This window comes from Halocynthiibacter styelae (assembly GCF_016123485.1).
Lineage (GTDB): Bacteria > Pseudomonadota > Alphaproteobacteria > Rhodobacterales > Rhodobacteraceae > Halocynthiibacter > Halocynthiibacter styelae.
Genome location: NZ_JADCKQ010000006.1, coordinates 1 through 57,671, shown reverse-complemented (window position 1 = coordinate 57,671; position 57,671 = coordinate 1). Strand labels below are relative to the sequence as shown.

Sequence of the window (57,671 nt, the reverse complement as noted above, 5' to 3'; positions counted from 1 at the left end):
GGGCGTAACTTGTCGTCTTGATCCGGATCTCAGGGTAAAAGGCGCGAAAGCGTTCCTGCGGGCGCGGACCGGCAACGCAGGATGAAAAGCGTTCGCAGAGGAAATTGGTGGCCGTGGTATAAAGATCGCACAGATGCGCGACCGCGGCTTTGGCGTCGGTAAAGACCTTTGGGGCGGGTGTCGGTGGCGATTGCACCGAAAGTTCGGGATCGGCTGTCATATTTTTATTTTCCTTCTTCAAACAGCGGTATCAGTTCAAATGTGCGCACATCCACAAGGCCCAGATCAGAAATCCGCATCTCGGGGATAACGACAAGCGCCAACAGTGAATGTTGCATATAGGCGTTATTCAACGTGCAGCCACAGGCGCGCATGGCGTCGCCCAGGGCGTCAGCTTTCGCGGCAACTTCGTGGGCGGGGCTGTCAGACATCAGGCCAGCAATCGGCAGTTCCACCAGCGACAATTCCTGACCATCCTTAAAGATCACAACACCACCACCGACTTCGCGCAGACGGTTCGCCGCCAGGGCCATATCATCCTGGCTTGTGCCGATGACAATCATATGATGGCTGTCATGCGCCACGGTCGATGCCATCGCCATATTGCCGGTATAGCCAAAGCCAGACACCAGCGCGTTGGTTACGCCCCCGGTTGCGCGATGACGTTCCACAAGGGAAATCTGGCAAACATCCTGGGCCGGGTCGCCTTTGACTTCACCATTCACCACAGGCAGTTCCATCTGCAACGCTTTGGTGGGGGCCTGATTTTCGACGACCCCAATGATATTGGCCGTGACGTGATTTGCACCCTCAGGTGCTGTGATCACAAAGTCGCCTGCTGACAGATCCCGCGCCATATTCACGGTGTTCCGCGCATGGTCCGGCCAGGCCAGATGTGGGCATTCTGCCCGCATTAGTCCCTGTTTTGCGATCACTTTACCGCGTGAAATGACGGTGTCAATCGGCAGGGTTTTCAGATCAGTTGTCAGGATCATATCCGCCCGACGCCCCGGCGCGATAGACCCCAATTCACGTTCCAGACCAAAATGCGTTGCCGTGTTGATCGTGGCCATCTGCAAAGCAATCAGCGGATCACAGCCGCATTCAATCGCATGGCGCACAACGCGGTTCATATGGCCGTCATTGACCAGCGTGCCTGAGTGGCAATCATCGGTACAAAGGATAAAACTACGCGGGTCCAGGCCCTTTTCGGTCACGGCAGTAATCTGTGTTTCCACGTCATACCAGGCCGATCCCAGCCGCATCATATGGCGCATCCCCTGACGGGCGCGGGCAATCGCATCGGCTTCACAGGTGCCTTCGTGATCATCCGCAGGACCGCCGGCAGCATAGGCATGGAAGGGCAGGCCCAGATCGGGGCTGGCGTAATGGCCGCCGACGGTTTTGCCAGCGCGTTGTGTTGCGGCAATCTCTGCCAGCATTTTGGGGTCGCCATTGATCACGCCGGGGAAATTCATCATCTCGCCCAGGCCAATAATCCCGGGCCAGTGCATGGCCTCTGCCACATCGTCAGGCGTGATTTCGTAACCGGTGGTTTCAAGCCCGGGGGCTGAAGGCGCACAGGAGGGCATCTGCGTGTAAATATTCACCGGCTGCAGCATGGCTTCGTCATGCATCAGTCGCACGCCCTCAAGCCCAAGAACGTTGGCGATCTCATGCGGATCGGTGAACATGGTGGTCGTACCATGGGGGGCAACGGCGCGGGCAAATTCCGCAGGCGTCAGCATCCCGCTTTCGATGTGCATATGCGCATCACACAGCCCGGGGATCATATAGGCGCCATCGGCCTCGATCACCTCGGTGTCCGGCCCGATGCAATGACTGGCATCCGGCCCGCAATAAGCAAAGCGCCCCTCAGCAATGGCAATATCGTGATTTCCCAGCACCTCGCGGGTGTGCACATTCACCCATTTGCCGCCTTTTACAACGGTATCAGCGGGTTCGCGTCCTGCCGCAACAGCAACAAGACGGGGGGCGACATCGGGCCATGAAGGGAATGATTGCGTTACCATATACCAATATTTCCCGGTTTCACAAAAGCTGCAACCCCTCGATTTGTTCTTTCAGCCAGTCCGCGAAAATCCCCGCTGCCGGGTTTGCCACCTGACCGGACGGATGGATCAGATAATAGGCCTCTGTCATGGGTTCCCTTTCCTCAAACGGCAACGTCATGCGGCCCTCGCGCACAAGATCTGCCACCAGAATATCATGACCAATCGCAAGCCCGCTGCCCGCCATCGCGGCGGCGAAACTGACAACATAGGTGCTGGCCCATGTCAGATGTGCGGTTTTGGGCAGGGCCATCTGGCGCGCATTCAGCCAGCTTTCCCAGCCACAGGTCAGCCCGGCGCAATCATACAGCGGGTGATCAAACAGGGTGTCCAGGCGGACATCGGTGCCGGGTTTGGCGACAGGAAAATACTGCGGATTGAACAGGGTTTCGCATTGCGTGGTGTCCGCCGGATACCGGTCAAAACGAATCTCAAGATCTGCGGCAGAGGACGTATGATCATGGTGCCAGATTGGCGTCGTGAAATTCAGCCGGATATCCGGATTTCTGCGGTGAAAATCCGGCAGGCGCGGGGTCAGGAAATGCACCGTAAAGGCAAGGTTAGACACGATTTGCAGGGTTTTCTTACGCGCCGGGCCGATCACCGCCCCTGTGCCTTGTTTCAGCACCCGAAAACTGTCCTGCACCCAGGGCAGATACAGCTTTCCCGCCTCTGTCAGTTCCAGCCGGCGCACATGGCGGTAAAACAGCGGTTTGCTCAGGAAGCCTTCCAGCGATTTGATCTGCTGGCTGACCGCTGATTGCGTCATGTTCAGCTCCTGTGCGGCATTGGTGAAAGACAGATGCCGGGAGGACGCTTCAAACGCGCGCAACCAGTTCAGCGGGGGCAGTTTCTGATGTTCCATGACACATAACTCATGCATTAGTTGGACTAATACCATGGCTGCTTTTTTTTTGCTGGTAAAGATGTCGCGGGGTGATCAGGCTGAATTATCAGCATTCAGGGGATCAGCGATGAGCGTCACACAGCTAAAACAGAACATGGATCACTGGCAGGAGCGGGTCGAAATGGCCGCCGCTTTCCGCTGGACAGAACGCCTGAACATGCATGAAGCGGTGGCAAACCATTTCAGCCTGGCGGTGAATGACGATGGGTCACAATTCCTGATGAACCCGAACCAGATGCATTTTTCCCGCATCAAAGCGTCTGACCTGTTGTTCCTGGACGCGAACGATCCGGACACGATGGACAAGCCCGGCGCACCGGATCCCACCGCCTGGGGTCTGCATGGGTCTATCCACCGTCTCTGTCCGCAGGCGCGTTGCGTGATGCACGTGCATTCGATCCACGCCACCGTTCTGGCCAGCCTTGCCGACAGCAACCTGCCACCGATCGATCAGAACACCGCGACGTTTTACAACCGCTATGTGATTGACGAGGAATTCGGTGGTCTGGCTTTTGGTGACGAAGGCGCGCGCTGTGCATCCATGCTGACCGATCCAAAGGTCAAAACCATGATCATGGGCAACCACGGCGTTTTGATCATCGGGGACAATCCGGCAGATACATTCAATCGCCTCTACTATTTTGAACGCGCGGCTGAAACCTACATTCGTGCCCTGCAAACCGGTCGAGAGCTGCGGGTTCTGTCGGATGAAATTGCAGAGAAAACCGCGCAGGAACTGGACGATTACCCTGGCCAGGCCGAAGCCCATATGCGTGAAATCATGGCTGTTCTTGACGCCGAAAGCTCTGACTACGCCTCCTGAACCCTGCGGGACTGACAATGAAAAACATCTACACATACGGCGGCCGCCCGGCCCGCCGCAACCTGACTATTGCCTGCCTTCAGGCGAATAAAGCCGCTGGTCGTAAGATGACGCAGGTGTCGGCGATCAACGGGGATGAGGCGGGGGCCTGTGCAGCCATGGGCATTGATCTGATCACCATCGCAGATCACGACATCGAAGATGTGCGTGCTGCCGCGCCCGAAACCTTTGTCACCGGGTCCCAGACCATGGTGCAATATATGACAGAGGACGAAGCTCTTGCCGCTGCGATCCGCTGTGCTGAAAAAGGCGCGGATGCGATTTTTACGCCGCGTGGCCTGAAAACCATTGAACGCCTGTCTGGCGAAGGCCTGGCGGTGCAGGGGCATGTGGGGCTTGTGCCGCGCAAATCCACCCTGATCGGCGGGCTGCGTACCTTTGGCAAGACGGCAGAAGAAGCCATGCAGCTTTTTCAGGATTTCAAACGTCTGGAAGATGCAGGGGCCGTTGCGGCCGAGGTCGAATGCGTTGCGGTTGAAGCTTTGCAGGAAATCGGCCCGCGCACATCCATCGTCACACATTCCATCGGTGCCGGGTCCGGGGGGGATATTATCTTTTCCTTCATGGAAGACATCTGCGGCGATGTTGAAAACCCGCCACGCCACGCCAAAGCCTGGGGCGATGTTCTATCGATTCGCAAACAGATGCAGGCCGAACGTGGCCGCGCGCTGGGCGGGTTCCGCGATGATGTAACATCCGGTGCATTTCCCGATGCCGCCCACACTGTGCCGATGACTGCGGGTGAGCAGGAAAAACTGCAGGAAGCCCTCGATAAATGGAGCCCGACCCACCAATGAATGACGCCACCGACTACAGCAAGGCCTTTGCCGCCAAGCCACAGCCTATGACGCTGACGGAAGCCGCCTGGAAGACCCCGCCAATGCAGCTGACCGATACGGAAGGCATGATTGATGTGCCCCGTATGCGCCGCTATCGCCAGAACCGCCTGCGCGAACAGATGAAGGCCCATGGCCTTGCCGCAGTGATCCTGACCGATCCGCTGTCCATTCGTTACGCGACAGGCGTGCGCAACTGCACCCTGTTTCAGATGCATATTCACGCGGGCTATCTGTTTATGCCCGCAGAAGGCCCGGTGATCTACTTTGACAGCGAACCTGGCCGCGAAACCGGGGGGCAGCTGGAAACCATTGATGAGATCCGCGAAGATCTGATGCCACTGTCCTATATGTTCGCCGGTTACCGCCACCAGGAATGGTGCACGAAATGGGCGAAACAGATGAAGGCGCTGGTGGATGAACACTGCGGCGGTGAAACCCGTGTGGGCGTGGAACGCACCGCCCCCCTGCCGCATATGGCGCTGGAAACCGAAGGGCTGACACTGGTGGATGCCGGCGAAGCCCTGGCCCATGCCCGCAAGATCAAATCCCCCGAAGAAATCCTTTGTATGAACCAGACCATCGCCGTGGCCGAAGACGGGATGACCCGGATGCGCAATCACCTGGTCAACGGTATGACGGAACAGGCGCTTTGGTCGCATATGTGGGCTGCGAATATCGAAGGCGGTGGCGAATGGATCGATTACCGTTTGCTGGCCTCGGGTGAACGTACGAACCCCTGGCAGCAGGAAGCCTCTTCGCGCACCATCCGTGCCGGTGATCTGGTGGTGTTTGATTGCGGCATGGTTGGCCCCTGGTCTTATGGGGCCGATATTTCCCGTGCCTATCATTGCGGTCCGGGCCGCCCGACGGATGAACAATGCCGTCTCTATCAATACGCCCATAATGAAATCACGCATAACGCCCAGCTGCTGCGCCCCGGCGCGTCCTTCCGTGAACTGATCGACGGGCGGTATCGCCAGCCGGATGGTTACAATGATCAGACCTATCCCTGCATGATGCATGGTCTGGGCATGGCGGATGAATATCCGGTGATCTACTACCCCGAAGACGAAGCATTCCACTACGACGACGAACTTGAAGCCGGCATGGTCATTTGTGTGGAAAGCTATGTCGGCAAGCTGGGCGGCCATGAAGGCGTGAAGCTTGAGGATCAGTATCTCATTACAGAAACCGGTGCGATTTGCCTGTCGCGCTACCCGTTTGAAGACGCGCTTTTGTCGCGCGAAATCTGAGCCTTTGGCAAAGAGGAGATGCCAGAATGACTGACAACACCGAACAACTGGAAGATATGACCCGTGAGTGGAATTATCATCCGGATCTGCCGCTTGATAATCCGTCGGTGTTTAAGTGGCCCCCGAACCCGGCTTATCTTGCGGGCTGGCTGGCGCGCAACTGGCTGACCCTGTCAGAACGTGTGATGATGGCGATCGCGGCTGTTGCGTTCTGGTTCTTCTTTTACCCGGCGATTGAAACCGCGCAGACATTTGCCTTTGGCTGGATCTTCCAAGTCTGGCTTGTGAACTTTGTCATGATCTTTGTCGTGGCGGGTGGCCTGCACTGGTATTTTTATATGCGCAAAGGCCAGGGCAAAAAGCTGAAGTTTGAACGCCGGGATCAGGGCACGAACAATGCGCTCTGGAATTTTAAGGATCAGGTACATGATAATATGTTCTGGTCCCTTGGGTCCGGCGTGTTTCAACTGACCTTCTTCCAGGTGATCAGCATGTGGTTGATGGCAAATGGCTATGTGCCGATGATCACTTTTGCGGAAAACCCGGTGTGGTTCCTCGCCTTCCTTGTGATCATTCCAATGTGGTCCGCTTTCCACTTCTACTGGGTGCATCGCCTGCTGCATCAGCCGTTCCTGTATAAACGTGTGCACGCCCTGCATCATCGCAATGTGAACATCGGCCCCTGGAGCGGCTTTTCCATGCACCCGATTGAACATTTCATCTACCTGACGACGCTGTGCATTCACTGGATCCTGCCAAGCCACCCGATCCATCTTTACTTCCACATCATCTTTCAGGGCCCGGGTGCTGCCATGACCCACACCGGCTATGAGGATCTGTTGATCAAAGATAAACGCAAGCTGGCGCTGGGCACGTTTTACCACCAGCTGCACCACCGGTATTATGAATGCAACTATGGCAACCAGGAAATGCCATGGGATCGCTGGTTCGGGACATTCCATGATGGATCTTCTGAAGCAACCTCTGAAACCCGCGCACGCAAGAAACGGATGTACAGCTGATCTGCAACAGATCTGATTTCCCTCCTGAAAGCCCCGGTTCGCGCCGGGGTTTTTTCTTGCTCACATCTTACCATACCGTTCTGTGTGTATGCATAAGATGTGCATAGAAAGTGCATGGATTGTGCATACGGATATTCAAGGATTTCCGTCGATTTTTCTGTTCACATCAGTGTGTGCATATATGAACACCAAAAAGGCGATTATCACGGTTCTGTGTCTTGAAGGTTGGGCGGTTTACCCCCAAATCACTGTCATCGGAAGCAACAAGACTTCCTCCAAAATTCAAAACACCCAGACCCTTGAAAGGTTAACGCTATGAAAACTGTAATCGCATCCATCCTCGCCCTGACTGTTGCTGCTCCTGCTTTTGCTGGTGCCAAAGATGTTGAAGCTCACTTCGCTCAAGACAACGTAGGTATCGAAAGCGTTGTTGTTGAACGCTCTGCTCCGGTTTCTGCAGAAGCTGTTGAAATCTTTGCTGATCTGGCTGCAGAAGCTGGCACAGGCATCGAAACACAAGCAAACCCATCCGTTGGCGCAACCCTGTCCTCTAAGGGCGGTGTGAACCCAGTGGCCGCCGCATGGTTCGCTGAACAGGTTGCTTCTGAGTAATCTGCAAAAGGTTAACAAAACCTCGATAAATCGCAAAAGGCCCGGAATGTTTTCCGGGCCTTTTTGTGTGCGTCTTACTGTTTTTGGTACTTGCGATACCCGGTCATAAAATATTCCCAGTCCGCTTCTTCCCAATGCAGAGAAGCCTGTTTGGTTTTCTCTTTGATAAACGATCTGTGCAACCGCGCCAGATTGTCATCCCGCCAGGCCCCGTCACCCCGTTGTTCACATTTGTCGAAATCAATAATCCAGATTTTAGATGATTGATCTATAAGGATATTTCGGCAGTTCAGGTCGGAATGCAAAACGCCCGCATCGTGAATTTTCGCAACAGCTTCCCCAACAGAATGCCATGTGTTTTCGTCCAAAGGCGCATGTAAAAGCCGATCCGCCAGGGTTTCACTTTCAGGGATTGTCTGGGTGAGAATATCGGCGCGATAAAACAACCCGGCTGGCGCAAACCGCGCCGCCACAGGGCGCGGAACAGGCAGGTCTTGTTCGTACATCCATGAAAGCAATGAGAATTCTGCCATGGCCCGGCTTTTCTCAACCGGCTGACACAAGAACAGATCTTTGTTCACACGGCCAATCAACCCACCGCGATAATAGTGTCGCAGCACCATGTCGACACCATCGTGATGAACAAACCAGGCCGCATTGCGCCCTTGTGACGTGGCGCGTAACTTGCCTTTTGCCTGCAGCCATTCCGGATTGAACAGGTTGATTTCAAATGTGAAAATCAGTGCCGGATCATACCAGAGAACCTGCTTTCCATCTTGTAGGGTCTTGAAACCCTGACCTGTGTTCGGCATCAGTTCTGTTTCCATTGGTGCTAATTTTTGATCAGGAGCGAATGTTACTTACCACGTCTGAGTTTGAAATTCTTACGCGCCCTCAGTTTGTTCGTAGCTATGCGGCGTATTCTTGAAATAATACCCTTTAAGCCAGACCCGCCAGATTTCCTCTTGTTGGATTTGATGGTGCTTTCTCCATCTCTGGCCGCGAAGACAGGGTTCTCAAATGCCAGAATACGATCTGTCTGAGAGCCCCAGTTTTGCATCGCCACATCAACAGGCAAAACGGGTTCTGAATGCAGGCGGCGAAATGCTATGGCACCTGCACGGCTCCACAAGATAGCTGTTGTTGTGACGGGCGGGTAGTGGGCGTGACAAAGGCCAAGAGAGGCGTCGCAATACGCACTGTCCACAGGGGTCATCAGAGATTTTGCAGGTTTGCCCAGGTTAATCAGATCCCACTCTGGTAACTTGTCCAGCGATTGAACAAGGTCCTTCAGGCGCTGTTCGGCGTCCAGACCTGGGACAGCGTCGTCTTCCAGAACGATCCCATAAGGGGCATCTGTTTCAAGAAAAAGATCAATGGCGCGAAGATGGCTGGCGTAGCACCCCAGTTCACCCGGATACAGCGCACGTCCCAGCAGTTTCAGCGATTCGGCAGGATGATTGTCTGTGACGTCAGTGCCGATCACAGCGGACAAACGGTCAAATTTCAAACCGATCGCCGAAAGAGCATCTTCAGATTGCCGAAGCCTTTCGGTGTCACGATCCAGATTGATTAGTTGAACAAAGGGTTGTGTTGTCATGATCTCACGCCGAACAGGTTTTGCGGTAATATGTACGAAAGCTTAGTCTTTCGGACGACCGCGCCAGTCACGCATCGGGCCGATGCCTTCAACGTCTTCACGTCCGCCATTGTTCATCCAGTATTCACGGAACCAGGGCACAGCACCTTTGCCGGAACGCCAGAAATCGCCCCAGCGCTGACCTGAGTCCGGCACAATTTCCGCCGGGCGCGGGCGGCCGTGAAATGCCAGAATTTTTGTGCCTTCTGGCGGGGATTTCGGGGGCAGAACCCGGTTGACCAGGGGCGCGCGCAGCAGGTGACGTTTGAAGGAAATCACCCATTCGTCGGGCCAGAAGGAAACATCCTGATGAATTTTCCAGATGAAACGCTGATCATTGCGGATTTCATTCGGCCATTCATCGGGGCGCGCGATCAGTTCGTCATAAATATGTGTGAGTTCGTCAAAATCGAAGGCCAGCACACCGGATGCACCACGTACCGGGCGATTGACGCGCAGGTTATCGATTGGACGACGCCATTCTTTGATCATCAACAGGCTGCCCGGGTGATCAAACATCGGGGCCAGATCATCGCAGATCATGGAATCCAGGTCGATGAACAAGGCACGGCCTTTCAGCCCGTAAAGATCTGGCTTGAAAAGAGAAATCTTTGGCCATGCTCCGAACTTATATGCACTTTGCGCAAGCCCCATATCCGGGATCGGATAGGTTTCCACATCTGGTGAAATCCCTTCGGCATCATCTGTGATACAGACAAAGCGATGCGGTTCCTTCAGGTGTTGTTTGACTGCAGAGGCCAGAACGTTGACGTAATCAGGGGCATAAGCCGGCCCCCATTTCATGCATATTACAGTCTTTTCCAAGGCTTCTTCCTCTGAACCGGTTTTCGGGTTTGCGCGATGTTCCACAGGCCGTTGCCTTTCGCTTGCGCAGCAGGCAACGTCATAACAATTGCGTCGACTTTCTGCAATCGTCGCGCTACATGGGCCCTGAAATGACATCAATCCCCTTCATATTGAAAGCCTGGCTTGCGCTGACCCGTTTATTTGCGGGGCCGATTGCATGGTTTTCGGCATATTTTCATCGGCGTATGGGGGCCGATCCATTACGGTTTTCCGAACGCCTGGGCAAGGATCTGCCGGATGGGCGGGAGGAAACCATCTGGTTTCATGCCGCTAGTCTTGGCGAAGTCCGGCAAATTGGCCCTCTTGCAGCGCAAATTTCCCAGGCGTCGCAGGCCGGAGTGCTGATCACGACGACAACTGTCGCAGGTGCAGGCTGGGTTGCGCAGGCAATGCCATATGCGGTTCATCGTTATGCGCCGCTTGATACGCCGTCGGCTGTCAAAGATTTTATCAGTGGCTGGTCATTTTCCGCCGCAGTTTTTGTTGAAGGTGATTTGTGGCCGCGCATGTTGCTGGAGCTTGAGAAACAAGATGTTCCCCGGATCCTGTTGAATGCCAGACATTCGAAAACACGGCTGCGCTTCCGACAGGCCTTTGCCCGGCTTTTGGGATCGTTTGACTGTGTCACCTGCCGTTCGGAGGGCATCGCGGATGATATGCTTGCGCTGGGACTTCCGAAGGATCGTGTGCATGTTCTGCCAGATCTCAGAACCACGCTTCCAAAGTTACCGGTGAACCCGGAATTCTCCCGGATGCTTTCACAAGCTATCGGGGAAAGACCGCACTGGTTGGCTGCCTCTACCCATCCCGCGGATGAAGACGCTGTTCTGAACGCACATGCAGAAGTTCTTGCATCACATCCTTCTGCGCTGCTTATCCTTGCGCCGCGCCATCCCCGGCGGGGGAATGATCTGGCGAACATGGCGGGTGAACGGGGATTCACGGTCGCTCGACGCAGTCTGAAGGTTGATGTGACCGCCGAAACCCAGATATACATCGTGGATACTCTGGGCGAGATGGGCAGTTTGTTTGATCAGGCACCCGTGGCCTTTCTGGGGGGGTCAATCGGCAAAGAAGGCGGGCATACGCCCTATGAACCCGCAAGCTTTGGAACGGCGATCTTGTATGGGCCAAATGTAAAGAATTTTACGGATGCTTTTGCCGGACTGTCTGACATTGGTGCCGCTGTCCAGGTGCCAGAATCTGACAAGCTTGGCGCAGTGCTGAACGGTCTGATGGAGGGTGCGCGTGTCCGGGAAATGGGGCAGGCGGGGCTGGAATATACCGAAGACGGCCAGGGTGCCCTGGCACGATATGTTGATCTGCTGTCCGACGTTGTGGATGCGGGCAGGGAATAAGGCCTCTGCGCAGGGTCTATGGCCTTGACGGTGATGCAGGCCGGTGCGACTTTCCCACAAACAGCGCGTGAGGCCCCCATGACAACAATCGACATCAACGCAGATCTTGGTGAAAGCTTCGGCCCATGGCAGATGGGCAGCGATGCTGAGATGATGGATGTGATCACCAGCGCAAATGTCGCCTGTGGCGGGCATGCCGGTGATCCGTCGGTGATGTGGCAATCCGTGCAGATGGCGCAGGCGAAGGGCGTTTCCATCGGGGCGCACCCGGGGTTTGTGGATAAGGAAGGTTTTGGCCGTCGTCGTCTGCCGTTGACGGTGGATGAAGTCGAACGTCTGGTTGCCTATCAGACCGGCGCTTTGTGTGGTGTCGCGGCGCTTGCCGGTGCCCGGGTGAATTATGTCAAAGCCCATGGTGCGCTTGCGAACTGGGGGGCTGAGAATGCTGACGTTGCTGGCGCCATCGTGCGTGCAACCCGCGCTGTCCTGGGGGGGGATGCAGTTCTGCTAACCATTTCTGGCACGCAGCTTGAACTTGTTGCGCGGGAAAACGGCGTAAAACATTGTTCTGAAATCTTTGCAGATCGCGGGTATCAGCCAAATGGCCTGCTGGTTCCGCGCGGCCAGCCCGGCGCGATGATCCATGACGCGGATGAGGCGACGGTGCGTCTGGTGGAATTTGTGCAGACTGGGAAGATGCCGACGGTGGGTGGTGATCCGATTGCTCTGGAGGCTGGTTCAATCTGTGTGCATGGGGATGGCCCAACTGCGGTGGAACTGGCGAAGGATCTGCGTAAAGGGCTTGAGGCCGCAGGCGTGAAGATCGGGGCTTTCGCATGATTGCACCTCAGTTTCAGCCTGTTGGCGACAGTGGCGTGATGATCCGCTTTGGTGATGAGATCACCGATGAAATCCATGCAGGCGTGCTGGCGATGGACCAGGCGATCACCGCCGCCGAATTGCCCGGGGTGCGTGAACTTGTGCCGTCCTTCACCGGGCTTCTGGTGGTCTATGATCCACTGGAAACAGAATATCAGACACTAATTAGGGCGATTTCAGGCCTTTCTGCGCGATCAGGTGATGCGCGTGAGGCCCGGGAATGGTGTCTGCCCACCTGCTATGAAGGTGATTTTGCACCTGATCTTCAGGCGGTGTGTGATCAGACGGGGCTATCATCTGACGCGGTAATCAACGCCCATACCTCTGCCAGCTACAAGCTTTTCATGTATGGATTTGCTCCGGGCTATGGCTACCTGGGTGGTACGCCGGAAAGCATTCAACTGCCCCGCAAAACAGCCCCTGTGCGCGATATTCCCAAAGGCGCAGTGATGATCGCCGGGCCGCAGTGCATTGTCACAACCATGGTGATGCCCACCGGTTGGTGGGTGATCGGACGGACGGATTTTGAGGTGTTCCAGCCCTTTGAAGATAACCCGTTCCCCGTTGCGGTTGGGGATACGATCCGGTTTCAGCGGGTTTCTGCGGATGATTTCATGAAAGGGCAAAAATCATGAGCCTCGAAGTGAAATTCGCCGGCCCGCTGTGTTCTCTGCAAGACAGCGGGCGCATGGGGTTTCTGCGCTACGGTGTAACAGAAAGCGGGCCGATGGATCGCCAGGCCTTCCGCATTCTTGCAGCAATGCTTGAGGCGGAAGAGGGATTTAATGCGATTGAAGTCTCGCTTGCGGGTATGGTTGTTCAAGCAAAACAGTCTCTAACGTTGGGATTTTGCGGGGGTGAGTTTGCTTTATCGATTGATGGAGAAGCCCTTCTACCCTGGGGTGTATTCACTTTGCCTGCTGGGAAAACCCTGACAATCCGGGCGGGCGCAAGTGGCAGCTGGGGCTATCTGTCGTGTCTTGGGGGCTTTGCGACAGACGCCTGGCTGGACAGCACGTCGTCACACCTACCGTCTGGCCTTTGCGGTGGTTATTTGCAGGCCGGAGATATCCTTGCACCTTCGGCGGCATCTTTGCGCGAAGATCTGAATTGTGCTTTGCCAATCCCGGAATTCAGCCGGTTCTCCGGCAATGCCCGTATCGTTCCCGGTCCGCAGAATCACCTGTTCCCGGAACGTGCAAAACAGGCTCTGTTTCAGGGAAATTTCACCGTAACGCGCGAATTTGACCGTATGGGAATGCGACTGTCAGGTGCGTCTCTTGCGCCGGAAGATGCGCTGTCTATTCCATCAGAAGCTATCATTCGCGGATCGCTTCAGGTGCCGGGGCATGGCGATCCGATTGTTCTTCTGGCGGATCATCAGACGACCGGTGGCTATCCCAAGATTGCCACGATGATCACATGCGATCAGGATACAACCGCCCAGGCCCGTGCCGGGGATGTGGTGCGTTTCACAGAAGTCAGCGCAGAAGAGGGCACAAAAACCACCCGCGACCGCGCGCAGCAGGTGGCAAACTGGATCGCGGAAATTCCGACCCATCGGGGCAGCCTTGCGGATAAGCTAAACCGGGTGAACCTGATCAGCGGCATTGTTGGCCCCGACGGAACGCCGCATCATTAAGCGCCATTAACTTGAACCATATGGCAAGACCTTCTAACTGTCAGGAAACCCGCATTCCTGACAGGACACCCTATGGCGAACCATCTTTATAAAAACGATCTGCCCGACGGGCTTTCAATGGGTCCGGTTGTGGCGATTGATTGTGAAACCATGGGGCTGAACCCACATCGCGATCGCCTGTGTCTGGTGCAGATGTCTGGTGGGGACGGGAATACGCATATTGTGCAGATCGAAAAAGGTCAGGCTGAGGCGCCGAACCTTTGCGCTGTGCTGACCGATCCGGATGTGCTGAAGCTGTTCCATTATGGCCGTTTTGATATTGCGGCGATGTATAACGCTTTTGGCGCGCTGACTGCGCCGGTCTATTGCACCAAGATCGCGTCTAAGCTTATCCGCACTTACACTGACCGTCACGGGCTGAAGAACCTGCTGCAGGAAATGCTGGGCGTGGATATTTCCAAACACCAGCAGATGAGCGACTGGGGCGCCGGGGAACTGACCAAAGCCCAATTGGATTATGCGGCATCTGATGTGTTGTACCTGCATGCGCTGCGCGAGAAGCTGAATGAACGGCTGGAACGCGAAGGACGTATGGACATCGCGCAGAACTGCTACGATTTCCTGCCGACCCGCGCTGTGCTGGATCTGGCGGGCTGGCCGGATCAGGATATTTTCGCACATTAATCCACATGTTCGGGCGGATCATTGCTGACAGCGAAAGCGGTGCTTTGCTGTCACGGGTGATCTGATAGGTTGTATAGCAATGAACAACGTCTACACATATTCGCGTTTTATCGCCTGGGTGAAGGTTATTCTGCCCCTGGCGGCGCTTGCGCTGTTGTCGACCTTGTTCCTGTTTTCCCGGGGCAGCGGCACCGGCGGCGCAATCCCGTTTTCCGAACGCGAAATCGAAGAACGTGCGCAGACTCCGCGTGTGACTCGTCCGAATTTTACTGGTGTCACCGGCAATGGCACGGCCCTGTCTGTGCAGGCCGAAACGGCCACCCCTGATCCGGAAGATGCCGGGCGGCTGGCTGCGGAAGGCCTGCAGGCGTCAATTGATACGCCGGGGGGAACACGGTTTGAAATTGTGTCTGACAGTGGGCAGATGAACAATGCGGATCAGATGTTTTCCCTGTCCGGTGATGTGCGTATTGAGAGTTCCGAAGGCATGCAGATGTCGACGTCTGAAATTGAAACCGCGCTGGATGGTTCAATCCTGACTGCGCCGGGTGCTGTATCGGTGACGGGACGTTTCGGAAGCTTTGATGCAGATTCAATGCTGCTGGAACTGGCAGAACCTGACAGCAATACCTATGTTCTTGTTTTCAAGGGCGGGGTGAAGCTGGTATACACACCGGTGAACTGAGAGGTTGGTATGAAGAAATTTCTGCAGACGATTGTTCTAAGCGCTTCTGTTGTTGGCTTTTCCGGCGCTGCTTTTGGGCAGGCCCAGGTTGCATTTGGTGGCCTGCAACATGATGCCAGCCTGCCTGTGGAAGTCACCGCAGATCAGCTTCAGGTGAACCAGGAAGATGGCAGTGCTGTTTTTCAGGGCAATGTGGTGATTGGCCAGGGCTCTATGCGTCTGTCCGCCGGTCGTGTGCGTGTGGAATATCAGACAGGCGCAAATACCACTGGTGAAATTTCACGCCTTCATGCCACCAATGGCGTAGTTTTGACCAATGGTGCGGAAGCGGCCGAAGCAACCTCTGCGATTTATACAATCGGGTCCGGTCAGATTGTCATGCAAGGCGGTGTGATCCTGACGCAGGGCGATAATGCGCTGGGCGCCAATCAGATGACGGTAAATCTGGGCACCGGGCAGGCCGAATTGTCGGGCCGCGTGCATACGATTTTGCAGACCGGGGGCAACTGATGGCTGCGCCGGATCTGAAAGTCACCGAAGGCAGCAGCGGTCTGTCGATTCGAAATTTGCGCAAAAGCTATCGCAAACGCGTGGTGATCCGGGATGTTTCGATGGAATTGTCCCGTGGCGAAGTCGTTGCTTTGCTTGGGCCGAATGGGTCTGGGAAAACGACCTGTTTCTATTCCATCGCCGGTCTTGTGAACGCCGAAGGCGGCCAGGTTGTGATTGACGGCACCGATGCCACGACATTGCCGATGTATCGCCGGGCACGTCTGGGGATCGGGTATTTGCCGCAGGAAATGTCGATTTTCCGTGGTATGAGCGTCGAAGATAACATCCTGTCGATCCTGGAAATTTCCATTAAAGACCGCCGTAAGCGTATGGAAAAACTGGAAGAACTTCTGTCTGAGTTTTCCATCGAACATCTGCGCCGCGCGCCTGCGCTTGCGCTTTCCGGTGGGGAACGTCGTCGTGCGGAAATTGCGCGTTGCCTGGCCTCTGGTCCGAAATATGTTCTGCTGGATGAACCCTATGCCGGTGTTGATCCGATTGCTGTGGGTGAAATCAGAAACCTTGTGGCTGATCTGAAATCGCGCGGCATTGGTGTGCTGATTACGGATCACAATGTGCGCGAAACACTGGAAATTGTGGACCGGGCCTATATTCTGCATGACGGTAAAGTGTTGATGAGTGGGACGGCAGATGAAGTCGTGCAGGATGAAAATGTGCGTAAAGTGTATCTTGGACAAAGCTTCCGTATGTCCTGATCTTTGTCGCAGGGTGGCGGCATGGTAAATCCATCCACGCCCCGCACACAGCTTTCAACGTCTCAGCGTCAGACACTGTCAGCGGGCCTTACCTATTCCCTGGGCATCTTGTCCCTGAGCAGTGTAGATCTTGCACGTCGGATCAGTGAAGAGGCAGCGGAAAACCCCCTGTTGCGGGTGCGTGGCGGCAGTCGGGTCAATCCGATGGAATTGTCAGAGACACTGGAAAGCCGGATTTCATTGTCAGAGCATCTGCACAGGCAGTTGATGGCAAACAACCCGCCAGGTCGCAAACGAGACATCGCGCAATATCTGATCGGTGATCTGACGGAAGAAGGTTATATTCGCAGTTCAGTGGCAGAACTCACCGGGGAATTGCGCTGTTCTTCGGCTGAGGTCGATCATGCCGTCAGATTGATCCAGCAGTGCGAACCTTCGGGTATTGGTGCGCGGAACCTGGCAGAATGCATCGGCATTCAGCTGGCTGATAATGGTTTGAGACAAAAAGATGTGGATGTTGTTCTGAAGCACCTTGATCTTTTTGCAGCCGAGAACTGGGGAAAGCTTCGCAAAATCAGTGGGATGGGGGAAAAGCTTGCCCGTTCTATCGCTGTGAAAATCCGGGGGCTTTCGCCTTATCCGGCAGAACAGTTCCGGCCATTGGCAGAAGAGGTGCTTCCCGATGTTTGTATCAGGAAGGCCGACAGCGACGAAATCATCGCCTATCTTTGCAGGGATGTAATGCCAGATCTGAGTCTGGAAGAAGGCCTTATGCGTCGGGCGATGAAGGATGAGGCTGCACAGGACTATATCCGGGAATGCCGCCGGCGCGCAGATGCCTTGATACGTGCGGTTAACTTCCGGGGTAAAACATTGCTTCAGATCGCGCATCTGCTTGTCGAAGTTCAGCGGTCATTCTTTGTGGGCGACGTGAGCGAACTGAAGCCCGTGACCCGAGTTGATATCGCCCGAAAGCTAAAGGTGCATCCTTCGACCGTCGCCCGGGCGGTTGCAGGAAAGTTTGCACAGGTGAACGGGGTCATGTACCCGCTGTCTGTTTTCTTTCAGCGTTCGGTGCAAAGTGGCGACGGGGAAACTACGTCTGCCTATACGGTTCAGCACAAGCTTAAGGCTATGATTGCTGCGGAAAATAAGGACAATCCGCTTTCGGATTTAGAAATTGTTGATCAATTATTGCAGGAAGGCGTTGACATTGCACGTCGAACTGTCGCCAAATACAGGGGATGTCTGAAGATTCCTACATCGTACGACCGGAAACGGAAGTACCTTTCCCAGCGGCCCTGAACCTTAGTCAGGCTTGGCGACCGCCCGGAAAAACACAACCCAAACAGATTAGTCATTTTCTGAACCAGATCCGTTTGGCTGTGGGGAACGCAGCATCCGTATACTTAAACTTCAGGAGGTTACATGCGGTACCAGATCACTGGAAAGCAAATTGATATTGGTGAAGCACTTCAGGTGCACGTGAAAGACGGATTGGGCGTTGTCGTCGAGAAATATGCTGAACGACCGACAGACGCACAGGTGGTTTTCTCGCGCAATGCCCATGAATACGTCTGTGAAGCAACTGTTCACCTTTCCACAGGACTGACCGCCCAGGCAAAGGCACATGCCACAGAAATCTACGCAGCCTTCGATTCTTGCTGTGATAAAATGGAAAAACAACTGCGTCGATACAAGCGCAGGTTGAAAAACCATCATAATGAGCGGGCGCAGCCGGTTGAACATTTTGGCGCTTCCTCGTATATCCTTGCCGGAGGAGATGACACAGACGCGGACGAGCCCGAAACTCTGCAGCCGATGATCATCGCCGAAATGGAAACAAAAATACCATCTCTGTCCGTTGGCGAAGCGGTGATGCAGATGGAACTGGCTGGTGCTCCGGCGCTGGTATTTCGTAATGAAGGACATGACGGCGTAAATGTTGTCTACCGGCGCGATGACGGAAACATCGGCTGGATTGATCCGAAATAAAAGGCAGGGGCTGTTACAGGCCTGTGATCAGGTAGCACGATGGATTTTACAACAATTCTTAAGCCCGATGCCATCAAGGTGATCGGAAGTGCGACCAGCAAAAAACGCCTCTTCCAGTCTTTGGGAGAGGTTGCCTCTGATGCCTATGGAATCCCGGTATCGCGCGCGATGGAAGCTTTGCAGGAACGTGAAAACCTTGGTCCGACCGGTGTTGGCAAAGGTGTTGCTCTGCCGCATGCACGTCTGAGCGGGCTGACCGGTGTTTCAACCGTTTTTCTGCGCGCAGAAGCACCACTGGATTTTGGTTCTGTTGATCGTCAGCCGGTTGATCTGTTCTTTGCACTTTTTGCGCCGGAAGACGCAGGTGTTGAACATCTGAAAGCGCTTGCGCTAGTGTCCCGAACAATGCGGGATCCGGGGATTTGTGCAAAACTACGCGCAAACACAGGTCCGGCGACGCTTTATACGATCCTGACGGAAGAGCTGCCCAGTCAGGCGGCCTGACCCTGTTCAGACCTGTTCGTTCCAGCGATCCCAGCGTGGAAAACCAAAATTGATGTAATCTTTTTTGTAGCAGGCCTTCACGGCGCTTTCGACTTTGCCGTTGTAAACATCAACCAGTGAAAAAGGGTGATCAGCTTCGGCATGGATAGCTGTGTTTTCGGCTGAGCCAAAAATCACATTCATTCCTTCAGTTAAACGGTTGCTGCGCAGGATGTGATCCGGGAAGGCGAAACTACTGATGCCTTCCAGCAATGATGTCTGGCTGGCCCAGGTGTTTTCCGCATGCAAGGCGGTTTGACCCGTCAGGTTGTTGTGCACAAAATCCATGAACGCGATAAATGCTGTGCGATGCTGGTCGATGTCCCAGCCTGTGCCTGGCGCGCCGACGGGGATTGGCAGATCAAACTGACGACGCAACAGATCCCGGGTTTCGGTGTAGGTGTCAGGCCCGATATTCAGGATATGCCGGCAGAATGTGGCATGAGCCCGTTCAACAGGATGAGACACCACAGTAAAGCTGATGTGTCCCGGATGATCTTTCTTCCATTCGCGCAGGGTTTTCTGAGTGTACCCCTGGGCAAGCGGGAGGTCAGGGCAATTCTGCGCCATCATATTTTCTATTGGCGCATGATCCATGCCACGCAGAGGCATATAGAGAAGCGCAGGTTCATTGGTGGTCACGCAAGAGGGCACATTCGCACCGCGAGAAGGTTCATAGCCAGGCAGTTCGGAAAGTTCAAAAAAATCGGACCGCGCCAGGGCCTGTTCCATTTCATCAAAGTTCAGAACTTTTTCGCTCAGATGGCCGGGGTTTTGTTTTTTGATGTTGGTCTGGATCTGTTCCTGTTGGCTGTCAACGCCCAGGAACCGGGCAAGCCCGTTGATGATCTCAGGGTTTTGAAGATCGGTATAGCTGACATAGAACCCTGTCTGACCTGAGATCTGCAGTTGCTGCTGGATCCGGGCCCGGAAGTTGCGTTGTGCCGCAAGCATCTTTTCAAACTCAACGGCATCAAATGAAATCTGCGCAGATTTGCGTTTGCTGTGGTTGGTCAGCTTCCACTGATCAGTTTCCCGGGCGATTTTCCAGGACACATAGCTTTCCACCGGATTACGCGACAAAATGATCTTGGCGCAGGCCGGGTCATTCAGGCAGTGATCTGCCGCGCGCATGTCATGATTGTGAAACAGGCGAAACCCGCCAATGCCGTCTGATTTATTCTTGATTGTGCGGATAAGTCTGATCGGGTTCTGGTCACGTTCCTGCGCGGTAATCCCAAGCAGATCATCCTTTTTCGGATAACCGATAAACGCCGGATTGAAGGCTTCGCCATGGCACTGAATGCCGTCAAAGCTGTTCAGGCTGGCTTCCAGCAGGTTAGATCCCGTGCGCATTTCAGCGAAAATTACGAAGTAGTTAAGTGCTTTGGTCATTTGCCTGCCATATAGGAACGAGGTTCACGGGGTGTGGGCTTGCCTGGGGCCGTCGGTGCCTGGAAGTCACCGGTCAGCCAGGGGTGCATTCCCTGATCGCGCAGGTCTTGCAGAAACTCCCGAAATCCGGGCAATTCGGTCACTTTAATAGCAGGGACGGGTTTATGGGGCAGATGCGCGCCCATTTCGTCGACGATGCTTTGCAGGTTCTCAACCGGTGCTTCCATGAAATCCGCCAGCGTCCAGATCCGGACCTGCGCCTTCACCCAGCTTGCGCGCAAAATATCCAGATGTTTGCTTTCAGTTTTTTGCAGCCGGGCCGCTTCTGTACGGATCTGACCAAAGCTTCGCCCTGACTTAAACAGGGGAATGATCCAGGCACCGGAAATAACCGATATCCGGGCGTTCGGATCGGTGGCCAGTTGCTTGCTGATTTTCTGATTGTCAGCAGGTCCGAACTGGAAGCATTGCCGTTCCCCGCGGGTATTCCAGATCAGGCTGGAAAGAAAACCTTCCGGGTTATAGTCCCGAATGGCTGCATTGCCTGACATGGCGCCACAAAAACAATCCTGATCGCCTGCAAACTGAACGCGGTCCCGATCAAACAGGTGGCCATGGACGTTCGCCCCGGTGGCTTTACCAAGCCATGAATCGAAGTTTTCAAAGACGTCCCCGAAGCCTTCGAAAACGGAATAAGGTGCAGACGTCAGGTGGTGGTCCCAGGTGTTTCTGGGAAAACGGCTTTGCATATACAAACCGGCACGGCCCCGGATACGACGTTCTGTTGCATTGCTGAACAGGCGGGCGATGCGACCCGGATTGGGTTCCACATCTGAATTTCCCTTACTCTGTTTGCGCAGGAAGGTATTGTAAAGCGTGTTGGAGGCTGGCCAGATTTTGCGGGCAATAAAGCAATTGGATCGTTTCAGAAGTGGCAGGTGGTCGTCATAAAAGATGTAAGGTTTTCCCTGATAATCAAACTGCGCAAGCGTCAGGGACTGGCTTCGGATTTTGCGGGCATAGACGCGCGCCAGGGTCTGAAAATAGCTTTCATCAGGGATCCATACTTTACGGAAATAGGCATCATGTTCCGCCCGGTCCGGACTGTTCAGGATCGCGTCGAGCGTATGCCGGGTCAGGCACCACCACTGTGATCCCATATGGGGCGTCAGATCGTTTGGGGTCTTACGTCTGAAGCCAACGCGACGTTGCAGCCGGACGTACCGGTCAAACAGCCAGCGGTGCTTTTTCCAGGAAAAGGGGAACCGCAGTGTAAATCGTTCCTGATCAAGACCTCCGACAGTCCAGGGAACGTCTTCGGTGGTCGCGGATTCGATGAAATCTGTATCCGGATGGCGTTTCAGAAAGCTTTCAAGTTCCTGTACGGGCCGAAGTGGCAGGCATGATCCGGAAGTCAGCAGAACATGATCAACCTCGCGGAACTCAGCCAACATCATTTCAGATGCACTTTGTGTGGCCGCAACCATGCCCCAGGTCCCCCATTCGCAGGCGTGACGGGCGCAGAATTTCACATTGGAAAGGTCAGACAGTGCTTTTGTGAATTTCAGAAAGGCATTCTCAGGTACGCGATTGTCAACATGGATAACAACGGGGCAGCCCTTTTCCGACCAGTGCCGCGCGACCTGAGCCGCCCGGTTGAAAGCCGTATGCGCAAGCATCACGATGCCAGTACTCATGCCCAGTTCCCTTTCGACATAAGCCCAAGCATTTCCAGTTGTCGCCAGTTGATGTAGCGTTCAGACCATTTGCACCAGAAGTCCGGCTCTGTACCATCCCCGCTTGCATAAGAGATATATTCACGGCTGCCGGCGTAATGCTGTTTCCGGACAAGTTCTTCCGCGGCCTTTTCTGCAAAGCCTTCGAGGAATTTTGCGTGTAGCAGACAACCAGAGGCCTTTTCCCCGCCAGTCTGATCATAGACTTTGTTCAGTCCTCGCGGCAGCAGAGCATGCGTAGAGCTGACATAAGCATATCTGCGGTTCCAGCGTACCAGCGGGATTTTGTTCAGTGCGGGCGCTTGTTCCGGTGTGTCGGTGAAGAACTGACGGGCACGGGGCCCGCCCTGGATCCACAAGTTGTCATACATGGGGTTTAGTGAAAGCGTGTAGTTGCCGCTGTCGAACCAGGACGCAATTTCAAACGGGTTCTGACCTTCGGTGTAATGAAAATGGTCAAGCGGCCCCTTGGGATACATGTCCAGCAGCATCGCGCCAAAGCTGGTGACATCAGATGCATCCAGCCAGTCGGTCAATGCCCGTAAAGAACGGGTGTCACAGAAGGGGAAGACCAGGAATTCATCAACATCTACAGTCAGAGCCCAGTGATCATGTGCATAGCGCATCTGCAGCCATGTCAGCCAGTCAACGCCAAACCTTGAATTCTTGTAACTGTGCTTTGTTGTCCAGACAGACACATCGTCCTGTTTCGCAAGATATTCAAGCGACCCATCAGTGCTGTTGTTGTCAACAAACAGAAAATGCTGAACGCCCATATCCCGATAGTATTTCAGGAAATAGGGAAGGCGAAACCGTTCGTTGCGCAGAGTAGAGAAAAGCAGAATATCATTGCGTTTGATCGTCTTTGTGCGCTTTGCGACAGCACGCAATTCCCGGCGTTTTCGGATCGCCCGTAAAAGAAAGCGCCTGCGCCGTACGCGCAAACGATATGTTCCAAGAACGCCCAAACCTGTTCCTCTTCACGGTTCACTGCTGTCCGGCGCTGTTGTTGCAATGTTTTACCAGACAATAGCTGCACATTATGGGTTGCCTGCGGTCCGGGCAACCCGTTGTGCCGGATTGAGAAGAGGTTTGATCCGATTTTTCGTTCAGATACTGAACTGCCCGACAATAAGTTCATGATCCGACAGGGGCGTCTTTGTCAGGTCAAGCGCGGGGATGATGTCTGCACCGTGTTCTTTCAGGCCCCGGCAGGCAAACCAATCCAGCTTCATGGCGCGGGTCGGCCAGCGGGTGATGCGGCTTTTGCGGGTGGTCATGCCTTCTAGGTTGTTACCCCAGGAAAACCCCTGGCGTTTTGCGCTGTCAAAAAGCGTTTCAAGCTGCCAGTCTGCGTTGGGCAGGTGGTTACCGGTGTTCAGATCGCCGCCAATGATCACCGGAAGGCCGGGCGCGAAAGCGTCAGCCGCCGCGATCAGGCGATCCATTTGGCTTTGTCGGTGTGGGGCATCTGTGGCGCTTTCCAGATGGGTGGAAATGGCGCAGATGTCGCCGCCTCTGGTCGGTATTACCGCCATGACTGCCATGCGCCCGCCGACGCGGGGTTGTGCTGGATCATCGGAGGTTTCCGGGCAAAACCAGTGGCCATGATCATCCAGCCGCACCAGTGCGGTCTTCAGGGGCTTCGTGCGCGACAGCAGCGCATTCCCGTGCCAGCCAAAGGCGTTGTAATCATCTTTGCAGAATTCACGCTCGGTTTCGCCGCCCAGATCCATTTCATGGAATTCCACGCCGTAAGCATAGCCCATCCCCATTTCCCGGGCGAGATCGGCCGTTGTGTTGCGCTGGGCGGTGCGGGCCATGCCAGCGTCCATTTCAGACAGCAGGATGATGTCGGGTTTGTGTTGCTTCAGCAGCGCGGTAGAACCTTCCGGATCAAGGCAGCGTTCCAGGTTCCAGGCGGCCACAGTGAATTCTGCGGGCAGGGGGCTGGCGGCAGAGGGCCAGCGTTCTTCCAGCAGATGCATGGCCTCCATCTGTTCCATCAGTTCACGGTGTGTTTCTGAATTGCGGGGTGCCGCCAGGATCCGGTCATGCAGCTCAGCAGGCACCGCGGGCAGGGCGGTGCAGCTTGCCGTTTCGAACAATTTCATCGCTTCTGGCCTGTTGCCTGATCAAAGACATTCACATTTTCCCCTGCAACAGAGACGAATAAAGGTCCATCAGGCAGTGGTGCGTCGTCGTGGCGATGCACGACAAAAGGTGTATCCCCAAGATGCCCATGCACCAGCCGGATCGCGCCAAGTTCTTCGGTGAAATCATGGGTGAACGGTAGTGTCGCCCCATTGGCCTGGTCAGTGATCACGGCTTTCTCAGGACGGATACCGATGGTGACCGGGCCGTGTACTTCATGATTCAGGGGCAATGCGCCGCCGGGCAGCGCAATGCTGTTCCCATCGGCAACAGCATCCATCAGGTTCATGGGGGGGGCGCCCATGAAAGAGGCAACAAAGACGCTGGCCGGGCTGTTGTAGATTTCAGCCGGTGTGCCGATCTGTTCGATCTTGCCACCGTTCAGTACAACAATCCGATCTGCCATGGTCATGGCTTCCACCTGATCATGGGTCACATAGATCGAGGTCACGCCAAGTTCACGCTGCAGTTTGCGGATTTCGATGCGCATCTGGCTGCGCAGTTTGGCATCCAGATTGGACAGGGGTTCGTCAAAGAGAAACAGATCGGGCGAACGCACAATCGCACGGCCCATGGCAACGCGTTGGCGCTGACCGCCGGACAGCTGACTTGGTTTACGGTCCAGATGTTCCGAAAGTCCCAGCATTAGTGCCGCTTTTTGCACCTGCGTATCAATCTGATCATTCGGCAGTTTGCGGTTCTTCAGGCCATAGGCCATGTTTTTGTACACGGTCATATGCGGGTAAAGTGCGTAGTTCTGGAACACCATCGCGATGTTGCGATCGGCGGGGTCGATATCATTGACCACGCGATCCCCGATGCTGATTTCACCGGAAGATGCCTCTTCCAGGCCCGCAATCGTCCGTAATAGGGTCGATTTCCCGCAGCCGGACGGCCCGACCAGCACGATGAATTCGCCCGGTTCAATTTCCAGGTTTGCCCCTTTGATCGCGTGAAACCCGTTCGGGTAGATTTTTTCAACGTCTTTGACGGATACATTTGCCATTTTACCGGCTCCTTATTTGTCGGATTCCACAAGGCCCTTTACGAACCAGGACTGGAAGAAGAGAACGATCAGCACGGGCGGCAGCATGGCGATAATCGCCAGCGCCATTGCCACGCCAAATTCCGGAATTTTATTGTTGTCGGCGATCACCAGCATGATCTGTTTGATCCCACGCACGAGGGTAAACAGCCCTTCATCGGTGGTGATCAGCGTTGGCCAGAGGTATTGGTTCCAGCCGACGACAAACATGATGATAAAGATCGCGGCGATCATGGTTTTGGACAGAGGTACCAGAATATCGATGAAGAACTTCACCGGCCCTGCGCCGTCAATTCGCGCGGCTTCGACCAGTTCTTCGGGCACAGATCGAAAGAACTGGCGGAAGAAAAACGTGCCCGTGGCAGAGGCGATCAGCGGGATGATCAGGCCTGAATAGGTGTTGATCATGCCCAGGCCCTGCACGATTTCGTAGGTTGGCAGAATGCGCACCTCAAGCGGCAGCAAAAGTGTCGTGAAAATCAGCCAGAAAGCAAAAGTTGCGAACCGCAGGCGGAAATACACAATCGCATAGGCCGCCATCATGGAAATCGCGATTTTGCCGATGGCAAAGCCCATGCCCAGGATCAGAGAGTTCATCAGCATGGTGAACCCATCCACCGTGCCGGTGAAGCTTGTGCTTTCAAACATCGCCATGTGAAAGTTTTCTGCCATCTGGTCGGAAAACGTATATTGCAGCCCTTTGCGCGCCACAGTGATGCGATCAAAGCTGGACGTTGCGATGATCAGATAAACCGGCACCAGCATGAACAGTGATCCCAGGATCAGAATGCTGTGGTCCAGCAGATGTTCCAGCTTGAATCGGCGCTTACGTGGGGCGCTTTGCCCTCTGTTAGTCTCTGTTTTTGTCATTTTCAGCGCCTCAGGTGTAGTGAATGCGTTTTTCGATCAGGCGGAACTGGAACACGGTCAGGGCCAGGACCAGAACCATCAAAACCACCGATTGCGCGCTTGATCCGCCAAGGTCATTGCCGCGGAATCCGTCGACGTAGACTTTGTAAACAAGCGTCAGTGGGTTGTTCCCCGGTTCGCCCTTAATCACCACGTCGATGATGCCGAATGTGTCAAACAGCGCGTAGGTGATATTGGTGATCAGCAGGAAGAACCCGGTGGGGGCGAGCAGCGGAAACGTGATCGTCCAGAACCGGGATGTGCCGGATTTATTGTCGATCTTTGCCGCTTCGCGCAGGGAAACCGGGATGGATTGCAGGCCGGACAGGAAGAAGATGAAATTCACCGGGATTTGCTTCCAGATCGCAACCAGGATCATGGTGAAGGCCGTGTCGCTATAGTTCAGACCATTGCGGAATTCATACCCGGCGGCCCCGAACAGATGGGTGATCATGCCGTTGGAATGATTGACCAGCATCGCGCCCATCAGCCCGGCCACCGGTGGGGCAATCGCATAGACCCACATCAGCAGCGTCTTATAGCTGGTTGCGCCGCGCAGTACTTTATCGGCCTTTACCGCCAGCAGCAGAGCGATGGCGAGGGAAAAGAAAGTGACGCAAAGGGTGAAAAACAGCGTGAACAGGGCAACCCGGCGGTATTCGCGGCTTTCCAGCAGGATCTGGTAGTTTTCCAGACCGACAAAACTGGACCCGAACCCAAACGGGTCTTCAAGGTAGAAAGAAGAACGCACGGCCTCAAGCGCGGGCCAGTAGAAGAAAATTACAATGATGGTCAGCTGGGGCAGCAGCAACAGCATAGGCAGCCAGGGCTGCGCAAATCCGGCGCGTTTCATGGGCAGGGCTTCTCGAAGGTGTCGTCAGAATAAAACCGGAGGCCCCGCAAAGGGCCCCCGGCACGTGTCAGGCGGTGGGGTTAACCGGCGCCTTGTGTGCGTGCGAAGCGGGACAGAAGTTCATTAGCTTCGGTCTCGATTGTGTTGAACGCGTCTTCCACGGATGTTTCACCAGAGAAGATGCGGCCATATTCGCGGTTCATCACGTCACGGATCTGAACGTAGAAACCCATGCGATAACCGCGGGTGTTGTCACCGGACGCGAGGGACAGCTGTTCCACACCGATTTTTGCGGCCGGGAAGCGATCATAGTGACCGTCGGTTTGTGCCAGTTCATATGCGGCCTGGGTCACAGGCACATAACCTGTTTCACGGTGCCACATGTACTGAACTTCCTCAGAGGTCAGGTAGTTGAAGAATGCAGCAGTCGCGGCGTTTTCTTCATTGGACTGACCGGACATCGCGAACAGGGATGCGCCACCGATGAAGGTCTGGGTTGGCTCGGTTGTTACAGCTTCCCAATATGGCAGGTAGGTTGCGGAAAATTCGAAATCCGCTTTCTGCATCAGGCCACCGAAAGAACCGGAAGATCCCAGCCACATCGCTGTGCGGCCTTCTTCAAACGGCTTGGCATTGTCGGACCAGTTGGAACCGTAGTAGCCCATCAGGCCGTCATCGATCCAGGATTTTGCAGCAGTGAAGTGATCGCGGATCGCTTCATTGTTCACAAGGATCTGTGTGTCGAGACCATCATAACCGTTGTTGTTGGTTGCGAAGGGCAGGTTGTGGCGGGACATGAAGTTTTCAGTGAAAATCCATGGCAGGTGGGATTGTGACAGTGGCTCATAGCCAGCCTCTTTCAGGGCAGGGGCTGTCACGGACTGGAATTCTTCCCAGGTTTTTGGCGCAGTAACGCCAGCCGCTTCGAGGGCCTGCGTGTTGTAATACATGATCGGGGTGGAAGAGTTGAACGGCATGCCGATCATCTTGCCATCGGAATCGGCGTAGAAATAACGCACACCTGGGATGTAGTCATTGATGTCGAAGCCGCCGTTTTCGGCCAGCAGATCAGCAACCGGGATGGTCGCGCCCTGGGCTGCGATTACGGTGGCAGCGCCTGCATCAAACACCTGCAGGATGTTTGGCTGTTCGCCGGCACGGAAGGCGGCGATGCCAGCGGTCAGGGTTTCTTCATAAGAACCCTTATAGATTGGTGTGATGGTCACATCGTCCTGGGACGCGTTAAAATCAGCAGCGATCTGATTTACAGTTTCGCCCAGCTGACCGCCCATGGCGTGCCACCAGGTGATTTCAGTTTCAGCGAAAGCAACGGAACCACAGAAAACGGTTGCGGTTGCCAAAAGAGTTGTGCGTGCAAGCATTGGAGTATCCCCAAATGTAGATGGCGGGCGTGCGGCCCTGAACGGGGGTGATCTACCTGGGGATGTTAACGCTATCGTGACGGGTGCATGACAGTTGTGTAACAGCGGCCACCAGTGGGGTGATGGCCGCCAGGTGCTTATTTTTTCAGGGATATACGCGGCAGCAGATTATGCCCGTCGATGACTTTGTGTTTCACAACGGCCAGGATGTGCCCAACGACAAGCGCAAGCATCCCGTAAGCAAGCCAGACATGGGCCGCTTCGGCCAGTTCTTCGGGTTCCGCTACACCGGGCAGCAGGGAAGCCGGGAAAAGTTCTGGCATGGCCACGCCGAACCATTTCACGCCATGCCCGCCCAGATCAACCTCGGCCCAGCCTGCGGCAAGAACCAGCGCAGGTACAAGATACAGCATGATATGCCCGACATGGGCCAGCTTGCGTTCGACCACTGGCATATCGTCTGGTTGTTCAGGGTGATTTGTACGCAGGCGGATGACAAAACGCGCCGCCAGAAAGGCAACCAGGGTAACGCCGACAGAAATATGCAGCGCGAACAGGGTTTCTTCCCAGGCACCGTCTTCAGGCACAAGTTTTGTCATGGCATAGCCGCAGGCCCACATAAAGATAAACCCTGCAGCCATAAGCCAATGCAGGATACGCAGGGGCAGGGCGTAGCGTTCGGGGCTGTCGGAATGTGTTGCTGTGGTCATTGGGGTCTCCGTCGCATGGCTGGTTTTGCCGGAGATCGGGTGCGCGACGCTTTGTTTCAAACGACAATGCGCGGGTGGTGCGTGTTTCTGCGCCAGCGGTTGGTTCGCGCTGGCGCAGGTGTTTATAAGGTCAGACTTTGAGGAAACAGAAAGTGCCCCAGATCAGCGCCAGTCCCAACGGGATCCACAGGGGAGTGCCAACGATCCCAAGCCAGGCCAGAAAGATCCAGGCACTGCCCATCAGGCTGAGAAACAGACGATCACCGCGTGTTGTCACAAGGCCCAATGCGCCTTTACGGGCGCTGGTGCCGGGCTTTTTGATTTCGATCACAGTGATGATTGCCATGGCGGTGAAAACGCCGATGAAAAACAGGCCGGTGGGCCATGTCCATGCCATCCAGGTTAACATGTTACACTCTCCCCATTGCAAAGCCTTTGGCGATGTAGTTGCGCACAAACCAGATCACGATGGCACCCGGAATGATGGTTAATGTCCCGGCAGCGGCCAGCAGGCCAAGTTCGTACCCGGCACTTGAAGCGGTCTTGGTCATGGTCGCCGCGATCGGTTTCGCGGCCACGGCTGTCAGGGTTTTAGCCAACAGCAGTTCCACCCATGAGAACATGAAGCAGAAGAACGCCGCGACGCCGACGCCCGCTTTGATCGTCGGGATGAAGATCGTCATGAAGAAGCGCGGGAAGGAATAGCCATCAACATAGGCGGTTTCGTCCAGCTCTTTTGGTACACCACCCATGAACCCTTCCAGGATCCAGACCGATAGGGGAATGTTGAACAGACAATGGGCCAGCGCCACAGCGAGATGCGTGTCAAAGATGCCAACAGCGGAATATAGTTGGAAGAATGGCAGCGCGAACACAGCGGCCGGGGCCATGCGGTTGGTCAGCAGCCAGAAGAACAGGGTTTTATCCCCCAGAAACCGATACCGCGAAAACGCATAGGCGGCGGGCAGGGCGACGGTGATTGAAATCACGGTGTTCAGCGAAACGTAGATGATCGAGTTGATATATCCCCAGTACCAGGTCGGATCGGTGAAGATCGTGCGGTAGGCTTCCAGCGTGAAAGTCTGGGGAAACAGGGAAAACCCGGATAGGATCTCATTCGTGGTTTTGAAGCTCATGGCGACCAGCCAATAAATCGGCAGAAGCAGGAACAGAATATAGACGATTGGGATGATGCTGCGTTTTTGCATGATCAGGCCCCCTTAGTTCAGGTCGTCTTTGGTCATCAGCGTGTAGAACAGCCAGCTGACCAAAAGAGTGATTGCAAAGTAGATCAGGGACATGGCCGCGGCAGGGCCAAGGTCAAACTGCCCAAGGGCGATTTTCACCAGATCAATAGACAGAAGCGTGGTCGAATTGCCCGGCCCGCCCCCTGTCAGAACGAAAGGTTCCGTGTAGATGTTGAAGCTGTCCATAAACCGCAAAAGAATTGCAATGGTCAGGACGTTTTTCATCTTGGGCAGTTGGATAAAACGGAACACAGACCAGTTGGAGGCTCCGTCAATCTTTGCCGCCTGATAATAAGCATCAGGGATAGACACGAGGCCGGCATAGGCCAGTAGAACCACAAGCGACGTCCAGTGCCAGACATCCATGGTGATGATCGTCACCCAGGCTGCCACCGGATCCTGCGTCATGTCATAGTTGATGCCTAGAACATGGTTCAGGAAATAGCCCATCAGGCCGATATCCGGCAGGGCAAAGATGTTCCACATCGCACCAACCACGTTGTAAGGGATCAGCATCGGCAGGGCCATTGTCACAAGACACACCGGCACCCAAAACCCTTTGCGCGGCATGGAAAGTGCGATGATGATGCCTAGAGGAATTTCAATGATCAGGATCAGGAAGGTGAACAGGAACTGCCGCCCAAGCGCCGCATGAAACCGTTCAGACCGCAGAATTTGTTCAAACCAGTCAAGGCCTTGCCAGAAGAACAGGTTGTTGCCGAAGGTTTCCTGCACGGAATAATTCACAACCGTCATCATAGGGATAAGGGCGTTGAAAGCGACCAGCAGCAGGACTGGAAGCACAAAGAACCAGGCTTTTTGATTTTCGGTTTTCATGATTTGCCTCCTGCTTTGGAAATAAGCCAGCCGTCGGAATAAAGCCGGGTCTGATCCGGGTGGAAGTTCAGGTGAACCTGCGCGCCTTTTTCAGGGGTCGTGCCGTTCATGACGGCAGAGATCTTATGATCGCCCGCCATGGCTTCCACCACCAGATGCCGCCCGACATCGGCCACTTTGCGCACCACGGCGGGAATGCCACTGTCGCTGATTGTCACAAATTCCGGGCGTATGCCGATCTCAAAGTTGCCACTTGCACCTAACGGCACCGGCCCTTCCAGTTCCACAGCTGTGCCGTTGAACATCGCCATGCCAGCATCCAGCGTGCAAGGCAGCACATTCATGCCGGGTGAGCCGATGAAATGGCCGACAAACGTATGTGCGGGGCGGTCAAACAGTTCCACTGGAGTGCCGATTTGCACGACTTCGCCCTGCTGCATGACAACCACCTGGTCGGCGAAGGTCAGGGCTTCGGTCTGGTCGTGAGTCACATAGATCATCGTCGCATTCACGCGCTGATGCAGTTCTTTCAGCTTGCTGCGCAGCTTCCACTTCAGATGCGGATCGATCACGGTCAGGGGTTCGTCGAACATGACAACATTCACATCATCGCGCACAAGCCCACGCCCCATGGAAATCTTTTGTTTGTTGTCCGGTGACAGACCTGCGGCGCGCTGATCCAGCAGATCGGTGACTTCCAGCATCTCAGCAATTTCGCGCACGCGCTGATCCACCCGCATGGCATCGACGCCGCGATTGCGCAGGGGGAAGGCCAGGTTGTCATACACCGTCATCGTGTCATAGATCACCGGGAACTGGAAAACCTGCGCGATGTTGCGCTGATCCGGCGGCAGATGGGTGACGTCCTGATCGTCAAACAGGATCTGCCCTTCGGACGGAACCAGCAGACCAGAGATGATGTTCAGCAGCGTGGATTTCCCACAACCGGACGGGCCAAGCAGGGCATAAGCGCCGCCGTCTTTCCAATCCAGATCAATTTCCTTCAGCGCATAGTCATTCGCTGACTTCGGGTTCGGGTAATAGCTGTGACGCAGTTTAGAGAGGGTGATTTTCGCCATTATGCGCGCTCCTCTTTGATGCGTGTGCCATCAGGCGTGAAGTACAGGCAGGCGGAAGGATCCATGAAGAATTTATGTTCTTCGCCAACGGTATAGGGGTGAACGCCATGGGCGAGGGACACCCAGCTTTCATCCGCGAAATGGAAATGCGCGCTGCTTTCAGAACCAGACAGTTCCGTCACACCCACGCGCCCTGTGATCGGGACAAAGGCGGTGTCGGTTTTATAAGGCAGGATGTGGTTCGGGCGGATCGCAACGATATAATCCCCATCGGCCATATCCGCCGCTGCACCAGAGAGATGCCAGTGGATTGATCCCATTTTCGCTGTCGTGCCTTCTTTAACAATCCGCGCCTGGTTGATGGGCGGATCGGAAAACACCTGGGCGGCGCTCAGGTTTGCAGGGTCGCGGTAAATCCCGGCGGTCGGGCCGAATTGTGTCACGCGGCCGTCCTGCATCAGGGCTGTTTCACCGCCCAGCAACAGAGCTTCTTCCGGTTCAGACGTGGCATAAACCACCACGGCACCCCGGCCTGCGAACAATTCCGGCAGCTGTTCTCGCAATTCTTCGCGCAGTTTGTAGTCAAGGTTGGCAAGCGGTTCATCCAAGAACACGGCCTTGCTTTCTTTTGCAATCGCGCGGGCCAGTGCGGTACGCTGTTGTTGTCCGCCGGACAGTTCATGCGGACGACGGTTCAACATGGGGCGCAGTTGCATGATGTCTGCGGCTTCTTCGACGCGGCCCTGAATTTCGCTTTTCGCCATGCCTGCAACCCGCAGCGGGGAGGCAATATTATCAAACACCGTCATATGCGGATAATTGACGAAAAACTGATGCACGAGGCTGATGTTGCGTTTTTGTGTGGAAAGTGCAGTGATATCTTCGCCGTCCATCACGACCTGACCAGAGGCAATCGGATCAAGCCCGGCCATCATTTTAATAAGCGAGGTCTTCCCCGCGCCAGTTTCCCCCAGCAGCACATTAAAGTGCCCGCTGTGCAGGGTCAGGCTTGTGGGTTTGATATGCGTCTGACCGCCCACAACCTTGGTAATTTCGTTTAGTTCCAGTGCCATAAAGCACAGCCCCCCAGTATCGGTGTGTATCAGGTTGGTATTGGTGAATGTCTGAGAGACATGAAAAAATCCGGGGCCGTATGGTAAGCCCCGGAAACGCCGGGCAGTCAGAAAGACCGCCCGACAGGGAGATTTAGTTCGCAGACCAGCGCGCAACCAACTCGTCATAGTTGACGGTCACGCCCTGTGGTTTCTCGTTTTCCAGCGGTGGCTTCGCACCACCGTTTTCATACCAGAATTCTGCTGTGCTTTCCTCGTTCAGACGTGGACCACAGCCGCCGTAAACACTGGCAGCTTCGTCAGCGGCCTGCATACGGGCCATGGTGATGTCCATTTCTTCAGCCAGACGATCCATCGCCTCTTGCGGCGTAAACGCACCAGAGTTCACGTCACCAATTTGCTGCCACCAGATCTGGGCCAGCTTTGGATAGTCAGGTACGTTGATGCCGGTCGGGGACCAGGCCACGCGGTCAGGGGAACGATAGAATTCAACCAAACCACCCAGACGCGGTGCGCGCTCGGTAAAGCTTTCGTGGTTCACGGAAGAATTCCGGATGAATGTCAGACCAACGTGAGATTTTTTCACGTCAACGGTCTTGGACACCACAAACTGGGAATACAGCCATGCTGCCTGTGCACGATCCAGCGGGGTGGATTTCAGAATGGTCCAGGAACCCACGTCCTGATAGCCAACCTTCTGGCCTTCCTGCCAGTATGGGCCATGCGGGCTTGGGGCCATGCGCCACAGTGGATTGCCTTCGGCATCCACAGTGTTGTTGCCTTCAGACTGCGGCTTCACCATGTCGGCGGTGAAAGCTGTGTACCAGAAGATCTGCTGGGCAACATTGCCCTGGCTGAGGGCCGGCAGAGACTGGTAGAAGTCAAAAGATGCCGCACCGGGGGGCGCATATGCACGCAGCCATTCGTCCCATTTGCGGATCGCATAAACAGCCGCAGGGCCGTTCGCAGCACCACCACGGGACACGGATGCGCCCACAGGGTTACAGGTGCCCGCTTCCATACGGATGCCCCATTCATCAATCGGAATACCGTTTGGTTCACCCACGGAACCCGCGCCAGCCATAGACAGCCAGGCGTCGGTCATACGCCAGCCAAGGTCAGGGGCGCGTTTGCCGTAATCCATGTGGCCATAGATTGCGACGCCGTCGATTTCCTGCACGTCTTCGCTGAAGAATTCTGCGATGTCTTCATAAGCGGACCAGTTTACAGGCACGCCCAGTTCATAGCCGTATTTTGCTTCGAACGCGGCTTTGTATTCTTCATTGTCGAACCAGTCTTTGCGGAACCAGTACAGGTTCGCGAACTGCTGATCCGGCAGCTGGTAGAGATCGCCATCAGGACCGGTTGTGAACTGGATGCCCATGAAATCTTCAAGGTCCAGACCCGGGTTGGTCACGCCAGCGAAATCACCTGCCATCATATCAGTCAGGTTATAGGCCAGTTGCAGGCGGGAATGGGTGCCGATGAGATCAGAGTCATTCACATAGGCATCATACAGGTTCCGTTGTGTCTGCATCTGTGTCTGCACAGCCTGCACAACTTCGCCTTCGCCCAGAATCTGGTGGTTCACCTTAATGCCGGTGATTTCCTCAAAAGCGCGTGCCAGCACTTCAGATTCATAGGAATGGGTTGGAATGCCTTCAGACAGAACATTGATTTCCATGCCTGCATAAGGCGCGGCGGCATCAACGAACCACTGCATTTCCGCAATTTGTTCGTCACGGGTGATTGCGGCTGGTTGAAATTCGCTGTCGACCCAGCGTTCGGCAGCGGCCATATCCGCATATGCCGATGTCGTTCCCGCCAAAACAGCAGATGCTGCTGCAGCGGACATCAGATACTTACGCATCTTGTCTCCTCCCTTGGATTATACCCGGACGAATCCGGTTCCGGTATGTTCGTATGAGCAACTTTTTACGTCAACTATTTTCATAGTAGATCGAAAAATCACGTTACGGAAGAGGAATTGTCACAATTCTGCGATGCTATCTGGTGTATATGAAGAAAATAGTGTTCATGTGAACATTGATTCATTCATTTGAGAGTACCCATGCCACTAAACGAACGTCAGGAACTGATCCTTGAAGGTCTGCGCCACGAAGGCGAGGTCGAAGTGGATGCTTTGTCAAAGCAGTTGGGTGTGACAACACAAACCGTGCGCCGTGATCTCAGCGAGTTGTGCGATCAGGGGCTGGCCCTTCGCATGCACGGGGGCGCGAAACGTGCGCCCTCCACCACGGCGCGGGCTTATGAAGATCGCCGTCTGAACAACATGGCGGACAAGCAATCGGTTGCCTCTGCCGCAGCGCAGCTGATCCCGGACGGTGCCTCTGTGGCGATCAACATTGGTACCACAACCGAACAGGTGGCCGAGGCCTTGCGTCTGCACAAAGACCTGATGGTTGTGTCCAATAACATGAATATTATCAGTATTTTGCGCGGCACACGTTTGAAATCCTTAAGCGTCATCGGCGGTGAAGTACGTTTGTCAGACGGCGCAGTGATCGGCGAAGACGCGGTGGCGGCGATCAACCAGTACAAGGTCGATTTCGCGGTGATTGGCACGTCTTCTATCGATTCCGACGGGTCCGTTCTGGATTTCGATCCGCGCGAAGTGGCTGTTGCGCGGGCGATCATTGCCAATGCGCGGCAGAAAATTCTGGTGGCGGATGTGTCGAAATTCGACGTCGCCGCCCCTTACCGCATCTGCAACATCGCGAATCTGGATCATATCATCCTGAACGCGCCGCCGCCTGCTGCATTTACCGAGGCTGCGCGCGTCGGAAACATAAACCTTATTATCACAGAGGCCCATAATGGCTGAGCAAAACAAACCCTTTGACCTGTTTATCATTGGCGGTGGCATCAATGGCTGTGGCATCGCGCGGGATGCGGCGGGACGGGGATATTCCGTGGCGCTTGCCGAGATGAACGATCTTGCCAGCGCCACATCTTCGGGTTCGACCAAGCTGTTTCACGGTGGGCTGCGCTATCTGGAATTCTTTGAATTCCGCCTTGTCCGCGAAGCCCTGATTGAACGCGAAACTTTGCTGCGTGCGATGCCTCATATCAGCTGGCCCATGCGGTTTGTTTTGCCGACCTATAAAGAAATGCGCTTTGAAAGCGACACGCCGACCTCGCGCCTGCTGTCCTTTGTCATGCCCTGGATGAAAGGACGACGCCCGAACTGGCTGATCCGGCTTGGTCTGTTTCTATATGACCATCTGGGCGGGCGGGAAATACTGCCGGGCACCAGTAAGGTGGATCTGCGCAGCGCGCCGGAAGGCACGCCCCTGAAAGATCATCTGCACAAGGCCTATGAATATTCCGATTGCTGGGTGGAAGACGCCCGCCTGACCTTGTTGAATGCCCGCGACGCCCAGGCGCGCGGTGCAGAGATCATGGTGCGCAGCAAAGTGACCGGCGCGGAATTTGACGGCACCCATTGGCAGGTGACGGTTGAAGGGGTCGATGGCACGCCCCGGACGGTCACGGCAAAGATGCTGGTCAACGCGGGCGGGCCATGGGTTGAAGACGTGATCAAACAACGCCTGAATCTGGAAACAAAGGAAAGCATTCGTCTTGTGCGTGGCAGCCATATTGTCGTGAAAAAACTGTATGATCACGACAAATGCTATTTCTTCCAGGGCGAAGACGGGCGCATTATCTTTGCCATTCCATATGAGGAAGATTTCACCCTGATTGGTACCACCGATGCGGATCATTCGGACGCTTTCACCAAGCCCGAATGCAGCGAGGAAGAGGCAGATTATCTGCGCGCGTTTGCCGGGCAGTATTTCAAAAAATCAATCGCGGCGGAAGATATCGTCTGGACCTATTCCGGCGTGCGTCCGCTTTATAATGACGGGGCGAGCTCGGCCACGGCGGCCACGCGCGAATATGTTCTGCGGGTAAATAAAACCGCAGGCGGGCCGGTTCTGAACATCTTTGGTGGCAAGATCACAACCTATCGCAAACTGTCCGAATCCGCGCTGGGCCATATTGACGAAACCCTGGGCCGTGACACCGCGCAGTGGACAGCTGGCGTTGCCCTTCCCGGCGGGGTTTTTGCTGTGGATGGCGTGAAACAGCTGCGTGCTGATCTGCTGAAACAGCTGCCGTTCTTTGAGGCCCGCACAATCCGCCGCCTGATCCGTCAATACGGGACAGAGGCCGCCGGGATCTTTGCAGATGCGCAATCCCGCGATGATCTGGGCGCGCATTTCGGCGAAGACATCACTGCGCGTGAACTGGACTGGGCGATCGCCCATGAATGGGTGCGCTCTGCAGAAGATTTCCTCTGGCGACGTTCAAAGCTTGGCCTGCGTGTGAATCAGGATCAGGTTGCGCAGATCGAAGCCTATATCTTTGATTCCATGCGACAAAAATCGGAAACAGCGTGACCCTGTTCACAGGACGATTTTTTTAGTAGACTCGTCCGGCAGGCTAAACAGGCAAACCGAATGGCGCGACGTAAAAACGAACTTCTGACCGAAGTTGAACTGGAATTTATGCAGACCCTTTGGGATCTTGGGGAAGGTACGGTGCGTGAAGTCCACGCCGCCCTGCCACAGGTTACGCCCAGGGCTTATACGTCGGTGGCGACGGTGCTGAAAGTTCTGGAAGGCAAAGGTTATGCCAGCAGCGAAAAGAAGGATCGCACGCTGAAATATCGCCCGGCCTTTGGACGGTCCGCTTATGAGGTAAAGTTCCTGCGCGAAACCTCAGATGCCATGTTTGGCGGTGCGCCGTCTGCCCTGGTTGCACGCCTGATTGAAGACGAAAACCTGAGCGAAGAGAACCTGGATGAAATCCGGAAAATCATCGAAGAGAGGATAGGCCGTGATACGCCCTGAAGCCCTGATGAATCTTTTGATTGATGCAAACCTGGCGCTGATGATTGCGGCGCTTGCTTTTGCGCTGATCGAAGGCTGCATGAGGTTTGCAGGATACGGCCGTGCTTATTCCGCGCGCCTGCGCCTGGTGATGGCGGCGGTCTATGTTGTCGCTTTGTCGCCGCTGGTTCTGTTCTTCTTCCGCACATATGGTGGCGGTGAAATTCCGGGCTTTTCCGATCTGATGATTGCCCAATTCCTGAAAGGGAATATTTCCATCCACCCGATTCTTTTTGATGATCTTCTGTCCGCGCGCAGCTCTGCTGTTGCGATGGTCGCTGAAGGGCGTGCGCCGCTGCTGATTTTGCTGGCGTTCCTTCTGATCGGGGCGGCGCTTGCGCGATTGATTTATGTGGCGATGAACCTGTTTCAGGTCATGTCTCTGGTGCGTGGTGCCATCACTTTACGCCGGATCGGACGTATCCAGGTTATGGTGTCAGATCGCGTGCATGTGCCGTTTTCTACCCGGGGTCTGCGCCGGTTTTACGTGGTCTTACCGCAGGATATCCTGATGGATGCGCCATTGATGAAAGTGGCGATTGGTCATGAACTGCAACATATTCGTCAGCGCGATCTTGAATGTGAAATTCTGGCCGCTGTGTTGTCACCGCTGTTCGTGCTGAACCCGGCCTTCTGGTATCTGTCGCAGAAACTGCGCGGCCTGCGTGAATTTGCCTGTGATTTCGAATATATGCGGCGGTCCGGTTGTGCGCGTGTCGATTATGCCCGCAGCCTTGTGAAAGTCGCCGAAGCGGCCTTTCTGCAGGCTCCACAACGCACGATGTTTGCCTTTTCCGTGCCCTTCGTTGGCCGCAGCCGCCTGTTTTCACGCACAGCGCGCAGCGGTTTGAAAACGCGGGTGAACGTGCTTGTGGCAGGCGAGGTGGGCAAGCCTGGCCAGATGTTGAATATGGGGCTGTTGGTGGTGCTGGCCGGGATGATTCTGACGGGCACTGCGATGCTGCAGAAATCCACCGGCTGGAGTCACGACCGCATCATGATGAGTACGGTCGTGAACCTTGAACGTCTGAATTCACGCAACAATCCTTAACGGGTTTTATCCGCGATCAGGGCTGTCAGCCGGTAAAATCCATGTGCCATCTTTGAAAACGGCATCAGCAGGAAAAACGCCAGAACGGTACCAAGATGGGTCGCCAACAGGGCAGGGACCAGGGTGGAACCTGTCGCTGCATAAAGCCCCAGGCCGGTTACTGCGACCGCGCACAGCAGCAGCACAAATGCCATTTCCCCGCCCCAGACACGCGTGTCACCCAGGTTGCGATCCGCATTTGTCTTGAGCCAGGCCAGTTTCAGCGTACCCAATGTCAACATGATGCCACCCGTCACGCCAAACAGTTTTGGCAGGCTGATCAGGGAATAAGGTGCTTTGATATCAAAACCATAGTGCAGGATCGTGCCGGATGATGTCGCGGCGAAACACAGAAGAAACCCCCACATCGTCAGTTGGTGACCGATTTTACGCAGTTTTGTGAACCGGTCTTCGTCTTCGAAATTGCATCCTTCCCCATGACCGCCGGACAGGTTCTTCATGCGTCCGGCATCCACAAAAGCGGCCTTAACCGCAGTCATTGTCAAACGCCCGCCGTTCACATGTTGCCAATAGCGACGCAGGCTGATTGCGAGACTGCCCAGAGGCAGCAAAAACGCGGGCATAAAGATCGCAACCATCATGGAATGAGACAGGGTTGCGTAAAACCCTTCGCCACCAACAGGCATAACCGTACGGGACAGGGCGAACAGCAGGCTGAAACACAGCACGATCAGCACAGTGATCGCCACACCGGATGTGTGAAAGGCTTTTCCAAACTGCGGGGGCCATGCGAAATCCTGCCAACTGTCCTGCCGGACTTCGGCAAGGGCTTTGGGCAGGTTCAGCGCAAATTCGTGTGGTTCTGTGTATTGGCAGGCGTAATAACATCCGCGACAGTTGTGACAGAGGTTCGCCAGTTGGGTGATGTCCCCATCCGCAAAGGCTTTTTGTCGGGTCATAGCGGGAAAGACCGCGCAATAGCCTTCGCAATAGCGGCAAGCATTGCAGATTTCGATCTGGCGGCGGGCGTCCTGGATGGTGTCAGCGGACATAATCTGCGGCCTCCTTGCCGGCGATGCGGCCAAAAACTGTTCCGATGGACATGCCAAATCCGGCGAGATAGCCTTGCCCGAGGATGGACCCGGCCATGGTTTCGCCCGCGGCCCAAAGATTGCGGATTGCACCATTGGGGCCTTGGACTTGTGCCGTCTCATCGACTTTGAAGCCAAGGTAGGTGAACGTCACGCCGGGGCGCAATTCATAGGCGTAGAATGGGCCATCTTGAATTGGACGTGCCCAGTTGGTTTTGGGCGGGGTCAGCGCGTCTGTTGTCACGCCATCAAGTTCCGTCGGATGAAAGTCACCGGGCTGACAAGCGGCGTTAAAATCAGTGATGGTTTTCTCTAAAGCGTTGACATCAAGGTTAAGTTTTACAGCCAACGCGCCAATGCTGTCCGCGGTGATGGGTGGGAAAACAGAGGGCATGAACAGGTCTTTGGATTTGCTGTCAATGATCGAGTAAGCGACCTGATCATCTTGTGCCGCCACCAAACGGCCCCAAATGGCATAGCGTTTCGGCCAGACATCTTCGCCCTCGTTGTAGAACCGTTTCGCGTGTTTGTTCACGACCACAGAAAACGGCACACAATCCAGTCGCGTGACGATGCCGCCGTCAAACTTCGGCGCACGCCCATCAATCGCCACCGCGTGACATTGAGTCGGATCACCAATGGATTGCACCCCCTGATCCAGCAGATCAAACAGCACATCACCGCGATTATACGGCGTGCCACGGATCAGGAAATTTTCGGCCTCTGGCCCCCAGGCAGCAACCAATCGCTCGATATTGCCCTGAAATCCGCCGGACGCCACGACAACGGCCCTGGGCGACAGGGAAAGATCTTTACCCTGATACGTGTAATCCACGCGGGTGATTTTATCGTGTACCAGTTCCAGATGCGTCACGGGGGCATCATATAAAACTTGCACGCCAAGGCTTTCAGCCGTGCGATAATAAGCATTCACCAGCGCCTTGCCACCGCCCAGGAAAAACGCGTTGGTGCGCGACAGCGACAGGGTGCCGGACAGAGACGGCTGAAACCGCACGCCATGGGCTTCCATCCAGGGCTGGCTGTCCTGGCTGCCCCGGATCGCCATGCGGGCCAGTTTTTCATCCGTGTTGCCTTTGGTCACGCGCAGCAGATCGTCGTAATATTCGTCTTCGCCGTAGCTGCCGGTCAGCACGGACAATGGCCCATCATGCATACAGCGGAAATTCCGGGTGTGGCGGGAATTTCCGCCGCGATAATCCTTTGGCGCGCCTTCCAGAATGAGGACCCGCGCGCCAGCTTCCACCGCCGTGATGGCTGCGCAAAGGGCGGCATTGCCGCCCCCAACAATCACAAGATCAGGTTCATTCATCATTGGCTTTGAACAGGTCTTTGCGCAATGTCATCAGGGCTTTCGGGTCAATTTTCGCCTGAATGATTGTGGTTTCATTGCTGTTGATCGCAGCGGTCAGCGCGTCGCCAAGTTCGCCCGGGCCATCAACCCAGATGCCTTTGCCACCGCAAAGTTCTGAGAACTTATCATAACGCGGCGACTGGATCTCAGCGCCCAGCAGACGACCACCATAGAATTCCTGTTGGTAGGCTTTCTCAGCCCCCCAGGCTTCGTTATCCAGCACAACAACCACAATCGGCAGACTGTGTTGAATAGCCGTCTGGATTTCGATCATCGTATAGCCAACCGCACCATCCCCCATCATCGCAACAACGGGACGATCAGGGGCGGCAGCTTTGGCGCCAATGGCGGCGGCAAGACCAAAACCAACCAGGCCAAAATCAAGCGGGGTGATCAGGGACAGCGGTTCATAATGCGCCAGACGATCCGCGCCTTGCAGACAAGTGTTGCCGGTGTCCAACGTTACAATCGCGTTTTCAGGCAGAGCCTCGCGCATTTCAGCAAGCGCACGGCGGGGGTGCATTGGCAGGGTTGCGATTTGGGCTTCTTCTGCGCGTTCCGCAAGCAAAGACGCCATATCCGCCTTAAACGTATCACGCCACGCATCGGCATCCGGGCGCCTCGCTTTGCCTGTGACAGCCTCTGCCGTCAGACGCGCATCGGCTTGCACCGCGATTTCCGCTGGGAAATACCGCCCAACGGCGGACCCTTCCAGATCCACATGGGCGATACGTGTATCCGCGCCCACATAATCATTGGAATGGAAGGTCGAATTGAACCCAAGCCGTGCCCCCAGAACAACCATCACATCGGTCTCTTTCGTCAGGCGACTGGCCACACGGTTGCCGCGCGGGCCTGCCTGACCTGCAAACCAGGGGTGGCCATGACGCATCACATCGGCATGCCCGGTTGAGGCCACAACAGGCACTTCCAGCTTTTCAGCAAGGGCGGTCAGCGCATCACGCCCTTTGCCCCACTTAAAGCCACCGCCCGCAAAGATGACCGGACGCTTCGCCTGAGAGAGCAAAGTCGCGATAGCATCCACATCTTCCGGCGCCGCAGGGCCGGGGCGGGCGATGTTCACAGGTTTCGCGTCATTGGCGGGCACCATGTCGGAAAACAGATCACGGGGTACATGCAGAACCACCGGGCCTTTGCGCCCGGAATTGGCCAGGCGAATCGCATCTTCAAGCATGGCTGCAAGGCGATTCGCATCGGTACACAAAACGGATTTCTTGCAGATCGGGGCAAACAGGGCCACCTGATCGACTTCCTGAAATGTATCTTTGGCATGGTCACAGCGGCTGATCGCCCCGGCAATAACAACCAGCGGCGAATAGGCCAGCTGCGCTTCGGCAACGGCGGTGACGATGTTCACCACACCGGGACCTGCCTGCGCCCCCAGAACAATGCCCGGTTTGCCTGTCATACGTGCCCAGGCATCCGCCATATGGCCCGCTGCGCGTTCATCTCGCGCGCCGACATAATCAATGGCCCCGTCCTTATACATGGCGTCATATAGTTCCAGCATCGAGCCGCCGAGAAGGCCAAAAACAGTGTCTATTCCGTTGGCTTTCAGCACATTGTAAGCGGCTTCACCGCCGGTGATCAGATCAGACATCAGATTTGCCCTTCGTTGAGGTTACAAGAGTTAGGCGTTTGCGTGGACGCCAGATGCGCGCCCCGTGGTTTTCGCCCAGAAATGGTTTTTCCGCAGTTTGTTGCGGGGAGGATTGATGAGAAGGCTGCTGCAGTAGTACGGGTTTTCGCGTTGCAAACATCTTTATACATCCTGCCTAGGTCGCAGATTCTGTGGATCAAACAGGGCATCATCATGCACGGTGACAGGGATCTCACGGTTCAGGATCTGCACGCTCAGCCCATCGCGTGGCGTGCCCTTTCTGACAAACAGCCAGCTAAGGGATTTACCGATGCTGTAACCGTAGCCGCCAGAGGTCGTCAGACCGACGGGCGCGCCATTCAACAGCACCGGTTCTCCGCCGTGGATGTCAATTTTGTCGTCATGCAATTCAGCATAAAACAGCTCCCACTCCGGGGTGCGTTCCAGCAGAGCATCGCGTCCGGTGAAATCACGCGCGTCTGACACAACAAAACGTTCAAGCCCCACATCAAACGGCCCGACATCTGTGGTCAACTCTCCGCTTGCGCGATAGGCTTTTTCCATCCGCATGCCGTTGAACGCATAGCTGCCCAGATCGCGCAGCCCATGTTTTTCGCCAGCCTCAAACAGCGCATCATAAAGCGCGCCCATCTGGTCCAGCGGTGCGTGCAGCTCCCAGCCCAATTCGCCAACAAAGCTGACGCGCAGGGCATGGCAGTTCACGCCTGCCACGGTGATTTTCTGGCCGGACAACCATGGGAAAGCTTTGTTTGACAGATCCGTATCGGTCAGCTCAGACAGGATCTGGCGTGACGCGGGGCCGGACATGGCGAGCATGCCCCAGTCATGTGACAAGTTCACCATCTGCACATCTTCGCCTGCGCGAATATGGCTTTTGATCCAGTCAAAATCCGGGGTTGCACGCGCAATTGGGGAGCCCGTGAAATAGCGATCCTCTGAAATCCGCCAGATGGTGATTTCCGTTTCAAACCGGCCTTTGTCTGTCAGCAGGTGGTTCAGGCTCATCCGGCCATCTTTCGCCGGGATCTTATTGGCAGACAGACGATCCAGCACTTTGCCCGCATCCTTACCGGTGATTTCAAACTGCGCAAAAGCGCAGAGATCAATCACACCAGCGGCTTCGCGGGTTGCTTTGGCTTCGGCCTGCGCATTTGCGTGCCAGTTCTGATGGCCCCAGCCGATCTGCTCAACCTCACCGACCTCACCGAAATAACGCGGACGTTCCCATCCGGCGACCTCACCAAAGACAGCGCCTTTTGCCGCCAGACGGTCATAAAGCACATGGCGGTTCAGCGGACGCAGAGAGTGGAACTGTTTGCCGGGGCAAGGCGTATCATGGCGACGCATGAATTCGTCTTTCGTGCGCTCAACGATATAATTGTCAGACGCAAAATTTCCGTAACGACGCGGATCCATGCTGCGGGTGTTGATCGGGGTTTCCCCATGCACCATCCAATCCGCAAGCACTTTACCTGCGCCACCGCCCCAGGCCAGACCAATGGAAGATCCGCAGGACAGCCAGACATTCGGCGCCCCGCTTGGCCCAACCAGCATGCCCCCATCCGGGGTGTGGGTGATTGCGCCGCGCACCACACGTTTGATGCCCAATTCCGCAAGGATCGGCATTTTGTCAAAAGCGACCATCAGGAAATCACCGATGCTGTCGTAATCCGCCTCAAACAACTCGTTCTCAGCCTTCCAGGGCGCGCCCTGCGGCATGGTCCAGACGGTGGGGCAGACATGGCCTTCGTAAATACCAATCAGACCGGATTTTTGTTCCTGGCGAATGTAACCCCCAAAGGAATTGTCGCGCATCACAGGCAGTTCCGGACGGTCCGCAAATTCAGATACCGTATCGGTCACCAGGTAATGATGCAGGCAGGAAACAGACGGAATTTTCAGCCCGAACCATTCGCCAACCTGGTTTGCATAAGACCCGGCCGCAATGACGATATGTTCTGCCAGAACTTCGCCTTTTTCGGTTTGCAGCAGCCACATATCGCCCTTGCGGGACGCGCCTGTCACCTGGTTGTGACGTTCAATTTTTGCGCCCCGTGCACGGGTGGCCGCGGCCAGCGCCATGGTGACAGAACTTGGATCAATATGCCCGTCTTCAAAAGTCTGAATGGCGGCTTTGACGTCATCAACCTTGTAAAACGGGTTGCCTTTGGCGACCTCATCCGGCCCGACAAGATCCATCGGCAGGTCAAGCAATTTGCCAACGCCCATGATGGATTTCATCCAGTCAACTTCGTCATCGGTGGTCGCAATGCGAAAGCCGCCAACTTCGTGCCAGCCAATGCTTTGCCCGGTTTCTTTTTCAACGCGTTTATAGGTTTCAAGCGAGGTTTTATTGATCCAGCCCGCAACACGTGACCCGACAGCATGGGCGATTTGCCCGGCGGCGTGCCAGGTGGAACCAGACGTCAGTTCTGCCTTTTCAAACAGAATGGTATCGGTCCAGCCATTTTCAGCCAGCTGAAACTGCGCGGCCACGCCCATGATCCCGCCGCCAATAATGGCGACCTGCGTTGTACGGATTGTATCAGACATGGAAGGCATCCTTTGCGGGCTTCTGGGATGTTTTTGCAGTGAACCGGGTGCAGGCGATTTCAACTTCGACGGTGCAGCTGTCTGCGGTGAAAACGTCTTTGCCCGTGATCATCGCCAGCGCGACAGAACGACCAAAACGGTGGCTCCAGGCGGCAGATGTGACCTGCCCGACAACCCTGTCGTTGAAGTAAATCGGTTCGTCATGGATCGGCAGGGCGTCCGGATCATCAAACAACAGCGAAACGATCTGGCGCGTTGGCGCATCGGCCCCTTGCAGGGCCTCTTCGCCGACAAACCCCGTGCCAAAGGCGCAGAAATTGCCAAGCCCGGCTTCCATCGGTGTGGTGCCTGGTGTTAACTCGTGCCCAAAGGCGCGGAACCCGCTTTCAATCCGCAGAGAACCACTGGCGTATAGCCCGGCATGTGTTGCGCCTGCTTCAATCAGCGCTTCATAGGCGGCCATTGCCATATCGGCGGGGATACAGAGTTCATAGCCTTCTTCGCCGGTGAAGCTTAACCGTCCGGCAAAGCCACGGGCCAGGCCGATTTCAACCGGCGCAAAATGGAAACGTTTCAGATCGGGGATCGTTGCGTTTGTGGTGGCCTGCAGAACGTCACGTGCTTTTGCACCGGCAAGGCCGATCACCGCATAGCCGCTTGTGACATCCGTGAATTCAACACGCAGATCACCGCGGGTTTCGCGCATACGTTTCATATCGCGCACGACCTCCCCCGCGCCACAGATCACCAGATACTGGTCGGGGGCGTGCCGTTGCACAGTGACGTCACTTTCCACACCGCCCCGCGCGTTCAGGATCTGACTGTATGCAATGCGCCCCACCGGCACATCCATTTGCGCCGCGCAAAGATGGTTCAGGAAAGCCACCGCATCCGGCCCCTGCACCATGATTTTGCCAAAGGCGGATTGATCTAAGATCGCGGCACCATTCCGGCACGCGTCAACTTCCGCCCCGACCTGATCACGCCATGCAGGCGCGCTAAATGTCAGAGGAAGATGAGCGCCCTCACCACCGAAATGCACGGCACGTTCCCAGCCCCCCCTGCTTTCAAAACGTGCGCCCGCCGCGACCAGCCCGGCGTGAATGGGTGAACGACGCTGACCGCGCGCTGTTTCCATGGATCGTCCGGGATATGGGTTGTCGTAATGTCGCCCCAGAACTTCTGGAATGCGTGCCTCAAGCGCGCTAACAACGTTCATTTCAGGGCTGAACCGGCGAATGTCTGCCTCGTTCAGCTCCATTGTGGGTTCACCCGCGATGACCCATTCCGCCATGGCTTTGCCCGCGCCACCGGCCAGCGCAATCCCTGTGGAATTCATCCCGCCCATCAGGAACAGACCAGGCACTTCGGGGCTTTCACCCATCATAAACTGGCTGTCCAGCGTGAAACTTTCCGGCCCGTTCAACAGCATCCGCACCTCTGCTTTTTCCAGCGCCGGGATGCGTTTCAGGGCGTTTTCCATCATCGGCATGAAGTGATCCCAGTCTTCATCCAGCAGATCAAAACTGAAATCAGCAGGCAGGTCCTTGGTGGAAATGCCTTTTGCGTGGGGCTCAAAGCTGCCAACAAGCAGCCCTTCCACATCGTCGCGGGCATATAGAAACGCATCCTGATCATTCAGCGTCGGCAGATGCGCACCTTTGCCCAGGGCCTGAACTTCTTCCAGGGGTTTGGTCAGCATGTAGAAATGTTCACAGGCGTAAAGCGGCATATGTGCGCCCGCCATTTCCGCCACTTCGCGTGACCACAGGCCGCAAGCCACGATGACTTCCTCGGCTTCGATGACATGTTCGCCAATCTCAACGCCAGAAATCCGTCCGCCTTTCTTCTGCAATCCGGTGACACGGGTGTCTTCAAAGATCTGAACGCCACGCGATTTGGCACCTTTTGACAGGGCCAGCGCGACGTCAGACGGATTCACGCGCCCGTCGGCTGGGGACCAGACCGCGCCGATCACATCATCGACCTCGATCAGCGGCCAAAGCTCTTTTGCGCGTTTGGCGTCCACAACTTCGGCTTCAAGCCCGAAGGCACGGCCAAGGGACACCTGGCGTTTGATATTGGTCAGCCGGTCTTCATTCGTCGCCAGTGTCAGCGATCCGGTCTGGGTCCAGCCGGTGGCCTGACCGGTTTCGACTTCCAGTTCGGTATAAAGATCAATCGAGTAATTGATCAGCTTTGTCAGGGTCGCGGACGGGCGCAGACGGCGCACAAGACCAGCAGCATGCCAGGTGGTGCCGGATGTCAGTTTTGAGCGTTCCAGCACAACGATATCTTTGCGGCCTTCGCGGGCCAGATGGTAGGCGATGGAACAGCCGATAACGCCACCGCCGATGATCACGGTGCGGGCCTGTGTGGGCAGATTACTCATGTGGACAGGATCCCCTGATGCGCCAGATCGGCGAAAGTTTCGTCAAATATCTCAAGTGCTTCATCGATCAGCTCCGGCGTATGCGCGCTGGATGTCACGCAGGATGTGAAGGACATCAGGTCAACACCACGCTCCAGCAATCCGTTGCGCAAACCTGATACCAACGTCGCAGGCTGGGTGCGGATTTCAGCGGCGGACATTCCGTCAATGGACGTGCCACCAAAGAACATATGGCAGGTGGAACTGTCGCCATAAGCAAAGCCCTTCACCCCATGTTTGCCCATCTTTTCATTGATCCCGTTGCGCAGGCGATCTGCCATGGCGTCGGCCTGTCTCTGGGGTTCTCCGGTGGACAAAAGTTCCATCGCGGCAATCGCCCCGGCAGCCACCATAGGGGCTGCATTAAACGTGCCTTTGTGGCTGACAGGCGGGGCCAGGCCGTCGATCGGTTTTCCCGGATCCAGCAGTGCCATGATGTCAGCGCGCCCCACAACAGCGCCGCCGGGCAGGCCACCTGTGACAACTTTTGCAAGCGTGGTCAGATCCGGTGTCACACCATCGCGGGCCTGACGTCCGCCAGGGGACCAGCGCAGGCCTGTGATGACCTCATCAAAGATCAGAACCTTTCCGGTTTCAGTCGCCAGATCGCGGATCTGCTGCAGGAAACCATCGGGCAAGGGCACAGAACCATAATTCGCGCCCGAAGCTTCGACAAAGATTGTGCCGATCTGCGGGTCTTGTTCCAGGTAGTCCCGGATCGCGTCAATCGCTGGTGGGGCAACCACTGTCAGATCGGTGATCGCAGCGGAAACGCCCAGGGAAGGGGGCGTATTGGCACCGGGTTTGGACCCTTTCAACAGCATGTCATGCCAGCCGTGAAAATGCCCATCAATGCGCAGGACTTTATCTTTGCCGGAAAACGCCCGCCCCAGGCGCAGGGCCAGCATGGTGCTTTCCGTGCCGGACCCGGTGAAACGCACAAGATCGGCGGAAGGAAACAGCTTTTGCAGCCATTCCGCCCAGGTGATTTCCAGTGCATGACAATCGCCGGAATAGGGTGTTTTTGTCAGCTGTTGCGCGACGGCTTCCATCACCGCCGGGTGGCTGTTCCCCAGAAGCTGGCTGGCCGCGCCCAGTTTGAAATCAATATAGCGGCGTCCTTCGATATCCCATTTCTCAGCCCCAAGCGCGCGTTCGATATAGATGGGATGGGGCTTGCGAAATCGCAGTTCATGGCTGACTCCGCCGGGCATCACAGAATGTGCCCACGCCGAGAGGGAAGCATTTGTCGGATTTTCTGACATCCTGGACTACCTTCGCTGCATATCCGTCCTGGCAGGCAAAGGCCTGCAGGTTGATATCCGTTACAGCGAATTCAGATGGATGCGACAACAGCGAAATAAGCACCTGATAGATGAGTCAAATTAACCTGTTGGGTTTGGGTTGCCCTGTTGCAGGAACCAGTCAATGACATCCTGAAGCTTTGGCGTGACCGGGGTATTCTGGTTCACGATCAGATAATACCCGCGGATATGATCTGCACGGTGGGAAGACAGGGCGATCAGGCGGCCGTTTTTGATTTCCTCATCAATCAGCGGGGCCCAGGACAAAGCCGCACCCTGGCCCTCTGCGGCACTGCGCAGAAGAACATTTTCATCATCCATAATGATGCCGCCACCCATCACCGGCTTTTTAGCGCCTAGGGATTTCAGCCAGAGGTTCCATTCACTGTGGTTCCTGTGAAACAGCAGATTATAGTTAAGAAAGTCTTCAGGCGTCTGTGGAAGGCCCAGTTTTTCAACAAGATCAGGGCTTGCCACGGGAACAGCATGAACGGGAAGAATCGGATAAATATCCATATCGGGCCAGTCCTGCGGCCCCCACATCAGGAAAAGATCGGCCTGAGTTTGTGCGATTTCGTCTTCCGCGGCCACCCGCGTCAGGCGAAGTTCAACATTGGGAAAATCCAGCCAGAATTGTGACAGGCGCGGGGTCAGCCAGCGCGACGCGAATGAGGGACCAACACCAATTGTCAGCACGCTCAGATCGTCTTGTTCTGTGATCTCAGCCGTTGTTTTATGGATCATATCAAAGGCCTGACTGCAGGTTTGCATCAGGGTTTCGCCGCGTTCGGTCAGTTCCACCTTGCGCGTGCCACGAATGAACAAAGGCAGGCCCAGGCTGTCTTCCAGTCGTCGGATATGATGGCTGACAGCGGTGGGGGTGACCAGCAATTCCTGGCTGGCAAGTTTGAAGCTGCCAAGACGGGCGGCAGCTTCAAAGGCACGCAGGGCGTGCAGGTTTGGGATCTTACGGCGCATAAGCGTATAGATGAGTTTTTCTTACCCGAAGGCAAGGGAATTTATGCGCTGTTCAGGTCAATGAGAGATGACCACAGATTTCTGCGCCGTATAGCTGGCCATCGCCGCCAGGCCTTTTTCACGTCCAATCCCGCTTTCCTTCACGCCGCCAAAAGGCAGGGTGTCGCCGCCTTTCAGAAAGCCATTGATAAAGACCTGACCAGCCTCGACATTGCGGGCGAACTGCATGGCCTGGGTGATATCCGGCGTGTAAATCCCGGCGACCAGACCATAGCGCGTGGCGTTGGCGATCTGCAGGGCGTCATCCGCGTCATGCGCGATATGCGTGGTCAGGACGGGACCAAAGACCTCGGCCTGGGCGATCTCGGCATCCACCGGAACATGGGTAAAGATCGTTGGCGCATAAAACGCACCACTGGGGCAGGTTTCAGGGATGATTTCCTGACCGCCCAACACGCATTCCAACCCGTCAGCGCGGGCGCGTTCCACAAATCCAGACACGCGGTCCCGATGTTTCAGGGAAATCAACGGTCCAAGGTCCGGATCATTCAATCCGTGATCAACCGACATGCCGCGTGCGTAGGCAGACAGTTTCTCAACCACCTCATCGTGCAGGGACGGGCTGACAATCAGGCGTGATCCGGCGGTGCAGATCTGCCCTGCGTTAAAAAAGATCCCGCGCGCAAGCCCGGCAACCGCATCATCCACATTGGTCCCATCCAGCACCACAACTGGTGATTTCCCGCCAAGCTCCAGGGTGACGCCTGCGATTGGGTTCGACGCGGCCTGCATCACTTTGCGTCCGGTGGCGGTGGATCCGGTGAAAGTCACCTGTGCCACATCCGGGTGCGAGGCAAGCGCTGCGCCGGTGCTTCCGTCACCACAAACCACGTTCAGAACACCCGCTGGGATGCCTGCTTTCAGGGCCAGCTCGGCAATCGCCAGCGCGGATATCGGGGTTTCCTCTGCCGGTTTGGCCACAACAGTCGCGCCGGCGGCGAGCGCTGGGGCCGCACCGCGGGCAAAGGTGGAAATCGGATAGTTCCAGGGCAGGATATGTGCGGTGACACCCACAGGTTCCGGCTGAACCCAGCCGGTCTGATCCGGGCCAAGGCTGACGGTTTCTCCGTTCAGCTTGTCACAGACCCCTGCGTAAAAGCGGAAATATTTCGCGGTCCGGCCCACGTCGCGCAGGGCCTGGCTGTAAGGTTTGCCGACATTCACGGTTTCAAGTGCGGCCAGTTCTGCGTCATTCTGATCAATCAGATCCGCCAGCCTGAACATCAGCTGCGCCCGGTCATAAGGCGCAAGCTGCCCCCAGTTCCCCTTCAGCGCTTGCGCAGAAGAGGCCACCGCATCAGAAACAATCTCAGCCGTCCCGACAGGCAGCTGCGCCACCAACTGGCCGTTTGCCGGGTCACGGATTTCAGATTTCACCCCGGCCTGGCGGATACGCTGCCCGTCGATAAGGTGAAAATCAAATTGTTCCGTATCGGTGGGGTAGCTGTATTTCAACGTCTTCAGGCTCCGCGTCCCATCCCCTGTCGTGTCAGGTGGATGTTGAATTTCTCCCGGATACGACGATCCGTTTCGTCAGAAATATGCCCGGGAAAATGGGAATTCAACAACTCTCTGGTTTTCTCTTTGGCGGTGTCGCCTATTGCTTTGGATCCGTCGGATTCCCAGTCGGCAGGCGTGCGCCGGTCCCCGAGATGCGGATAGAAGTAATCCGATTTCATCCGTGAAAATGTGTGCATATGCCCAAGGTAATGCCCTTCGCCTTTGCACACCTCTGCGATCACCTCTGCCCCGATGTTTTCTGCGGTGACTTCAACGCCGCGAATGGTGCGCAGGATATTTCCCAGCATGTCATTATCAATAACGTAAGCCGCATGAGACACGCCCAGAAGGCTGGATTGCATGCCGCAGGCCTGGGTGACAAGGTTGCTGCCCGCATGCGCCGCCATGGATACCGCCAGGCATTTCTCAGCCCCATATTGCGCGTCATGGGTTTTTGCATCGGTGATCCCGGCAATGGATGTGGTGGGCAGGTTGTAATAACGCCCCATCTGCGCGGCGGCCCCCATCAGGATCGCCTGTTCGCCACCGCCACCGCACATAGACCCTGTGCGCAGGTCAGCGACCAGAGGTTTGGGGCCAAAGATTGCGGCGACATTCGGATCAACCAGGCGTGCGAACACCAGACCCGCCAGAGTTTCGGCAACCGCCTGGGTCAGAGAGCCCGCGATGGTGGCGGGGCTTGTGGCACCGGCCTGTCCGGCCGAGATAAGCTGCACAGGGAAACCTGCTTTGATCGCCAGTTCCAGCGTGTCCACCGCTTCTTCTGCGAAACGCATCGGCGGAACCACATGGCACACCATCACCGTCAGGAAGGGGCGAGCGCGGAAGGCTTCTTCGCTGCCTGCGATATCATAACAAAGCTGCGCGATATGTTCGACGAATTCAGGTTCAGTCACGCTGATGGATACATGCTTAGATGTGCCGGACAGGCAGGCATAGGCGGTGTTCAGATCCAGATCCAGATTGTCCGTTATTTCACGCGCGATAATAGAACGACTGAAATGGTGGATGTTTTCCATCGCGTCACACAGCCGGGCCGCATCATAAAGATCCTGAACATTGCCGTCGCGATAACCGCCGGTTTCCAGATCAAACACCCCCGGGGCACCGCCACCGGAACTCATGTGAACGCGGGCACCGGACAGATCAATCTCACGGCCTTCTTCCTGCCCGTAAAGAACAATGTCGCGGCGGGCTTCTGCGATGGTCTTCAGAACCAACTCGCGGGGAAACAGCAGGCGTTTGTCATCGGTATATGTGCCGCCCTCGGCCGTGACCTTTTCGATCATGGATGGGGTGGCCTGTGACAGACCAAGGGTTTCAAGCAGTGACAGAACAGCTTCATTCACCTGTTCAATTTCATGCGGCGTCAACGGCTGCATACGTCCGCCAGACACCCCGGGCCAGACAGGTGGCTTTTCAGTTTCCGGGTTTTCCGCAGTTTCAATACGTTTGCCGCGTCCGCGACGCCGTGAAGTGCTTGCTGACATGTCATTTCCTTAACGAGCCTTGCGGGCAGGTTAGGCGGCAACCCCTGTGTTGGCAAAACTATGTTTATCGTCTGTCAGGTGAGTTTGAGTCATGGCTGCGTGAGTGTTGCTCACGAATGCCGACAATTGCGTGAGCCACGCGCTGTGGCCTTGCCCTGATCTGCTGCGACGGGCAGTATCCGGTCAAACATATAGGGAATGATGTACCGATGATGATTTATATGCAGTGGGCCGGTCAGGTGCTTTCACTGATGGCGCTTCTTTTTGTTGTGGTGATTGGTCTGGCGGCGGCGTTTGCTGTGGTGCTTTTCATCATTGACCGTACGCAAACGGGCGATGCCGTGCGCAGGAACTACCCGGTGATCGGACGCTTCCGGCATATCTTTACCGAGCTTGGTGAATTCTTCCGTCAGTATTTCTTTGCCATGGATCGGGAAGAACTGCCCTTTAACCGGGCGCAGCGAGACTGGGTGTCTCGTGCCGCCGGTGGTAAAAGCAACACCATCGCTTTCGGGTCTACCCGCAACCTGTCTGTTCCCGGCACCCCTGTTTTTGTGAACGCCGCTTTCCCGCCGCTGGATGATCAGGTGGCAAAGACCGAACCTCTGGTGATTGGCGCCGATTGCCCGACGCCTTTCCTTGCCCCGTCTATCTACAACATTTCCGGCATGAGCTTTGGTGCCCTGTCCAAGCCCGCCGTTCAGGCCCTGTCCCGTGGCGCAAAGAAAGCCGGCGTCTGGATGAACACCGGCGAAGGCGGTCTGTCGCCTTATCACCTGGAAGGCGGCTGCGACATCGTCTTTCAGATCGGCACCGCGAAATATGGCGTGCGCGATTGTGATGGCAATCTGTCGGATGACAAGCTGCGTGAAGTTGCCGGGCATGAACAGGTACGCATGTTCGAAATTAAACTGGCCCAGGGTGCAAAACCCGGCAAGGGCGGCATTCTGCCCGGCGAAAAAGTCACGGCTGAAATCGCGGCGATCCGTGGGATCTCTGAAGGCAAAGCCTCTATTTCCCCCAACCGTCATGAAGGCGTGGACAGCTGGGAAGATCTGCTGGACTTCATCCATCATGTGCGTGAAGTCACCGGAAAGCCCGTTGGCATCAAAACCGTGATTGGTGAACTTGAGCCGATGAAAGATTTCCTTGAGGCAATCAACGCCCGTGGGCCAGAAAGCGCGCCGGACTTTATCACCATTGATGGCGGCGAAGGTGGCACGGGTGCCGCGCCCATGCCCCTGATGGATCTGGTTGGCATGACCATCCGCGAAGCCCTGCCGTTGGTCGCAAACCTTCTGCGTGCCGCACAGCTGGAAGACCGCATTCGTCTGATTGCGTCCGGCAAGCTGATCAATCCCGGTGATGTGGCCTGGGCGCTGGCGGCGGGTGCAGATTTTGTCACCTCTGCGCGTGGTTTCATGTTCTCACTTGGTTGTATTCAGGCCCTGAAGTGCAACAAAAACACCTGCCCCACCGGCATCACCACCCATGATGAACGCTTTCAGAAAGGCCTTGTCCCGCAGGCGAAATATGAAAAATTCGCGGATTACGCCAAAGGCATGATCAAAGAAGTCGAAACCATCGCCCATTCCGTTGGCGTCAGTGAACCCCGTCAGATTCGCCGCAAACATGTGCGCATTGTCGGGGGTAACGGGCGGTCTACCCCGATGGATGAAATCTTCGGAAGTTACAAAAAACCAACGCAAATGTGAGTGAACGTTGTTTGGCGCTTAAGGGGTGCTGCCTTACATATAGGGCAACACCCAATTTGACGGAGCAAAACACATGCGTTTCAAACCTGATCTTAAATGGTCCGATGTTACCCCTAAGGCGGATTTCCTGAATCGTCGCCAGCTGATCAAAGGTGCGGCTGGCGCGCTTGCGCTGGGCGGCATCGGTGGGGCTGCGCATGCCAAAGGCCAATATGCGGTTGAAGGGATTGATGAGGTCAACAGCCTCGAAGATATCACAAGCTACAATAACTTCTATGAATTCGGCACCGGCAAAGGTGACCCTGCCCAATACGCCCATGCGCTGACAACTGATCCCTGGACGGTGAAGATTGATGGTCTGGTGGACAATCCTGGCGATTATGATCTGGCGGACATTCTGGCCAATGTTGATATTGAAGAACGCATCTACCGTTTCCGCTGTGTCGAAGCCTGGTCCATGGTTATCCCGTGGAACGGATTTGAACTGCGCCAGCTGCTGGAACGTGCCGGTGTGCAGTCTTCTGCGAAATACGTGGCCTTTGAAACACTCGTGCGTCCGGAAGAAATGCATGGTCAGCGCAGCCCGATCCTTGACTGGCCCTACCGCGAAGGTCTGCGCCTGGATGAGGCGATGAACCCCCTGACCCTGATGGCGACCGGCCTGTATGGTGAAGACCTGCCAAATCAGAACGGCGCGCCCCTGCGTCTGGTTGTGCCGTGGAAATATGGTTTCAAATCTATCAAATCCATTGTGCGCATTACCCTGACCGACACACAGCCGGAAACATCCTGGAATATGCAGAACCCACGTGAATATGGTTTCTATTCCAATGTGAACCCCGAGGTCAGCCATCCCCGCTGGTCCCAGGCTTCTGAACGTAAAATCGGTGGCTTCTTCGCCAGCCGTCAGGATACGCTGATGTTTAACGGCTATGGCGAATATGTCGCCGACATGTACGCTGACATGGATCTGAGCGCAGAGTTCTGATCCACTTACAATAGTATCTGTGGCCGGGGATGTATCCTGGCCGCAAAACACGCCGCAGGACACTATATATATGCAACAGGTTTTTGCCCCAAATATGCAGCAGATTTTCATGCCCCTCAACAGCGCCACCCGCCGCCTGCCGGTCTGGGCTGTTTACCTGCTTGGCGTGCTGCCATTTGTCTGGCTTGTGGTGCAGCTGTTCACCGGTCAGCTGGGCGTTGATCCTGTGAAGGCGATTGAACATGCGCTGGGCCTCTATGGTCTCTACTTTCTTGTAGGCGGTCTGGCGATTACGCCTGCGCGCAAATTCCTGGGCCTGAACCTGATCAAATACCGCCGAGCGATTGGTGTGCTGTCTTTCTTCTATGTGGCGACGCATCTGGCTGTCTGGCTGGTTCTGGATATTCAGTTGCGCTGGGGTGAAATCTGGGATGACATCCTTAAGCGTCCTTATATCACGATCGGCATGCTCAGCTTTCTTGCGCTTCTGCCGCTCGCGTTAACTTCGAATAATGCGTCTGTGCGCAAACTCGGCTCGCAGGCCTGGCGCAATCTTCACAAGTTGACATATGTCGCTGTGCCGCTGGGGGCAGTGCACTATATAATGATTGTCAAAGGCTGGCAGATTGAACCGCTTCTCTGGTTGGGAGCGATTCTGGTTTTGCTGTTTTTACGGCGTTTCAGATAGTCGATTTCACCCTTTCTTAAGAAGCGCGGTCATTTTGGCCGCGTTTTTTGTTTGTATGCCTGAAGAGTGCATAGATTGTGCATGGTTTGTGTATCTGGATTCGGGTTGATTCCGGGGATTCTGAGGATGCCTCCATACTCTGGGGTATTATTGGGTGTTTTTCATTTGATTTGAGGGTTTTTGCGATTCACCGGGTGATTCATTTTGTGAATCGGGAGGTTTTTTCGGGGGAATCTTTGCGGGGTGATTTGGATTCTGGTGTGACTCGGGTGATTTGCGGTGTGATGATGTGTGGGGCTTTGG

General features: G+C 55.5%; 53 protein-coding genes (1 of these 53 running past the window's edge). 23 read left to right on the top strand and 30 right to left on the bottom strand.

Going from position 1 to position 57,671, the window contains the following annotated elements; translation table 11 throughout:
• The 3 genes in view from H1D41_RS09520 to H1D41_RS09510 are tightly spaced (at most 19 nt apart) and all read right to left on the bottom strand, a layout consistent with a single transcriptional unit that may run on beyond the window.
• Positions 1–220, bottom strand: partial view of an AMP nucleosidase gene (locus H1D41_RS09520; RefSeq protein WP_228848683.1) — the 5' end (the start) only. Its footprint begins 1,262 nt before the window's first position; only the first 220 of its 1,482 coding nucleotides appear in the window; it begins with the start codon at positions 218–220; the stop codon falls past the left edge of the window.
• Between the two features lie 4 nt (positions 221–224).
• The gene (gene ade, locus H1D41_RS09515; protein ID WP_228848682.1) at positions 225–2,033 is read right to left on the bottom strand and encodes an adenine deaminase; all 1,809 of its coding nucleotides are present in this window, start codon (positions 2,031–2,033) and stop codon (positions 225–227) included.
• A gap of 19 nt (positions 2,034–2,052) precedes the next feature.
• Entirely contained in the window at positions 2,053–2,937 is an 885-nt protein-coding gene (locus H1D41_RS09510) for a LysR family transcriptional regulator (protein WP_228848681.1), read from the bottom strand.
• 109 nt (positions 2,938–3,046) lie between these two features.
• Here H1D41_RS09510 and H1D41_RS09505 point away from each other — a divergent pair, with 109 nt between their 5' ends.
• The 5 genes from H1D41_RS09505 to H1D41_RS09485 all read left to right on the top strand — a co-directional run bounded on the left by H1D41_RS09505 (position 3,047) and on the right by H1D41_RS09485 (position 7,588).
• On the top strand, positions 3,047–3,802 hold the full coding sequence (locus H1D41_RS09505; protein ID WP_228848680.1) for a class II aldolase and adducin N-terminal domain-containing protein: 756 nt from the start codon (positions 3,047–3,049) through the stop codon (positions 3,800–3,802).
• Between the two features lie 17 nt (positions 3,803–3,819).
• Positions 3,820–4,659, top strand: coding sequence for a 3-methyl-2-oxobutanoate hydroxymethyltransferase (locus H1D41_RS09500; protein ID WP_228848679.1), 840 nt, complete (start codon positions 3,820–3,822; stop codon positions 4,657–4,659).
• On the top strand, positions 4,656–5,954 hold the full coding sequence (locus tag H1D41_RS09495; protein WP_228848678.1) for a M24 family metallopeptidase: 1,299 nt from the start codon (positions 4,656–4,658) through the stop codon (positions 5,952–5,954). The genes H1D41_RS09500 and H1D41_RS09495 overlap by 4 nt, the downstream gene beginning before the upstream one ends.
• Positions 5,955–5,980: 26 nt before the next feature.
• A complete protein-coding gene (locus tag H1D41_RS09490) occupies positions 5,981–6,976 on the top strand; it encodes a sterol desaturase family protein (RefSeq protein ID WP_228848677.1) in 996 nt (331 codons plus the stop codon).
• A gap of 315 nt (positions 6,977–7,291) precedes the next feature.
• A complete protein-coding gene (locus H1D41_RS09485) occupies positions 7,292–7,588 on the top strand; it encodes a hypothetical protein (protein ID WP_228848676.1) in 297 nt (98 codons plus the stop codon).
• A 74-nt stretch (positions 7,589–7,662) separates the two neighbouring features.
• On the opposite strand, the gene H1D41_RS09480 is transcribed toward H1D41_RS09485, so the two are convergent.
• The 3 genes from H1D41_RS09480 to H1D41_RS09470 are packed head-to-tail and all read right to left on the bottom strand — an operon-like array spanning position 7,663 to position 10,097.
• Positions 7,663–8,400, bottom strand: coding sequence for a 3-deoxy-D-manno-octulosonic acid kinase (locus tag H1D41_RS09480; RefSeq protein WP_228848675.1), 738 nt, complete (start codon positions 8,398–8,400; stop codon positions 7,663–7,665).
• A 44-nt stretch (positions 8,401–8,444) separates the two neighbouring features.
• The gene (locus H1D41_RS09475) at positions 8,445–9,188 is read right to left on the bottom strand and encodes a glycosyltransferase family 25 protein (RefSeq protein ID WP_228848674.1); all 744 of its coding nucleotides are present in this window, start codon (positions 9,186–9,188) and stop codon (positions 8,445–8,447) included.
• Between the two features lie 42 nt (positions 9,189–9,230).
• Positions 9,231–10,097 carry a hypothetical protein gene (locus H1D41_RS09470; protein WP_107497873.1) on the bottom strand — a complete coding sequence of 289 codons (867 nt, stop codon included), beginning with the start codon at positions 10,095–10,097 and terminating at the stop codon, positions 9,231–9,233.
• 86 nt (positions 10,098–10,183) lie between these two features.
• Between H1D41_RS09470 and H1D41_RS09465 the strand changes: the two genes are divergently transcribed.
• The 11 genes from H1D41_RS09465 (at position 10,184) to H1D41_RS09415 (ending at position 19,109) form a co-directional block, all read left to right on the top strand.
• Complete coding sequence (locus H1D41_RS09465) at positions 10,184–11,452, top strand: 3-deoxy-D-manno-octulosonic acid transferase (protein WP_228848673.1); 1,269 nt, start codon at positions 10,184–10,186, stop codon at positions 11,450–11,452.
• A gap of 18 nt (positions 11,453–11,470) precedes the next feature.
• Positions 11,471–12,292 (top strand): LamB/YcsF family protein, encoded by an 822-nt coding sequence (locus H1D41_RS09460; RefSeq protein WP_228848672.1) that lies wholly within the window; start codon positions 11,471–11,473, stop codon positions 12,290–12,292.
• Positions 12,289–12,966, top strand: a complete 678-nt coding sequence (pxpB, locus tag H1D41_RS09455) for a 5-oxoprolinase subunit PxpB (RefSeq protein WP_228848671.1) — start codon at positions 12,289–12,291, stop codon at positions 12,964–12,966. Before H1D41_RS09460 ends, pxpB begins: the two co-directional genes overlap by 4 nt.
• Positions 12,963–13,973 carry a 5-oxoprolinase subunit C family protein gene (locus tag H1D41_RS09450; protein ID WP_228848670.1) on the top strand — a complete coding sequence of 337 codons (1,011 nt, stop codon included), beginning with the start codon at positions 12,963–12,965 and terminating at the stop codon, positions 13,971–13,973. Before pxpB ends, H1D41_RS09450 begins: the two co-directional genes overlap by 4 nt.
• 72 nt (positions 13,974–14,045) lie before the next feature.
• Positions 14,046–14,657 (top strand): ribonuclease D, encoded by a 612-nt coding sequence (locus tag H1D41_RS09445; protein WP_228848669.1) that lies wholly within the window; start codon positions 14,046–14,048, stop codon positions 14,655–14,657.
• A 79-nt stretch (positions 14,658–14,736) separates the two neighbouring features.
• Positions 14,737–15,342, top strand: coding sequence for an LPS export ABC transporter periplasmic protein LptC (gene lptC, locus H1D41_RS09440; RefSeq protein WP_228848668.1), 606 nt, complete (start codon positions 14,737–14,739; stop codon positions 15,340–15,342).
• Positions 15,343–15,351: 9 nt separating this feature from the next.
• Positions 15,352–15,852 (top strand): LptA/OstA family protein, encoded by a 501-nt coding sequence (locus H1D41_RS09435; protein ID WP_228848667.1) that lies wholly within the window; start codon positions 15,352–15,354, stop codon positions 15,850–15,852.
• The gene (gene lptB, locus H1D41_RS09430; RefSeq protein WP_107497880.1) at positions 15,852–16,610 is read left to right on the top strand and encodes an LPS export ABC transporter ATP-binding protein; all 759 of its coding nucleotides are present in this window, start codon (positions 15,852–15,854) and stop codon (positions 16,608–16,610) included. Before H1D41_RS09435 ends, lptB begins: the two co-directional genes overlap by 1 nt.
• A 21-nt stretch (positions 16,611–16,631) precedes the next feature.
• Complete coding sequence (rpoN, locus tag H1D41_RS09425; protein WP_228848666.1) at positions 16,632–17,915, top strand: RNA polymerase factor sigma-54; 1,284 nt, start codon at positions 16,632–16,634, stop codon at positions 17,913–17,915.
• A gap of 123 nt (positions 17,916–18,038) precedes the next feature.
• Positions 18,039–18,605 carry a ribosome hibernation-promoting factor, HPF/YfiA family gene (gene hpf, locus H1D41_RS09420; RefSeq protein WP_228848665.1) on the top strand — a complete coding sequence of 189 codons (567 nt, stop codon included), beginning with the start codon at positions 18,039–18,041 and terminating at the stop codon, positions 18,603–18,605.
• Between the two features lie 39 nt (positions 18,606–18,644).
• Positions 18,645–19,109, top strand: a complete 465-nt coding sequence (locus tag H1D41_RS09415) for a PTS sugar transporter subunit IIA (protein WP_107497883.1) — start codon at positions 18,645–18,647, stop codon at positions 19,107–19,109.
• Between the two features lie 6 nt (positions 19,110–19,115).
• Here the strand turns inward: H1D41_RS09415 and H1D41_RS09410 are convergent, their stop codons facing one another.
• The 15 genes from H1D41_RS09410 to H1D41_RS09340 all read right to left on the bottom strand — a co-directional run bounded on the left by H1D41_RS09410 (position 19,116) and on the right by H1D41_RS09340 (position 35,438).
• The gene (locus H1D41_RS09410; protein WP_228848664.1) at positions 19,116–20,543 is read right to left on the bottom strand and encodes a nodulation protein NodH; all 1,428 of its coding nucleotides are present in this window, start codon (positions 20,541–20,543) and stop codon (positions 19,116–19,118) included.
• On the bottom strand, positions 20,540–22,240 hold the full coding sequence (locus H1D41_RS09405) for a beta-1,6-N-acetylglucosaminyltransferase (RefSeq protein ID WP_228848663.1): 1,701 nt from the start codon (positions 22,238–22,240) through the stop codon (positions 20,540–20,542). Before H1D41_RS09405 ends, H1D41_RS09410 begins: the two co-directional genes overlap by 4 nt.
• Positions 22,237–23,247: a glycosyltransferase family 2 protein gene (locus H1D41_RS09400; protein ID WP_228848662.1), complete on the bottom strand. Its 1,011-nt coding sequence runs from the start codon at positions 23,245–23,247 to the stop codon at positions 22,237–22,239. Before H1D41_RS09400 ends, H1D41_RS09405 begins: the two co-directional genes overlap by 4 nt.
• Positions 23,248–23,388: 141 nt before the next feature.
• The gene (locus tag H1D41_RS09395; protein WP_228848661.1) at positions 23,389–24,393 is read right to left on the bottom strand and encodes an endonuclease/exonuclease/phosphatase family protein; all 1,005 of its coding nucleotides are present in this window, start codon (positions 24,391–24,393) and stop codon (positions 23,389–23,391) included.
• Positions 24,390–25,439, bottom strand: a complete 1,050-nt coding sequence (locus H1D41_RS09390) for an ABC transporter ATP-binding protein (protein ID WP_228848660.1) — start codon at positions 25,437–25,439, stop codon at positions 24,390–24,392. Before H1D41_RS09390 ends, H1D41_RS09395 begins: the two co-directional genes overlap by 4 nt.
• 12 nt (positions 25,440–25,451) lie before the next feature.
• Positions 25,452–26,348 (bottom strand): ABC transporter permease subunit, encoded by an 897-nt coding sequence (locus H1D41_RS09385; RefSeq protein ID WP_228848659.1) that lies wholly within the window; start codon positions 26,346–26,348, stop codon positions 25,452–25,454.
• A 10-nt stretch (positions 26,349–26,358) separates the two neighbouring features.
• Positions 26,359–27,240: an ABC transporter permease subunit gene (locus H1D41_RS09380; RefSeq protein ID WP_228848658.1), complete on the bottom strand. Its 882-nt coding sequence runs from the start codon at positions 27,238–27,240 to the stop codon at positions 26,359–26,361.
• Positions 27,241–27,320: 80 nt separating this feature from the next.
• The gene (locus H1D41_RS09375; protein ID WP_228848657.1) at positions 27,321–28,622 is read right to left on the bottom strand and encodes an extracellular solute-binding protein; all 1,302 of its coding nucleotides are present in this window, start codon (positions 28,620–28,622) and stop codon (positions 27,321–27,323) included.
• Between the two features lie 137 nt (positions 28,623–28,759).
• The gene (locus tag H1D41_RS09370; RefSeq protein WP_228848656.1) at positions 28,760–29,332 is read right to left on the bottom strand and encodes a cytochrome b; all 573 of its coding nucleotides are present in this window, start codon (positions 29,330–29,332) and stop codon (positions 28,760–28,762) included.
• Between the two features lie 130 nt (positions 29,333–29,462).
• Positions 29,463–29,741: a DUF2160 domain-containing protein gene (locus H1D41_RS09365; RefSeq protein WP_228848655.1), complete on the bottom strand. Its 279-nt coding sequence runs from the start codon at positions 29,739–29,741 to the stop codon at positions 29,463–29,465.
• A gap of 1 nt (position 29,742) precedes the next feature.
• Positions 29,743–30,540 (bottom strand): carbohydrate ABC transporter permease, encoded by a 798-nt coding sequence (locus tag H1D41_RS09360; protein WP_107497894.1) that lies wholly within the window; start codon positions 30,538–30,540, stop codon positions 29,743–29,745.
• Between the two features lie 12 nt (positions 30,541–30,552).
• Positions 30,553–31,416: a carbohydrate ABC transporter permease gene (locus H1D41_RS09355; RefSeq protein WP_228848654.1), complete on the bottom strand. Its 864-nt coding sequence runs from the start codon at positions 31,414–31,416 to the stop codon at positions 30,553–30,555.
• On the bottom strand, positions 31,413–32,495 hold the full coding sequence (locus H1D41_RS09350) for an ABC transporter ATP-binding protein (RefSeq protein ID WP_228848653.1): 1,083 nt from the start codon (positions 32,493–32,495) through the stop codon (positions 31,413–31,415). Before H1D41_RS09350 ends, H1D41_RS09355 begins: the two co-directional genes overlap by 4 nt.
• Positions 32,495–33,568: an ABC transporter ATP-binding protein gene (locus H1D41_RS09345; protein ID WP_228848652.1), complete on the bottom strand. Its 1,074-nt coding sequence runs from the start codon at positions 33,566–33,568 to the stop codon at positions 32,495–32,497. Before H1D41_RS09345 ends, H1D41_RS09350 begins: the two co-directional genes overlap by 1 nt.
• 133 nt (positions 33,569–33,701) lie before the next feature.
• Positions 33,702–35,438 (bottom strand): extracellular solute-binding protein, encoded by a 1,737-nt coding sequence (locus H1D41_RS09340; RefSeq protein ID WP_228848651.1) that lies wholly within the window; start codon positions 35,436–35,438, stop codon positions 33,702–33,704.
• Between the two features lie 201 nt (positions 35,439–35,639).
• Here H1D41_RS09340 and H1D41_RS09335 point away from each other — a divergent pair, with 201 nt between their 5' ends.
• The 4 genes from H1D41_RS09335 to H1D41_RS09320 are packed head-to-tail and all read left to right on the top strand — an operon-like array spanning position 35,640 to position 39,535.
• On the top strand, positions 35,640–36,413 hold the full coding sequence (locus H1D41_RS09335; RefSeq protein WP_228848650.1) for a DeoR/GlpR family DNA-binding transcription regulator: 774 nt from the start codon (positions 35,640–35,642) through the stop codon (positions 36,411–36,413).
• Positions 36,406–37,992: a glycerol-3-phosphate dehydrogenase gene (gene glpD / locus H1D41_RS09330; RefSeq protein WP_228848649.1), complete on the top strand. Its 1,587-nt coding sequence runs from the start codon at positions 36,406–36,408 to the stop codon at positions 37,990–37,992. The genes H1D41_RS09335 and glpD overlap by 8 nt, the downstream gene beginning before the upstream one ends.
• 60 nt (positions 37,993–38,052) lie before the next feature.
• Positions 38,053–38,445 carry a BlaI/MecI/CopY family transcriptional regulator gene (locus H1D41_RS09325; protein WP_107497901.1) on the top strand — a complete coding sequence of 131 codons (393 nt, stop codon included), beginning with the start codon at positions 38,053–38,055 and terminating at the stop codon, positions 38,443–38,445.
• A complete protein-coding gene (locus H1D41_RS09320; RefSeq protein WP_228848648.1) occupies positions 38,432–39,535 on the top strand; it encodes a M56 family metallopeptidase in 1,104 nt (367 codons plus the stop codon). The genes H1D41_RS09325 and H1D41_RS09320 overlap by 14 nt, the downstream gene beginning before the upstream one ends.
• Here H1D41_RS09320 and tcuB read toward each other — a convergent pair.
• The 9 genes from tcuB to H1D41_RS09275 all read right to left on the bottom strand — a co-directional run bounded on the left by tcuB (position 39,532) and on the right by H1D41_RS09275 (position 53,977).
• Entirely contained in the window at positions 39,532–40,587 is a 1,056-nt protein-coding gene (tcuB, locus tag H1D41_RS09315; protein ID WP_228848647.1) for a tricarballylate utilization 4Fe-4S protein TcuB, read from the bottom strand. The two genes, H1D41_RS09320 and tcuB, sit on opposite strands and share 4 nt — an antisense overlap.
• A complete protein-coding gene (tcuA, locus tag H1D41_RS09310) occupies positions 40,577–41,956 on the bottom strand; it encodes an FAD-dependent tricarballylate dehydrogenase TcuA (protein ID WP_228848821.1) in 1,380 nt (459 codons plus the stop codon). The genes tcuB and tcuA overlap by 11 nt, the downstream gene beginning before the upstream one ends.
• A complete protein-coding gene (locus H1D41_RS09305; protein WP_228848646.1) occupies positions 41,949–43,619 on the bottom strand; it encodes a thiamine pyrophosphate-binding protein in 1,671 nt (556 codons plus the stop codon). Before H1D41_RS09305 ends, tcuA begins: the two co-directional genes overlap by 8 nt.
• A 162-nt stretch (positions 43,620–43,781) precedes the next feature.
• The gene (locus tag H1D41_RS09300) at positions 43,782–46,193 is read right to left on the bottom strand and encodes a GcvT family protein (RefSeq protein WP_228848645.1); all 2,412 of its coding nucleotides are present in this window, start codon (positions 46,191–46,193) and stop codon (positions 43,782–43,784) included.
• A complete protein-coding gene (locus H1D41_RS09295; protein ID WP_228848644.1) occupies positions 46,186–48,585 on the bottom strand; it encodes a GcvT family protein in 2,400 nt (799 codons plus the stop codon). The genes H1D41_RS09300 and H1D41_RS09295 overlap by 8 nt, the downstream gene beginning before the upstream one ends.
• Positions 48,582–49,838, bottom strand: a complete 1,257-nt coding sequence (locus H1D41_RS09290; protein WP_228848643.1) for an aspartate aminotransferase family protein — start codon at positions 49,836–49,838, stop codon at positions 48,582–48,584. Before H1D41_RS09290 ends, H1D41_RS09295 begins: the two co-directional genes overlap by 4 nt.
• 171 nt (positions 49,839–50,009) lie before the next feature.
• Positions 50,010–50,906, bottom strand: coding sequence for a LysR substrate-binding domain-containing protein (locus H1D41_RS09285; protein ID WP_228848642.1), 897 nt, complete (start codon positions 50,904–50,906; stop codon positions 50,010–50,012).
• Between the two features lie 57 nt (positions 50,907–50,963).
• The gene (locus tag H1D41_RS09280; protein WP_228848641.1) at positions 50,964–52,421 is read right to left on the bottom strand and encodes an aldehyde dehydrogenase family protein; all 1,458 of its coding nucleotides are present in this window, start codon (positions 52,419–52,421) and stop codon (positions 50,964–50,966) included.
• A 5-nt stretch (positions 52,422–52,426) separates the two neighbouring features.
• Entirely contained in the window at positions 52,427–53,977 is a 1,551-nt protein-coding gene (locus H1D41_RS09275; protein WP_228848640.1) for a trimethylamine methyltransferase family protein, read from the bottom strand.
• A 212-nt stretch (positions 53,978–54,189) separates the two neighbouring features.
• Here H1D41_RS09275 and H1D41_RS09270 point away from each other — a divergent pair, with 212 nt between their 5' ends.
• The 3 genes from H1D41_RS09270 (at position 54,190) to msrQ (ending at position 57,368) form a co-directional block, all read left to right on the top strand.
• Positions 54,190–55,692, top strand: a complete 1,503-nt coding sequence (locus tag H1D41_RS09270; RefSeq protein ID WP_228848820.1) for an FMN-binding glutamate synthase family protein — start codon at positions 54,190–54,192, stop codon at positions 55,690–55,692.
• 73 nt (positions 55,693–55,765) lie between these two features.
• A complete protein-coding gene (msrP, locus tag H1D41_RS09265; RefSeq protein ID WP_228848639.1) occupies positions 55,766–56,680 on the top strand; it encodes a protein-methionine-sulfoxide reductase catalytic subunit MsrP in 915 nt (304 codons plus the stop codon).
• A gap of 109 nt (positions 56,681–56,789) precedes the next feature.
• A complete protein-coding gene (msrQ, locus tag H1D41_RS09260) occupies positions 56,790–57,368 on the top strand; it encodes a protein-methionine-sulfoxide reductase heme-binding subunit MsrQ (RefSeq protein WP_228848638.1) in 579 nt (192 codons plus the stop codon).
• The last annotated feature ends 303 nt before the right edge of the window (positions 57,369–57,671 follow it).

Bases quoted from the DNA above. Each gene is read 5' to 3' on its own strand.
- msrQ (WP_228848638.1), top strand. From the start codon at position 56,790: ATGCCCCTCAACAGCGCCACCCGCCGCCTGCCGGTCTGGGCTGTTTAC.
- H1D41_RS09340 (WP_228848651.1), bottom strand. From the start codon at position 35,438: ATGCGTAAGTATCTGATGTCCGCTGCAGCAGCATCTGCTGTTTTGGCG.
- H1D41_RS09395 (WP_228848661.1), bottom strand. From the start codon at position 24,393: ATGAAATTGTTCGAAACGGCAAGCTGCACCGCCCTGCCCGCGGTGCCT.
- pxpB (WP_228848671.1), top strand. From the start codon at position 12,289: ATGATTGCACCTCAGTTTCAGCCTGTTGGCGACAGTGGCGTGATGATC.
- H1D41_RS09290 (WP_228848643.1), bottom strand. From the start codon at position 49,838: ATGCCCGGCGGAGTCAGCCATGAACTGCGATTTCGCAAGCCCCATCCC.
- H1D41_RS09490 (WP_228848677.1), top strand. From the start codon at position 5,981: ATGACTGACAACACCGAACAACTGGAAGATATGACCCGTGAGTGGAAT.
- H1D41_RS09410 (WP_228848664.1), bottom strand. From the start codon at position 20,543: ATGACCAAAGCACTTAACTACTTCGTAATTTTCGCTGAAATGCGCACG.
- H1D41_RS09460 (WP_228848672.1), top strand. From the start codon at position 11,471: ATGGCCTTGACGGTGATGCAGGCCGGTGCGACTTTCCCACAAACAGCG.
- H1D41_RS09445 (WP_228848669.1), top strand. From the start codon at position 14,046: ATGGCGAACCATCTTTATAAAAACGATCTGCCCGACGGGCTTTCAATG.
- H1D41_RS09365 (WP_228848655.1), bottom strand. From the start codon at position 29,741: ATGTTAACCTGGATGGCATGGACATGGCCCACCGGCCTGTTTTTCATC.
- H1D41_RS09495 (WP_228848678.1), top strand. From the start codon at position 4,656: ATGAATGACGCCACCGACTACAGCAAGGCCTTTGCCGCCAAGCCACAG.
- H1D41_RS09435 (WP_228848667.1), top strand. From the start codon at position 15,352: ATGAAGAAATTTCTGCAGACGATTGTTCTAAGCGCTTCTGTTGTTGGC.
- H1D41_RS09385 (WP_228848659.1), bottom strand. From the start codon at position 26,348: ATGACAAAAACAGAGACTAACAGAGGGCAAAGCGCCCCACGTAAGCGC.
- tcuA (WP_228848821.1), bottom strand. From the start codon at position 41,956: ATGAATGAACCTGATCTTGTGATTGTTGGGGGCGGCAATGCCGCCCTT.
- ade (WP_228848682.1), bottom strand. From the start codon at position 2,033: ATGGTAACGCAATCATTCCCTTCATGGCCCGATGTCGCCCCCCGTCTT.
- H1D41_RS09380 (WP_228848658.1), bottom strand. From the start codon at position 27,240: ATGAAACGCGCCGGATTTGCGCAGCCCTGGCTGCCTATGCTGTTGCTG.
- H1D41_RS09390 (WP_228848660.1), bottom strand. From the start codon at position 25,439: ATGGCAAATGTATCCGTCAAAGACGTTGAAAAAATCTACCCGAACGGG.
- H1D41_RS09325 (WP_107497901.1), top strand. From the start codon at position 38,053: ATGGCGCGACGTAAAAACGAACTTCTGACCGAAGTTGAACTGGAATTT.
- H1D41_RS09505 (WP_228848680.1), top strand. From the start codon at position 3,047: ATGAGCGTCACACAGCTAAAACAGAACATGGATCACTGGCAGGAGCGG.
- msrP (WP_228848639.1), top strand. From the start codon at position 55,766: ATGCGTTTCAAACCTGATCTTAAATGGTCCGATGTTACCCCTAAGGCG.
- H1D41_RS09345 (WP_228848652.1), bottom strand. From the start codon at position 33,568: ATGGCACTGGAACTAAACGAAATTACCAAGGTTGTGGGCGGTCAGACG.
- H1D41_RS09355 (WP_228848654.1), bottom strand. From the start codon at position 31,416: ATGAAAACCGAAAATCAAAAAGCCTGGTTCTTTGTGCTTCCAGTCCTG.
- H1D41_RS09360 (WP_107497894.1), bottom strand. From the start codon at position 30,540: ATGCAAAAACGCAGCATCATCCCAATCGTCTATATTCTGTTCCTGCTT.
- H1D41_RS09485 (WP_228848676.1), top strand. From the start codon at position 7,292: ATGAAAACTGTAATCGCATCCATCCTCGCCCTGACTGTTGCTGCTCCT.
- H1D41_RS09450 (WP_228848670.1), top strand. From the start codon at position 12,963: ATGAGCCTCGAAGTGAAATTCGCCGGCCCGCTGTGTTCTCTGCAAGAC.
- H1D41_RS09335 (WP_228848650.1), top strand. From the start codon at position 35,640: ATGCCACTAAACGAACGTCAGGAACTGATCCTTGAAGGTCTGCGCCAC.
- hpf (WP_228848665.1), top strand. From the start codon at position 18,039: ATGCGGTACCAGATCACTGGAAAGCAAATTGATATTGGTGAAGCACTT.
- glpD (WP_228848649.1), top strand. From the start codon at position 36,406: ATGGCTGAGCAAAACAAACCCTTTGACCTGTTTATCATTGGCGGTGGC.
- H1D41_RS09465 (WP_228848673.1), top strand. From the start codon at position 10,184: ATGACATCAATCCCCTTCATATTGAAAGCCTGGCTTGCGCTGACCCGT.
- H1D41_RS09415 (WP_107497883.1), top strand. From the start codon at position 18,645: ATGGATTTTACAACAATTCTTAAGCCCGATGCCATCAAGGTGATCGGA.
- H1D41_RS09475 (WP_228848674.1), bottom strand. From the start codon at position 9,188: ATGACAACACAACCCTTTGTTCAACTAATCAATCTGGATCGTGACACC.
- lptB (WP_107497880.1), top strand. From the start codon at position 15,852: ATGGCTGCGCCGGATCTGAAAGTCACCGAAGGCAGCAGCGGTCTGTCG.
- H1D41_RS09295 (WP_228848644.1), bottom strand. From the start codon at position 48,585: ATGAGTAATCTGCCCACACAGGCCCGCACCGTGATCATCGGCGGTGGC.
- H1D41_RS09300 (WP_228848645.1), bottom strand. From the start codon at position 46,193: ATGTCTGATACAATCCGTACAACGCAGGTCGCCATTATTGGCGGCGGG.
- H1D41_RS09500 (WP_228848679.1), top strand. From the start codon at position 3,820: ATGAAAAACATCTACACATACGGCGGCCGCCCGGCCCGCCGCAACCTG.
- H1D41_RS09285 (WP_228848642.1), bottom strand. From the start codon at position 50,906: ATGCGCCGTAAGATCCCAAACCTGCACGCCCTGCGTGCCTTTGAAGCT.
- H1D41_RS09305 (WP_228848646.1), bottom strand. From the start codon at position 43,619: ATGTCTGATCTGATCACCGGCGGTGAAGCCGCTTACAATGTGCTGAAA.
- H1D41_RS09370 (WP_228848656.1), bottom strand. From the start codon at position 29,332: ATGACCACAGCAACACATTCCGACAGCCCCGAACGCTACGCCCTGCCC.
- lptC (WP_228848668.1), top strand. From the start codon at position 14,737: ATGAACAACGTCTACACATATTCGCGTTTTATCGCCTGGGTGAAGGTT.
- H1D41_RS09275 (WP_228848640.1), bottom strand. From the start codon at position 53,977: ATGTCAGCAAGCACTTCACGGCGTCGCGGACGCGGCAAACGTATTGAA.
- H1D41_RS09270 (WP_228848820.1), top strand. From the start codon at position 54,190: ATGATTTATATGCAGTGGGCCGGTCAGGTGCTTTCACTGATGGCGCTT.
- H1D41_RS09480 (WP_228848675.1), bottom strand. From the start codon at position 8,400: ATGCCGAACACAGGTCAGGGTTTCAAGACCCTACAAGATGGAAAGCAG.
- H1D41_RS09405 (WP_228848663.1), bottom strand. From the start codon at position 22,240: ATGAGTACTGGCATCGTGATGCTTGCGCATACGGCTTTCAACCGGGCG.
- H1D41_RS09510 (WP_228848681.1), bottom strand. From the start codon at position 2,937: ATGGAACATCAGAAACTGCCCCCGCTGAACTGGTTGCGCGCGTTTGAA.
- H1D41_RS09350 (WP_228848653.1), bottom strand. From the start codon at position 32,495: ATGGCGAAAATCACCCTCTCTAAACTGCGTCACAGCTATTACCCGAAC.
- tcuB (WP_228848647.1), bottom strand. From the start codon at position 40,587: ATGTCCGCTGACACCATCCAGGACGCCCGCCGCCAGATCGAAATCTGC.
- rpoN (WP_228848666.1), top strand. From the start codon at position 16,632: ATGGTAAATCCATCCACGCCCCGCACACAGCTTTCAACGTCTCAGCGT.
- H1D41_RS09375 (WP_228848657.1), bottom strand. From the start codon at position 28,622: ATGCTTGCACGCACAACTCTTTTGGCAACCGCAACCGTTTTCTGTGGT.